This is a genomic window from Mycobacterium venezuelense, from assembly GCF_054919535.1.
Map to the genome: position 1 here is coordinate 1 of NZ_JBONDW010000018.1, position 56504 is coordinate 56504.

Annotated in this window: 55 protein-coding genes, 1 tRNA gene and 1 pseudogene (1 of these 57 running past the window's edge); 30 read left to right on the plus strand and 27 right to left on the minus strand. The window is 66.6% G+C overall.

Features of this window, described 5'->3' with window-relative positions; translation table 11 throughout:
* Positions 1–127 precede the first annotated feature (127 nt).
* The 11 genes from ACRCUN_RS25340 to xerD all read left to right on the plus strand — a co-directional run bounded on the left by ACRCUN_RS25340 (position 128) and on the right by xerD (position 11439).
* The gene (locus tag ACRCUN_RS25340) at positions 128–997 is read left to right on the plus strand and encodes a tetratricopeptide repeat protein (protein WP_462144378.1); all 870 of its coding nucleotides are present in this window, start codon (positions 128–130) and stop codon (positions 995–997) included.
* A 1-nt stretch (position 998) separates the two neighbouring features.
* Positions 999–2015 carry an HAD-IIA family hydrolase gene (locus ACRCUN_RS25345; protein ID WP_462144379.1) on the plus strand — a complete coding sequence of 339 codons (1017 nt, stop codon included), beginning with the start codon at positions 999–1001 and terminating at the stop codon, positions 2013–2015.
* 28 nt (positions 2016–2043) lie between these two features.
* A complete protein-coding gene (locus ACRCUN_RS25350; RefSeq protein WP_462144380.1) occupies positions 2044–2220 on the plus strand; it encodes a hypothetical protein in 177 nt (58 codons plus the stop codon).
* Between the two features lie 6 nt (positions 2221–2226).
* Positions 2227–3036, plus strand: a complete 810-nt coding sequence (locus ACRCUN_RS25355; protein WP_462144381.1) for a TlyA family RNA methyltransferase — start codon at positions 2227–2229, stop codon at positions 3034–3036.
* A complete protein-coding gene (locus tag ACRCUN_RS25360; protein ID WP_462144382.1) occupies positions 3033–3956 on the plus strand; it encodes an NAD kinase in 924 nt (307 codons plus the stop codon). The genes ACRCUN_RS25355 and ACRCUN_RS25360 overlap by 4 nt, the downstream gene beginning before the upstream one ends.
* A gap of 6 nt (positions 3957–3962) precedes the next feature.
* Positions 3963–5726 carry a DNA repair protein RecN gene (gene recN, locus ACRCUN_RS25365; RefSeq protein WP_462144383.1) on the plus strand — a complete coding sequence of 588 codons (1764 nt, stop codon included), beginning with the start codon at positions 3963–3965 and terminating at the stop codon, positions 5724–5726.
* A gap of 103 nt (positions 5727–5829) precedes the next feature.
* Entirely contained in the window at positions 5830–7014 is a 1185-nt protein-coding gene (steA, locus tag ACRCUN_RS25370; RefSeq protein ID WP_462144384.1) for a putative cytokinetic ring protein SteA, read from the plus strand.
* Between the two features lie 15 nt (positions 7015–7029).
* Positions 7030–7971, plus strand: a complete 942-nt coding sequence (locus ACRCUN_RS25375) for a copper transporter (protein WP_462144385.1) — start codon at positions 7030–7032, stop codon at positions 7969–7971.
* Between the two features lie 135 nt (positions 7972–8106).
* Positions 8107–9873 (plus strand): CTP synthase, encoded by a 1767-nt coding sequence (locus ACRCUN_RS25380; protein ID WP_462144386.1) that lies wholly within the window; start codon positions 8107–8109, stop codon positions 9871–9873.
* The gene (locus tag ACRCUN_RS25385) at positions 9866–10486 is read left to right on the plus strand and encodes an NUDIX domain-containing protein (protein ID WP_462144387.1); all 621 of its coding nucleotides are present in this window, start codon (positions 9866–9868) and stop codon (positions 10484–10486) included. Before ACRCUN_RS25380 ends, ACRCUN_RS25385 begins: the two co-directional genes overlap by 8 nt.
* A gap of 26 nt (positions 10487–10512) precedes the next feature.
* Positions 10513–11439 (plus strand): site-specific tyrosine recombinase XerD, encoded by a 927-nt coding sequence (xerD, locus tag ACRCUN_RS25390; RefSeq protein WP_462144523.1) that lies wholly within the window; start codon positions 10513–10515, stop codon positions 11437–11439.
* Between the two features lie 32 nt (positions 11440–11471).
* Here xerD and ACRCUN_RS25395 read toward each other — a convergent pair whose 3' ends face one another.
* Positions 11472–12224, minus strand: coding sequence for an O-methyltransferase (locus ACRCUN_RS25395; RefSeq protein WP_462144388.1), 753 nt, complete (start codon positions 12222–12224; stop codon positions 11472–11474).
* A 97-nt stretch (positions 12225–12321) separates the two neighbouring features.
* On the opposite strand from ACRCUN_RS25395, the gene ACRCUN_RS25400 reads away from it, so the two are divergent.
* The 6 genes from ACRCUN_RS25400 to der all read left to right on the plus strand — a co-directional run bounded on the left by ACRCUN_RS25400 (position 12322) and on the right by der (position 17664).
* On the plus strand, positions 12322–13227 hold the full coding sequence (locus ACRCUN_RS25400; protein WP_462144389.1) for a ParA family protein: 906 nt from the start codon (positions 12322–12324) through the stop codon (positions 13225–13227).
* A gap of 95 nt (positions 13228–13322) precedes the next feature.
* Positions 13323–14087 carry a segregation/condensation protein A gene (locus ACRCUN_RS25405; RefSeq protein WP_462144524.1) on the plus strand — a complete coding sequence of 255 codons (765 nt, stop codon included), beginning with the start codon at positions 13323–13325 and terminating at the stop codon, positions 14085–14087.
* A gap of 53 nt (positions 14088–14140) precedes the next feature.
* Complete coding sequence (scpB, locus tag ACRCUN_RS25410; protein ID WP_462144525.1) at positions 14141–14842, plus strand: SMC-Scp complex subunit ScpB; 702 nt, start codon at positions 14141–14143, stop codon at positions 14840–14842.
* A 1-nt stretch (position 14843) separates the two neighbouring features.
* A complete protein-coding gene (locus tag ACRCUN_RS25415; RefSeq protein WP_462144390.1) occupies positions 14844–15584 on the plus strand; it encodes a pseudouridine synthase in 741 nt (246 codons plus the stop codon).
* A complete protein-coding gene (gene cmk, locus ACRCUN_RS25420; RefSeq protein WP_462144391.1) occupies positions 15581–16267 on the plus strand; it encodes a (d)CMP kinase in 687 nt (228 codons plus the stop codon). Before ACRCUN_RS25415 ends, cmk begins: the two co-directional genes overlap by 4 nt.
* Entirely contained in the window at positions 16264–17664 is a 1401-nt protein-coding gene (gene der, locus ACRCUN_RS25425) for a ribosome biogenesis GTPase Der (RefSeq protein ID WP_462144392.1), read from the plus strand. Before cmk ends, der begins: the two co-directional genes overlap by 4 nt.
* On the opposite strand, the gene ACRCUN_RS25430 is transcribed toward der, so the two are convergent.
* On the minus strand, positions 17630–18568 hold the full coding sequence (locus ACRCUN_RS25430; protein WP_462144526.1) for a threonine ammonia-lyase: 939 nt from the start codon (positions 18566–18568) through the stop codon (positions 17630–17632). The genes der and ACRCUN_RS25430 overlap by 35 nt on opposite strands.
* Positions 18569–18688: 120 nt before the next feature.
* Between ACRCUN_RS25430 and ACRCUN_RS25435 the strand changes: the two genes are divergently transcribed.
* The 5 genes from ACRCUN_RS25435 to ACRCUN_RS25455 all read left to right on the plus strand — a co-directional run bounded on the left by ACRCUN_RS25435 (position 18689) and on the right by ACRCUN_RS25455 (position 22799).
* Positions 18689–19456 (plus strand): sulfite exporter TauE/SafE family protein, encoded by a 768-nt coding sequence (locus ACRCUN_RS25435; RefSeq protein WP_462144527.1) that lies wholly within the window; start codon positions 18689–18691, stop codon positions 19454–19456.
* A gap of 246 nt (positions 19457–19702) precedes the next feature.
* Entirely contained in the window at positions 19703–20644 is a 942-nt protein-coding gene (locus tag ACRCUN_RS25440) for a sulfite exporter TauE/SafE family protein (protein ID WP_462144393.1), read from the plus strand.
* Positions 20645–20724: 80 nt separating this feature from the next.
* Positions 20725–20801: transfer RNA gene (locus ACRCUN_RS25445), tRNA-Pro, on the plus strand.
* A 234-nt stretch (positions 20802–21035) separates the two neighbouring features.
* A complete protein-coding gene (locus tag ACRCUN_RS25450; RefSeq protein WP_462144394.1) occupies positions 21036–21425 on the plus strand; it encodes a hypothetical protein in 390 nt (129 codons plus the stop codon).
* 96 nt (positions 21426–21521) lie between these two features.
* Positions 21522–22799, plus strand: a complete 1278-nt coding sequence (locus ACRCUN_RS25455) for a pentapeptide repeat-containing protein (RefSeq protein WP_462144395.1) — start codon at positions 21522–21524, stop codon at positions 22797–22799.
* Between the two features lie 245 nt (positions 22800–23044).
* On the opposite strand, the gene ACRCUN_RS25460 is transcribed toward ACRCUN_RS25455, so the two are convergent.
* The 5 genes and pseudogenes from ACRCUN_RS25460 to ACRCUN_RS25480 all read right to left on the minus strand — a co-directional run bounded on the left by ACRCUN_RS25460 (position 23045) and on the right by ACRCUN_RS25480 (position 28408).
* Positions 23045–24478 (minus strand): hypothetical protein, encoded by a 1434-nt coding sequence (locus tag ACRCUN_RS25460; protein WP_462144396.1) that lies wholly within the window; start codon positions 24476–24478, stop codon positions 23045–23047.
* 295 nt (positions 24479–24773) lie between these two features.
* A pseudogene (locus tag ACRCUN_RS25465) lies at positions 24774–25696 on the minus strand (S1 family peptidase); the annotation flags it as partial.
* A gap of 87 nt (positions 25697–25783) precedes the next feature.
* Complete coding sequence (locus tag ACRCUN_RS25470) at positions 25784–26044, minus strand: hypothetical protein (RefSeq protein WP_462144397.1); 261 nt, start codon at positions 26042–26044, stop codon at positions 25784–25786.
* 413 nt (positions 26045–26457) lie between these two features.
* Positions 26458–26880, minus strand: coding sequence for a VOC family protein (locus tag ACRCUN_RS25475; protein WP_462144398.1), 423 nt, complete (start codon positions 26878–26880; stop codon positions 26458–26460).
* Positions 26881–26956: 76 nt separating this feature from the next.
* Positions 26957–28408, minus strand: a complete 1452-nt coding sequence (locus ACRCUN_RS25480) for a cytochrome P450 (protein ID WP_462144399.1) — start codon at positions 28406–28408, stop codon at positions 26957–26959.
* Positions 28409–28525: 117 nt separating this feature from the next.
* On the opposite strand from ACRCUN_RS25480, the gene ACRCUN_RS25485 reads away from it, so the two are divergent.
* Entirely contained in the window at positions 28526–29182 is a 657-nt protein-coding gene (locus tag ACRCUN_RS25485) for a TetR/AcrR family transcriptional regulator (protein WP_462144528.1), read from the plus strand.
* Between the two features lie 10 nt (positions 29183–29192).
* Here ACRCUN_RS25485 and ACRCUN_RS25490 read toward each other — a convergent pair whose 3' ends face one another.
* The 6 genes from ACRCUN_RS25490 to ACRCUN_RS25515 all read right to left on the minus strand — a co-directional run bounded on the left by ACRCUN_RS25490 (position 29193) and on the right by ACRCUN_RS25515 (position 33480).
* Entirely contained in the window at positions 29193–29384 is a 192-nt protein-coding gene (locus tag ACRCUN_RS25490; protein ID WP_462144400.1) for an SCO6045 C-terminal-like domain-containing protein, read from the minus strand.
* A complete protein-coding gene (locus ACRCUN_RS25495) occupies positions 29381–30247 on the minus strand; it encodes an MbnB/TglH/ChrH family RiPP precursor modification enzyme (RefSeq protein WP_462144401.1) in 867 nt (288 codons plus the stop codon). The genes ACRCUN_RS25490 and ACRCUN_RS25495 overlap by 4 nt, the downstream gene beginning before the upstream one ends.
* Positions 30244–31155, minus strand: a complete 912-nt coding sequence (locus tag ACRCUN_RS25500; protein ID WP_462144402.1) for a TIGR04222 domain-containing membrane protein — start codon at positions 31153–31155, stop codon at positions 30244–30246. The genes ACRCUN_RS25495 and ACRCUN_RS25500 overlap by 4 nt, the downstream gene beginning before the upstream one ends.
* Before the next feature lie 95 nt (positions 31156–31250).
* Positions 31251–31895 carry a VldE C-terminal domain-containing protein gene (locus tag ACRCUN_RS25505; RefSeq protein ID WP_462144403.1) on the minus strand — a complete coding sequence of 215 codons (645 nt, stop codon included), beginning with the start codon at positions 31893–31895 and terminating at the stop codon, positions 31251–31253.
* A gap of 313 nt (positions 31896–32208) precedes the next feature.
* Positions 32209–32784 (minus strand): VldE C-terminal domain-containing protein, encoded by a 576-nt coding sequence (locus tag ACRCUN_RS25510; protein WP_462144529.1) that lies wholly within the window; start codon positions 32782–32784, stop codon positions 32209–32211.
* 90 nt (positions 32785–32874) lie between these two features.
* On the minus strand, positions 32875–33480 hold the full coding sequence (locus ACRCUN_RS25515) for a hypothetical protein (protein WP_462144404.1): 606 nt from the start codon (positions 33478–33480) through the stop codon (positions 32875–32877).
* Between the two features lie 115 nt (positions 33481–33595).
* Here ACRCUN_RS25515 and ACRCUN_RS25520 point away from each other — a divergent pair, with 115 nt between their 5' ends.
* Positions 33596–34903: an acyltransferase family protein gene (locus tag ACRCUN_RS25520; protein WP_462144405.1), complete on the plus strand. Its 1308-nt coding sequence runs from the start codon at positions 33596–33598 to the stop codon at positions 34901–34903.
* On the opposite strand, the gene ACRCUN_RS25525 is transcribed toward ACRCUN_RS25520, so the two are convergent.
* Genes ACRCUN_RS25525 through aceA form a run of 4 tightly spaced genes read right to left on the minus strand, consistent with a single transcriptional unit; the run spans position 34826 to position 39448 of the window.
* Positions 34826–35413: a cytochrome b gene (locus ACRCUN_RS25525; protein ID WP_462144406.1), complete on the minus strand. Its 588-nt coding sequence runs from the start codon at positions 35411–35413 to the stop codon at positions 34826–34828. The two genes, ACRCUN_RS25520 and ACRCUN_RS25525, sit on opposite strands and share 78 nt — an antisense overlap.
* A complete protein-coding gene (locus ACRCUN_RS25530; RefSeq protein WP_462144407.1) occupies positions 35410–36480 on the minus strand; it encodes a catalase family peroxidase in 1071 nt (356 codons plus the stop codon). Before ACRCUN_RS25530 ends, ACRCUN_RS25525 begins: the two co-directional genes overlap by 4 nt.
* Positions 36481–36527: 47 nt before the next feature.
* A complete protein-coding gene (locus ACRCUN_RS25535) occupies positions 36528–37154 on the minus strand; it encodes a hypothetical protein (RefSeq protein ID WP_462144408.1) in 627 nt (208 codons plus the stop codon).
* Entirely contained in the window at positions 37151–39448 is a 2298-nt protein-coding gene (aceA, locus tag ACRCUN_RS25540; RefSeq protein ID WP_462144409.1) for an isocitrate lyase ICL2, read from the minus strand. The genes ACRCUN_RS25535 and aceA overlap by 4 nt, the downstream gene beginning before the upstream one ends.
* Positions 39449–39571: 123 nt before the next feature.
* Between aceA and ACRCUN_RS25545 the strand changes: the two genes are divergently transcribed.
* Complete coding sequence (locus ACRCUN_RS25545; RefSeq protein WP_462144410.1) at positions 39572–39961, plus strand: DUF4267 domain-containing protein; 390 nt, start codon at positions 39572–39574, stop codon at positions 39959–39961.
* Here the strand turns inward: ACRCUN_RS25545 and ACRCUN_RS25550 are convergent.
* The 5 genes from ACRCUN_RS25550 to ACRCUN_RS25570 all read right to left on the minus strand — a co-directional run bounded on the left by ACRCUN_RS25550 (position 39939) and on the right by ACRCUN_RS25570 (position 46416).
* Positions 39939–41246, minus strand: a complete 1308-nt coding sequence (locus ACRCUN_RS25550; protein WP_462144411.1) for a spinster family MFS transporter — start codon at positions 41244–41246, stop codon at positions 39939–39941. The genes ACRCUN_RS25545 and ACRCUN_RS25550 overlap by 23 nt on opposite strands.
* A gap of 55 nt (positions 41247–41301) precedes the next feature.
* Entirely contained in the window at positions 41302–42759 is a 1458-nt protein-coding gene (locus ACRCUN_RS25555) for an amidase (protein WP_462144412.1), read from the minus strand.
* Entirely contained in the window at positions 42759–44003 is a 1245-nt protein-coding gene (locus tag ACRCUN_RS25560; RefSeq protein WP_462144413.1) for a M20 family metallo-hydrolase, read from the minus strand. The genes ACRCUN_RS25555 and ACRCUN_RS25560 overlap by 1 nt, the downstream gene beginning before the upstream one ends.
* Positions 44004–44030: 27 nt before the next feature.
* Positions 44031–45362, minus strand: coding sequence for an MFS transporter (locus ACRCUN_RS25565; protein ID WP_462144414.1), 1332 nt, complete (start codon positions 45360–45362; stop codon positions 44031–44033).
* A gap of 136 nt (positions 45363–45498) precedes the next feature.
* Entirely contained in the window at positions 45499–46416 is a 918-nt protein-coding gene (locus ACRCUN_RS25570) for a LysR family transcriptional regulator (RefSeq protein ID WP_462144415.1), read from the minus strand.
* 326 nt (positions 46417–46742) lie between these two features.
* Here ACRCUN_RS25570 and ACRCUN_RS25575 point away from each other — a divergent pair, with 326 nt between their 5' ends.
* Together ACRCUN_RS25575 and ACRCUN_RS25580 are read left to right on the plus strand one after the other, a co-directional pair.
* Positions 46743–47762 carry a DUF7159 family protein gene (locus ACRCUN_RS25575; RefSeq protein ID WP_462144416.1) on the plus strand — a complete coding sequence of 340 codons (1020 nt, stop codon included), beginning with the start codon at positions 46743–46745 and terminating at the stop codon, positions 47760–47762.
* Between the two features lie 133 nt (positions 47763–47895).
* Positions 47896–48921, plus strand: a complete 1026-nt coding sequence (locus ACRCUN_RS25580; protein WP_462144417.1) for an esterase family protein — start codon at positions 47896–47898, stop codon at positions 48919–48921.
* Here the strand turns inward: ACRCUN_RS25580 and ACRCUN_RS25585 are convergent.
* Both ACRCUN_RS25585 and ACRCUN_RS25590 read right to left on the minus strand, forming a co-directional pair.
* Complete coding sequence (locus ACRCUN_RS25585) at positions 48844–50346, minus strand: AMP-binding protein (protein WP_462144418.1); 1503 nt, start codon at positions 50344–50346, stop codon at positions 48844–48846. The two genes, ACRCUN_RS25580 and ACRCUN_RS25585, sit on opposite strands and share 78 nt — an antisense overlap.
* Positions 50343–50942 (minus strand): TetR/AcrR family transcriptional regulator, encoded by a 600-nt coding sequence (locus tag ACRCUN_RS25590; protein ID WP_462144419.1) that lies wholly within the window; start codon positions 50940–50942, stop codon positions 50343–50345. The genes ACRCUN_RS25585 and ACRCUN_RS25590 overlap by 4 nt, the downstream gene beginning before the upstream one ends.
* Positions 50943–51066: 124 nt before the next feature.
* On the opposite strand from ACRCUN_RS25590, the gene ACRCUN_RS25595 reads away from it, so the two are divergent.
* Both ACRCUN_RS25595 and ACRCUN_RS25600 read left to right on the plus strand, forming a co-directional pair.
* Positions 51067–51903, plus strand: a complete 837-nt coding sequence (locus ACRCUN_RS25595; protein ID WP_462144420.1) for a mycofactocin-coupled SDR family oxidoreductase — start codon at positions 51067–51069, stop codon at positions 51901–51903.
* Positions 51900–53096, plus strand: a complete 1197-nt coding sequence (locus tag ACRCUN_RS25600; protein WP_462144421.1) for a cytochrome P450 — start codon at positions 51900–51902, stop codon at positions 53094–53096. The genes ACRCUN_RS25595 and ACRCUN_RS25600 overlap by 4 nt, the downstream gene beginning before the upstream one ends.
* A 1-nt stretch (position 53097) precedes the next feature.
* On the opposite strand, the gene ACRCUN_RS25605 is transcribed toward ACRCUN_RS25600, so the two are convergent.
* From ACRCUN_RS25605 to ACRCUN_RS25615, 3 genes are read right to left on the minus strand one after another with little or no spacing between them, the layout of a single operon-like run.
* Positions 53098–54186 carry a galactokinase gene (locus ACRCUN_RS25605; RefSeq protein WP_462144422.1) on the minus strand — a complete coding sequence of 363 codons (1089 nt, stop codon included), beginning with the start codon at positions 54184–54186 and terminating at the stop codon, positions 53098–53100.
* Positions 54183–55265, minus strand: a complete 1083-nt coding sequence (gene galT, locus ACRCUN_RS25610) for a galactose-1-phosphate uridylyltransferase (protein ID WP_462144423.1) — start codon at positions 55263–55265, stop codon at positions 54183–54185. Before galT ends, ACRCUN_RS25605 begins: the two co-directional genes overlap by 4 nt.
* Positions 55262–56053 carry a DeoR/GlpR family DNA-binding transcription regulator gene (locus tag ACRCUN_RS25615; RefSeq protein ID WP_462144424.1) on the minus strand — a complete coding sequence of 264 codons (792 nt, stop codon included), beginning with the start codon at positions 56051–56053 and terminating at the stop codon, positions 55262–55264. Before ACRCUN_RS25615 ends, galT begins: the two co-directional genes overlap by 4 nt.
* A gap of 139 nt (positions 56054–56192) precedes the next feature.
* Here ACRCUN_RS25615 and ACRCUN_RS25620 point away from each other — a divergent pair, with 139 nt between their 5' ends.
* A protein-coding gene (locus ACRCUN_RS25620; RefSeq protein ID WP_462144425.1) for a sodium:solute symporter family protein crosses the window boundary here: on the plus strand, positions 56193–56504 show its start. The gene runs 1410 nt beyond the window's last position; 312 of the gene's 1722 nt are visible here — the first part of the coding sequence; the start codon lies at positions 56193–56195; the stop codon falls past the right edge of the window.

The following is a 56504-nucleotide window of genomic DNA, read 5'->3' on the forward strand; positions in this document are numbered from 1 at the left end:
AGAATCGCTCCCCACGTTTACGTGGGGGGCGATTCTCTTTTTTCATTCGAAAATTCGAATTGACGATTATGTCGAGCTCACCCCGGCCAAGTATCCTTTGCGGGAAGGGGTGGGTAGAAAGGCACACGTGGTCGGAGACAGTCAAGGCGGCGGTGAACGTCGCCCACGGCGAGCTTCCAGCAACCGTGCATCCAACAACCGCACGTCCAGTGGAGGCCAGCGCGGCGGGCCGCAGGACCATCGTCGGCGGGATCAGCGATCGTCGGCGCCGCGGTCGTCTGGTCCCGGTCGTGCGCGTCCGGCACAGCCCGCGGGAAACGACGAGCAGGAGCAGGACGCCGCACCGCGGCTGCCGGCCGACGTCGAGGCCAAGCAACTGGCCCCGGAAATCCGGCGGGAATTGATCACGCTCGACAAATCGACTGCCGACTACGTGGCCCGGCATCTGGTGGCCGCCGGCAACCTGCTCGACGAAGACCCCGAGACAGCGCTCGCGCATGCCCGTGCCGCGCGTAGCCGCGCGGGTCGGCTCGCGGCCGTCCGGGAAGCGGTCGGCATCGCGGCCTACCACTGCGGTGACTGGGCACAGGCGCTCGCCGAGTTGCGCGCGGCCCGCAGAATGGGCAGCAAGTCGCCGCTGCTTGCCATGATCGCCGACTGCGAACGCGGTGTCGGGCGTCCGGAACGCGCCATCGAACTCGCGCGGAGTGAGGAAGCCGCTGCACTCACCGGCGACGACGCCGATGAGCTGCGCATCGTGGCCGCCGGGGCCCGATCCGACCTAGGGCAGTTCGAACAGGCGCTGTCCATTCTGTCGACACCGCAGCTCGATCCCAGCAGTACCGGTCAGACCGCGGCCCGGTTGTTCTACGCCTACGCCGATACCCTGCTGGCGCTCGGTCGGGGCGATGAGGCGCTGCAGTGGTTCATCAATGCCGCGGCCGCCGACCTCGAAGGCGTGACCGACGCCGAAGACCGGATCACGGAGCTGTCCTGACGTGACGACGCTTGCACGGCAACACGATTGCCTGCTGCTCGATCTCGACGGCACGGTGTTCCGTGGCCACGAGCCGGTCACCGGAGCACTCGACAGCCTGGCCGATCTCGACGCACGGGTGCTGTATGTCACGAACAACGCATCGCGCGCACCCGCCCAGGTCGCCGACCATCTGAAAGAGATGGGCTTCCGTGCCGACGCCGACGACGTGGTCACCAGTGCGCAGAGCGCTGCGCGGCTGCTGGCCACTCAATTGCCCTCCGGCGCACGCGTTCTCGTCGTCGGCACCGACGCTCTCGCCGATGAGGTGAGCAACGTCGGGCTGCGGCCGGTTCGGCAGTTCGACGAAGACCCGGTGGCAGTGGTGCAGGGTCACTCGCCGCAGACCGGCTGGCCTGAACTCGCCGAAGCGGCGCTGGCCATCAGGGCCGGAGCCCTGTGGGTGGCCGCGAACGTCGACCTGACGCTGCCGAACGAGCGCGGCCTGCTGCCGGGCAACGGAGCGATGGTTGCGGCGCTGAAAGCAGCGACGGCGCAGGAGCCGCAGGTGGCCGGGAAGCCTCAGCCGACGCTGATGAACGACGCTCTGGCCCGCGGAACGTTCGACACCCCGCTTGTGGTCGGCGATCGGCTCGATACCGATATCGCCGGCGCGAACGCCGCGGGCCTGCCGAGCCTGATGGTGCTCAGCGGCGTCAGTACCGCCGTCGAGGCGCTGCGCGCCGTCGCCGCGGAACGCCCCGATTACATCGCGCCTGACCTGCGTGGTCTGCACGCGCAGGCCGCAGACCTGAAAGTTGGCCCCCACCCCGCGTGGTGCGTCGTCGTCGACGCCGCGGACGTGACGGTGCATTCGACCGATGTCGAGGCGACCGACCCCTTGTCGGTGCTTCGCGCCACCGCGCACGCGGTGTGGTCCGCCGATCTCGACCACAAGGATTTCGCGGTGCTGGCCGGCGACGACGCCGCGCGCCGAGCGCTACAACAGTGGTCGTTGCTGTCGGTGCCGGTCGACTAGCGCGTGATCGGCTAGCGTGAATACCGCTATGACTACCGATCCAGACCAAGTCCGGGCCGAGGTCGCCGAAGCGCTCGCCGACCTGCCCGATACGTCCGCGGACGGGCAACAACTCGGCGACGCCGACATCGACCTGATGGTGTCCCGACTCGAGCAGGCGCACGAGGTGCTGGTGCACGCGCTCGAGTCGGTCGACAAAGGGTGAGTGCTGGTGGCGCGGCGGGCTCGTGTTGACGCCGAGCTGGTGAGACGTGGGCTGGCCCGCTCGCGTCAGCAGGCAGCGGAGTTGATCGGTGCCGGCCGTGTCCGCATCGACGGCATGCCCGCGGCAAAACCCGCAACGGCCATCGCGGTCGACGCCAACATCATCGTCACCCACAGCGACGAACGCAGTTGGGTGTCGCGCGGGGCGCACAAACTCATCGGCGCGCTCGATGCGTTCGGGCTGATCGTCGAAGGCCGCCGCTGTCTGGATGCCGGCGCATCGACCGGCGGATTCACCGAGGTGCTCTTGGACCGTGGCGCGGCTGAGGTCGTCGCGGTCGATGTCGGCTACGGGCAGCTCGCATGGTCGTTGCGGTCGGATGCCCGGGTGGTGGTTCAGGAACGCACCAATGTCCGGGAACTGACCGCCGAGGCCATCGGCGGGCCCGTCCAACTGATCGTGGCCGACCTGTCGTTCATCTCGCTGGCCACGGTTCTGCCCGCGCTGACTGCCTGCGCAGTGGCCGACGCCGATATCGTTCCCATGGTGAAGCCGCAGTTCGAGGTCGGTAAGGACCGCGTGGGTGCCGGAGGGGTGGTGTCGGATCCGGAACTGCGGATCGACGCCGTGTGCACGGTCGCCCGCAGGGCCGCCGAGCTTCAATGGCATGCTGTCGATGTGACGGCCAGCCCACTTCCGGGGCCATCGGGCAACGTTGAGTACTTCCTGCACCTGCGCCGCGAGACGGATGCGCCGCTGCACGGCGAATCACTCGAGCACGCAGTGCGGCGGGCGGTCGAGGAGGGGCCGCAATGACGGCTGAACGCATGATTCTGCTGGTGGTCCACACCGGCAGGGAAGAAGCCACCGAGGTCGCGCGCCGCGTCGAGAAAGTTCTCGGCGACAACGACATTGCGCTGCGCGTGCTGTCGGCCGAGGCGGTCGACCGCGGGCCATTGCATCTGGCCCCCGACGATATGCGGGCGCTCGGTGTCGACATCGAGGTTGTCGACGCCGATGAACGTGCCGCCGAGGGCTGCGAACTCGTGCTTGTGCTCGGCGGTGACGGCACATTCCTGCGCGCCGCCGAACTCGCCCGCAATGTGGAGATACCGGTCCTTGGCGTCAATCTGGGCCGCATCGGATTCCTCGCCGAGGCCGAGGCGGAAGCCATCGACCGGGTTCTCGAACATGTCATCAATCGCGACTACCGCATCGAGGAACGGATGACGCTCGACGTCGTCGTTCGGGTCGGCACCGACGTGGTCAACCACGGGTGGGCGCTCAACGAGGCGAGCCTGGAGAAAGGTCCGCGCCTCGGCGTGCTGGGTGTGGTCCTCGAGGTCGACGGTCGACCGGTGTCGGCGTTCGGCTGCGACGGTGTACTGGTGTCCACGCCGACCGGATCGACGGCGTACGCGTTCTCGGCGGGCGGGCCCGTGCTGTGGCCGGATCTGGAAGCAATCCTGGTGGTGCCCAACAACGCTCACGCATTGTTCGCGCGGCCGATGGTGACCAGTCCCGAGGCGTCGATCGCCATCGAGATCGAGGCCAGCGGCAACGACGCTCTCGTGTTCTGCGACGGTCGGCGCGAGATGGTGGTGCCTGCAGGCGGCCGGTTGGAGGTGACGCGTTGCGGTACGCCGCTCAAGTGGGTGCGCATCGACAGTGCACCGTTCACCGACCGACTGGTGCGCAAGTTCCGGTTGCCGGTCACCGGATGGCGGGGGCAGTAGCCGCACGTGCTGGCCGAAATACGAATTGAGTCTCTCGGCGCGATCAGCGCCGCAACCGCGGAGTTCGACCGTGGCCTGACCGTGCTGACCGGCGAGACCGGGACCGGTAAGACGATGGTCGTGACCGGCCTGCACCTGCTCGGTGGTGCTCGTGCCGACGCGACGCGGGTGCGCTCGGGTGCCGAGCGGGCAGTGGTCGAAGGCCGGTTCAGCACAACAGAATTGGGCGCCGACGTGGCGGGACGGGTCGAGGAGATCCTGGACTCGTCAGGTGCGGAGCGAGACGACGACGGTAGCGTCATCGCCGCACGGTCGGTGAGCCGGGCCGGGCCATCGCGGGCCTACCTGGGTGGGCGCAGCGTGCCGGCCAAGTCGCTGAGCAGTTTCACCGCCGAAGTGCTCACGCTGCACGGGCAGAACGATCAGCTGCGCTTGATGAAACCCGACGAGCAGCGGGCCGCGCTCGACCGGTTCGCCGACGTCGACAAGCCTCTCGGCCGCTATCGCAAGCTGCGTGAACAGTGGCTCGTGGCGCGTCGGGATCTCACCGATCGGAAGCTGCGCGCCCGTGAACTGGCGCAGGAAGCCGATCGGCTCATCTTCGGGATCAACGAGATCGATGCGGTGGCACCCCAGCCCGGTGAGGACGAAGCGATCGTCGCCGACATCCGGCGGCTCTCGGAACTCGACGCGCTGCGCGAGGCTGCGCAGACCGCGCGCACCGCGTTGTCGGGTGAACTCGACGATCCGTCGCCGGATTCCGTGTCGGCCGCCGACGGTGTGGGCCAGGCGAAGTCGGCTCTCGAAGGCACCGACGACGCCGCGCTTCGTGCGTTGGGAGTGCGGCTGGGCGAGGCGGTTGCGGTGATCGCCGACGTGACCGCCGAACTCGGCGACTATCTGGCCGAATTGCCCAGCGACGCCAGCACTCTGGAGACCAAGCTGGCCAGGCAGGCCGAGCTGCGCAACTTGACCCGCAAGTACGCCGCCGACATCGACGGTGTGCTCGCCTGGTCACGCGACGCCGCCGAGCGGTTGGCCGCGCTCGATGTCTCAGAGGAGACCCTTGGCGAGCTCGAGCGTCAGGTGGGTGAGCTCGAGACGCAGCTCGTGGCCGCGGCTGCCGAACTCACCAAAGCCCGCAGCAAGGCGGCCAAGGGGCTGGCGAAAGCCGTGACGGCTGAGCTGGCCGGCCTCGCGATGGCCAATGCGATCTTCAGCATCACGGTGGCCCCGATGCCCGCGCGGGCCGATGATTCTGCGCCGGTGAAGATGCCCGACGGCAGCGTCGTCCATGCCGGACACGACGGCGTCGACGCGGTGGAGTTCGGCTTCACCGCACATCGCGGCGCTGACGTGCTGCCCCTGACCAAGAGCGCGTCGGGCGGTGAGCTGTCGCGTGTGATGCTCGCGCTCGAAGTCGTGCTCGCGGCGTCGGCCGAGGGCACCACGATGGTGTTCGACGAAGTCGACGCGGGAGTCGGCGGGCGTGCCGCGGTGCAGATCGGCCGCCGGCTCGCCCGGCTCGCGCGCACGCATCAGGTCATCGTCGTGACGCACCTGCCCCAGGTCGCGGCGTATGCCGATGTGCATCTCGTCGTCGACAGCGGCAATGGGCGCAGCAAGTCGAGCGGCGTGCGCCGCATCGACGACGACGACCGGGTCGCCGAGCTCGCGCGGATGCTGGCGGGGCTCGGCGAATCCGACAGCGGCCGCGCCCACGCCAGGGAACTGTTAGACGCCGCCCAGCAGGAACGTAACGGCGGCTGATTCGGTGCTGAGCTTGTTACTGGTGTGACTAAAGCCAACTTGTGAGGCTGGTGTTACGGCGCGCCTCCACCTCCACTTGAGGGTTTCTCGACAGAATCGGCGCATGAAGATGTCAGCGCTGCTCACTCGCAATGCCAGCTCGCGCCCGGGTATCACCGGCACTGCCCGCGTGGACCGCGACATCGATCGACTGCTGCGCCGCGTCGGCCCTGGCGACATCGTCGTCCTCGATGCCCAGGACCTGGACCGGATCACCGCAGACGCGCTGGTCGAGGCCAACGTGGCGGGTGTCGTCAACGCATCGCCGTCGATCTCCGGGCGGTATCCCAATCTGGGGCCGGAGGTTCTCGTCGCCAATGGGGTCACGCTCATCGACGAAGCCGGACCCGACGTCTTCAAGAAGATCAAGGACGGTGCTCGCGTGCGGCTGCACAACGGCGGTGTCTACTCCGGCGACCGCCGGATCGCCCTCGGCGTCGAGCGCAACGACCAAGAGATCCACGAGCTCATGCACGAAGCCAAGAGCGGCCTGGTGGCCCACCTCGAGGCGTTCGCGGGCAACACCATCGAGTTCATCCGCAGCGAGAGTCCCTTGCTCATCGACGGCATCGGCATACCCAACGTCGACGTCGACCTGCGCCGCCGGCATGTGGTGATCGTCGCCGAGGAGCCCAATGCCGCCGACGATCTCAAGGCCCTCAAGCCGTTCATCAAGGAATACCAACCCGTCCTGGTCGGCGTCGGCGTCGGCGCCGATGTGCTCCGCAAGGCGGGATACCGGCCCGCGCTCATCGTCGGCGATCCGGACAAGATGAGCGTCGAAGTCCTGCGCAGCGGCGCCCAGGTGATCCTGCCTGCCGATGCCGACGGACACGCCGCCGGGCTCGAGCGCATCCAGGATCTCGGTGTCGGCGCGATGACGTTCCCCGCCGCCGGATCGGCCGCCGACCTCGCGCTGCTGTTGTGCGATCACCACGGGGCGGCGCTGATCGTTACCGCCGGACATACCGCCAACATCGAGGAGTTCTTCGACCGGTCGCGGCAGCGCAGCAATCCGTCGACGTTCCTGACCCGGTTGAAGGTGGGGGAGAAGCTGGTCGACGCCAAGGCCGTGGCCACGCTGTACCGCAGCCGGGTGTCCGGCGGCGCGATCGCTCTGCTGGTGCTGGCCATGTTGGTGGCCGTCATCGTGGCGCTGTGGGTGTCGCGAGCCGATGCCGCGGTGCTCGACTGGGTTGCCGAATATTGGAACCGCTTCACGCTGTGGGTGCAGGGCCTCGTCAGCTGAATGGGCAGGTGAGCCGTGATAACGCTACGTGCACATGCAATCTCGTTGGCTGCGGTGTTCCTCGCGCTGGCGATCGGGGTGGCGCTGGGGTCGGGCCTGCTGTCCAACACCGTGCTGTCCGGGCTGCGTGACGACAAGAAACAGCTGCAGCAGCAGATCGACACGCTCACCGAAGACAAGAACGCGTTGAACGAAAGACTTAACGCGGCAAGTGAATTCGACGCACAGATGGCGCCGCGCATGCTGCGTGACGCGTTGAAGGACAAGTCGGTGGTGGTGTTCCGCACTCCCGACGCCGACGACGGCGACGTCGACGCGATGTCGCGTTTCATCGGCCAGGCCGGTGGAACCGTGACCGGCACGGTGTCGCTGACGCCGGAATTCGTGGAAGCCAACTCGGCCGACAAACTGCTCTCGGTCGTCAACTCGCCGATCGTGCCGGCCGGTAAACAGCTCAGCACCGCCGCGGTGGACCAGGGTTCGCAAGCCGGTGACCTGCTGGGCATCACGCTGCTGATCGACAAGAACCCCGGGGTGGCCCCGGTGGACGACACCCAGCGCCAAACGGTGCTCACCGCGCTGCGCGACACCGGTTTCGTGTCCTATGACGATCAGCACATCGGTGCGGCCGACACCGCGCTGATCGTGACCGGTGGTGCGCTGGGCGACGACGCGGGCAACCGCGGCGCGACCGTGGCCCGGTTCGCATCCGGCCTGGCTCCACACGGCTCGGGCACCGTCCTCGTCGGCAGGCAGGGCTCGGCGTCGGGCACCGGCGCCGTAGCCGTGACCAGGTCGGATGCCGCCCTCGCCGCGGCGGTCGGCACCGTCGACGACGTGGATTCCAGTGCCGGCCAGATCACGGCCGTGTTGGCGCTCGGCGAACTCGCCGGCGGCGGCAAGCCGGCGCAGTACGGCACCGGACCGGACGCGGCGTCCGTAACGGTGCCGCAATAGCACCATCTCTGCCGTCTTGCTCCTCGCGTGCGCGGCGCGTCAGCGACGGCTTGTCGCTGTCAGTGTTAAGGTGAGATTCCGTGGGTTGGCAGGCCACAGCTAGTTTCAGCGATTCCCTGCCCGTCGTCACGGAGGATGCTTTTGCCCGCGTTACGCAAGCACCCGCAAACCGCCACCAAACATCTCTTCGTCACCGGTGGTGTGGTTTCTTCACTCGGTAAGGGTCTGACCGCGTCCAGCCTCGGTCAGTTGCTGACCGCGCGGGGCCTGCAGGTGACCATGCAGAAGCTCGACCCCTATCTCAACGTCGACCCGGGCACCATGAATCCGTTCCAGCACGGTGAGGTGTTCGTCACCGAGGACGGCGCCGAAACCGATCTCGACGTCGGCCACTACGAGCGGTTCCTGGACCGCAACCTGTCAGGCTCGGCCAATGTGACGACCGGTCAGGTCTACTCGTCGGTGATCGCCAAGGAGCGCCGCGGCGAGTACCTCGGCGACACGGTGCAGGTGATCCCGCACATCACCGACGAGATCAAGAGCCGCATCCTGGCGATGGCCGAACCAGACGCGTCCGGTAACCGGCCCGACGTCGTGATCACGGAGGTCGGCGGCACCGTCGGCGACATCGAGTCCCTGCCGTTCCTGGAGGCCGCCCGTCAGGTGCGCCATGAGGTCGGCCGCGACAACTGCTTCTTCCTGCACGTGTCGCTGGTGCCGTACCTGGCGCCGTCCGGTGAGCTCAAGACCAAACCCACCCAGCACTCGGTGGCCGCACTGCGCAGCATCGGTATCACACCGGATGCCCTGATCCTGCGGTGCGACCGCGATGTCCCCGAGCCGCTCAAGAACAAGATCGCGCTCATGTGCGACGTCGATGTCGATGGCGTGATCTCGACGCCGGACGCGCCATCGATCTACGACATACCCAAGGTGTTGCACCGCGAGGAACTCGACGCATACGTGGTGCGCCGGCTCAACCTGCCGTTCCGCGATGTCGACTGGACCGAGTGGGACGATCTGCTCCGCCGGGTCCACGAACCGCAGGAGACCGTGCGAATCGCCTTGGTGGGCAAGTACATCGACCTGTCCGATGCGTATCTGTCGGTCGCCGAGGCGCTGCGCGCGGGCGGGTTCAAGCACCGCGCAAAAGTTGAGATGCGGTGGGTTGCCTCCGACGACTGCGAGACCGACAACGGTGCGTCCGCAGCGCTCGCCGACGTACACGGCGTGCTGATCCCCGGCGGGTTCGGCATCCGCGGTATCGAAGGCAAGATCGGCGCCATCTCGTTCGCCCGCAAGCGCGGGCTTCCGGTGCTCGGCCTGTGTTTGGGCTTGCAGTGCATCGTCATCGAGGCCGCCAGGTCGGTGGGCATCACAGGGGCGAACTCCGCCGAGTTCGACCCGAAGACCACCGATCCGGTGATCTCCACCATGGCCGATCAGCGCGACGCGGTGGCAGGCGAAGCTGACCTTGGCGGCACCATGCGACTCGGCGCCTACCCGGCCGTCCTCACGCCGAATTCCATTGTGGCAGAGGCATATCAGGCCACCGAGGTATCCGAACGGCACCGTCACCGCTACGAGGTCAACAATGCCTACCGGGACCGGATCGCCGAGAGCGGGCTGCGGTTCTCCGGCACCTCGCCGGACGGGCATCTCGTGGAGTTCGTCGAGTACGCGCCCGAGGTGCATCCGTTCCTCGTCGGCACGCAAGCGCACCCGGAACTGAAGAGCCGTCCCACCCGGCCGCACCCGCTGTTCGCGTCGTTCATCGGCGCGGCGCTGGGCTACAAGGCTGAGGAGCGGTTGCCGGGTATGGATCTGCCCGAGCAGTTCACGAACGGCGTCGAGCAGACAGATGACGCCCTGGACGAAGCCGAAGCTCCTTCTCTTGGCTGAACACGACTTCGAGACGCTGGCTAGCGAAACCGTTTACGTCGGAAAGATCTTCGCGCTGCGCGCGGACGAGGTCAGTATGCCGGGCGGCGGTACGGCACGGCGTGAGGTCGTCGAGCACTACGGGGCGGTCGCGGTCGTCGCACTCGACGACGACGGCAATGTGGTGCTGGTGTATCAGTACCGGCATCCGCTGGGCCGTCGGTTGTGGGAGCTTCCCGCCGGTCTGCTGGACCTGGGCGGCGAGCCCCCCGAGGTGACCGCGGCGCGGGAACTCAAGGAGGAGGCCGGCCTGGCCGCCGCGAACTGGCGGGTCCTCGTCGACATAATCTCGGCGCCCGGATTCTCCGATGAGAGCGTGCGGATCTTCCTGGCGACCGGACTGACCGACATCGGGCGGCCCGAGGCCCACGACGAAGAAGCCGATATGGTGATCGAGCGCGTTTCGCTGGCCGAGGCGGTGTCGCGGGTGTTCACCGGTGAGATCGTGAATTCAATTGCGGTGGCGGGCATTCTGGCCGCGCACGCGATGACCGATGCGGAGTCGTTGCGGCCCGTCGACGCACCGTGGGTGGACCGCCCGACAGCGTTCTGGCGGCGCAAAGGCCTGCAGTGACGACACCGTCGCCCCTCCGCACGGCCCTGGACGACCAGATCCAGGGCTACCTCGATCACCTCACGATCGAGCGGGGAGTGGCGGCCAACACGCTGAGCTCCTACCGTCGCGACCTACGGCGCTACGCCGAGCACCTGACGCAGCGCGGCATCGACGATCTGGCCAAGGTCGCCGAGACCGATGTCAGCGATTTCCTGGTGGCGCTGCGCCGCGGCGATCCCGACGCCGGGGTGGCCGCGCTGTCGGCGGTCTCCGCGGCCAGAGCCGTCGTCGCGGTACGCGGCCTGCACCGGTTCGCCGCCGCCGAGGGATTGACCGACGTCGACGTCGCCCGTGCGGTCAAACCACCGACCCCGAGCCGGCGGCTACCCAAAAGCCTGACCCTCGACGAGGTACTGGCGCTGCTGGAAGCCGCCGGCGGCGACAGCGAGGCCGATGGGCCGTTGACCCTGCGCAACCGCGCGCTGCTCGAGCTGCTGTACTCCACCGGCGCCCGTATCTCCGAGGCGGTCGGGCTCGACGTCGACGACATCGACACGCACGCCCGCTCGGTGCTGCTGCACGGCAAGGGTGGCAAGCAGCGGTTGGTGCCGATCGGCCGCCCGGCGGTCAGCGCGCTCGACGCCTACCTGGTGCGCGGACGGCCGGATTTGGCCCGACGCGGTCGCGGTAACCCGGCGATCTTCCTCAACGCCCGCGGCGGCCGGCTGTCGCGGCAGAGCGCATGGCAGGTGCTGCAGGACGCCGCGGAACGGGCCGGCATCGCATCGGCGGTATCGCCGCACACCCTGCGGCACTCCTTTGCCACTCACCTGCTCGACGGCGGCGCGGACGTGCGCGTCGTGCAAGAGCTGCTCGGTCACGCGTCGGTGACCACGACGCAGATCTACACCATGGTCACCGTGCACACGCTGCGCGAAGTGTGGGCCGGGGCGCATCCGCGCGCACGCTAGGGAAGACTCCACGAAAGATCGTGAGCGATCTGTCAGCCGCCTAGGAACTCCGATTCCAGTACCAGGTCGGGCAGCAGCGTCTGGTATTCGGCGTGCGTCTTGTGCTCGGTGGTGTTCCACAACCTGCCCTGATGCTCGCGCATGTAGGCGAGGTACTTCGGTGCGCCGGGCAGCTTGACGTTGTCGGCCACCACGATCGAGCCCCGGCGTAGCCAGCCGCGGTCGAGGATGCTGCGGAGGTCGGGCAGGTAGGCGTTCTTGTCGTGGTCGAGGAACACGAAATCCAGCCCGCCCGGGGCGAACCCGCTCTGCGTGAGAGCGTCGAGCGTCTTCCCGCCGTCGCCGATGGTCCCGACGACGCAGGTGATCCGGTCGGCGACGCCGGCATGTGCCCAGATGCGGCGGGCGATGTCGGCGTTGGCGGCCGAGAACTCGACCGAGAACACCCGGGCGGCCGGTGCGGCGCGAGCGATGCGCATGGCCCCGTAGCCGCAGTACGTGCCGAGTTCCAGTGCCAACTGTGGGTCTGCCCGGCGGACGGCGGCGTCGAGCAACTCGCCTTTCTCGTCGCCGACATTGATCAGGAATGACTTCTCGTAGGCGAACTTGTCGATCGTGGCGAGGACATCGTCGAGATCGCCCCGCCGGGCGTTGGCCAGGACGTAATCCGCAGCGGCGGCCTCGCGCCCGTCGCCCCACTGCCCGGTCTTCGCGAAATGCCAGGCGCCGATCCCCATGCGGATGAACGACCACCGCAACAGCGGCAGCCGTTGCTTGAGACTCATGACGTTCACCATATGCCGCCTGATTGCCCGCGGGTCTGCCCGTCCTGGCAGCGTGACGACGTTAAACTTGCCCGGATGTTCGCCAAGTCTTCGCGATATGACGCCAGTGGTGGTCGCGTTGACTGACGACCACGGACACGACGGTCTGTTCGAGCACAGCGGCACGGAACTGGGCCTAACCGGCCGTCCCGCCCGCGACATTCCCGAGCCGCAACCCCGCTCGACGCACGGTCCGGCCAAGGTCATCGCGATGTGCAACCAGAAGGGCGGGGTGGGTAAGACCACCTCGACCATCAACCTGGGCGCGAGCCTCGCCGAGTACGGTCGCCGAGTCCTGCTCGTCGACCTCGATCCGCAGGGTGCCCTGTCGGCGGGCCTCGGAGTGCCGCACTACGAGCTCGCGCACACCGTGCACAACCTGCTCGTCGAGCCGCGGGTGTCGATCGACGACGTGCTGATCAAGACCCGAGTCAGCGGCATGGACCTCGTGCCGAGCAACATCGACCTGTCGGCCGCCGAGATCCAGCTCGTCAATGAGGTCGGCCGCGAACAGTCCTTGGCCCGGTCGCTCTATCCGGTGCTCGACCGCTACGACTACGTGCTGATCGACTGTCAGCCGTCGCTGGGCCTGCTCACCGTCAACGGCCTGGCATGCGCGGACGGCGTCATCATCCCGACCGAATGCGAGTACTTCTCGCTTCGCGGTCTGGCGCTGCTGACTGACACCGTGGACAAGGTGCACGATCGGCTCAACCCCAAGCTGTCCATCAGCGGCATCCTCGTCACCCGCTACGACCCCCGCACGGTCAACGCGCGTGAGGTGATGGCCCGCGTGGTGGAGCGGTTCGGCGACCTCGTGTTCGACACCGTCATCACCCGGACCGTGCGGTTCCCCGAGACCAGCGTCGCCGGCGAGCCGATCACGACGTGGGCGCCCAAGTCCGGTGGCGCCGTCGCCTACCGGTCGCTCGCGCGGGAAGTCATCTACCGGTTCGGCGTGTGAACGACGTCGCGGGTACCGATGCCGCGCAAGAGTCTGCCGCGGCGGCATCGGATGACGCATCCGGCGGCAATCAGCAGAACCGGTTCCAGGTCCGGCTGACCAACTTCGAGGGTCCGTTCGACCTCTTGCTGCAGCTGATCTTCGCGCACCGGCTCGATGTCACCGAGGTGGCGCTGCATCAGGTGACCGACGATTTCATCGCCTACACCAAGCAGATCGGCGCGCAGCTCGAACTCGACGAGACCACGGCGTTCCTGGTGATCGCGGCCACGTTGCTCGATCTGAAAGCCGCGCGCCTGCTGCCGGCCGGCGAGGTGCAGGACGAGGAAGACCTGGCCCTGCTCGAGGTGCGGGATCTGCTGTTCGCCCAGCTGCTGCAGTACCGCGCGTTCAAGCATGTCGCCGAGATGTTCGCCGAACTCGAGGCCGCGGCGCTGCGTAGCTATCCGCGCGCGGTGTCGTTGGAGGACCGCTATTCCGACTTGCTTCCCGAGGTCATGCTCGGCGTCGACGCCGAGAAGTTCGCCACAATCGCCGCGGCGGCGTTCACCCCGCGCCCGGTGCCGACGGTCGGCACCGATCACATTCACGCGCCCAAGGTGTCGGTGCCCGAGCAGGCCGAGCGGCTGCTTGGCCTGCTGGAACAGCGCGGGGTCGGGCAGTGGGCGACGTTCACCGAACTGGTGGCCGACTGCACGGCCGGCATCGAGATCGTGGGCCGCTTCCTGGCGCTGCTCGAGCTGTTCCGGGCCAGGGCGGTAGCATTCGAGCAATCAGAACCGCTTGGTGTGCTCCAGGTTTCGTGGACCGGGGATCGACCGACCAGCGAACACCTGGCAACCGCCGACGCGGAAGAATAGCGAGAACGATGACTGACGAGATTTCCGATCCCGGTGCCGAGCCCGGCGCCGGGATGGATGCTCAGCTGCCGCCCGTCGACCTCGGTGAGGATCTGGGCATCGACGTCACCCTCGTCCCGGAACTGGAGGACGGCGAGCTCGGCGCGGTGCTGGAGGCACTGCTGCTGGTGGTCGACACCCCGGTGACCGTCGATGCGCTGGCCTCGGCCACCGAACAGCCGGCCTACCGGATCGCGGCCAAACTGCGTCTCATGGCCGACGAGCTGGCGGCCCGCGACAGCGGCATCGACCTGCGCGAGGCCGGCGGTGGTTGGCGGATGTACACCCGGGCGCGGTACGCGCCGTACGTCGAACGCCTGCTGCTCGACGGCGCGAGGACCAAGCTGACCCGTGCCGCCCTGGAAACCCTGGCGGTGGTGGCCTACCGGCAGCCGGTGACCCGCGCCCGGGTGAGCGCGGTGCGTGGGGTCAACGTCGACGCGGTGATGCGGACGCTGCTCGCGCGCGGCCTCATCACCGAGGCGGGCACCGATTCCGACTCGGGGGCGACGACTTTCGCGACGACGGAGCTGTTCCTGGAACGGTTGGGGCTCTCCTCGCTGACCGACCTGCCCGACATCGCGCCGCTGCTGCCCGACGTCGACGTGATCGACGATCTGAGCGAAAACCTCGGAGATGAACCGCGTTTCGCGAAACTCAACGGCGGGACACCCTCCGGGGACCAGCCGGCCGCCTTCGATGTGGACAAGGACTGATATGGCCGACGAAGGTGTGCGACTGCAGAAAGTCCTGTCGCAGGCGGGAATCGCGTCGCGACGCGTCGCGGAGCGGATGATCACCGACGGCCGCGTCGAGGTCGATGGCCGCGTGGTCACCGAGCTCGGCACCCGGGTCGATCCGGCGGTCGCCGAAATCCGGGTCGACGGCTCGCGCATCGTGCTCGACGACACGCTCGTGTATCTCGCGATCAACAAACCGCGCGGCATGCACTCGACGATGTCCGACGATCGGGGCCGGCCGTGTGTGGGCGATCTCGTCGAACACCGCGTGCGGGGTAACCAGAAGCTGTTCCACGTCGGGCGCCTCGACGCCGACACCGAAGGGCTGCTGTTGCTGACCAACGACGGAGAACTCGCGCATCGGTTGATGCACCCGTCCTATGAGGTGCCCAAAACATATGTGGCCACGGTGATCGGGACGGTGCCGCGCGGTCTTGGCAAGAAGCTGCGGGCCGGAGTCGAACTGGATGACGGGCCGGCGCGGGTGGACGACTTCGCGGTCGTCGACACGGTTCCGGGCAAGACGCTGGTGAAAGTCACGCTGCACGAGGGACGTAACCGCATCGTGCGGCGGCTGCTGGCAGCGGTGGATTTTCCGGTGCAGGAGCTGGTGCGTACCGACATCGGAACGGTGTCGTTGGGCGATCAACGTCCGGGCAGTATTCGAGCGCTCAGCCGTAAAGAAATCGGCGAGCTGTATCAGGCGGTGGGGTTGTGAGCGGATCTTTGTTGGTTGCGGTGGACGGCCCGGCCGGAACCGGGAAGTCCTCGGTTTCTCGGGGGCTTGCCCGCGCGCTCGGTGCGCGCTACCTCGACACGGGTGCGATGTATCGAATCGCGACCCTCGCGGTGTTGCGCGCCGGGGCCGACCTCGGCGATCCAGATGCGATCGACCGGGCGGCCGCAGACGTCGCGGTCAATGTCGGATCCGATCCCGACGAAGATCGCGCATACCTTGCCGGAGAAGACGTTTCGACCGAAATCCGTGGCGATGCGGTGACCCGCGCGGTGTCGGCGGTGTCAGCCGTTCCGGCGGTGCGGGCCCGGCTGGTGGACCTGCAGCGCGGACTTGCCGCGGGCGGCGGGCGCGTCGTCGTGGAAGGCCGTGACATCGGGACCGTGGTGCTGCCCGACGCCGACGTGAAGATCTTCCTCACCGCGTCGGCCGAGGAACGTGCGCGTCGGCGCAACGCCCAGAACATCGCCAACGGCCTGCCCGATGACTATGAGACGGTGTTGGCCGATGTGCAGCGTCGCGACCATCTCGATTCGACGCGGCCGGTCTCGCCGCTGCGGGCGGCCGATGATGCGTTGGTTGTCGACACCAGCGACATGGATGAGACCCAGGTGATCGCGCACCTGCTCGATCTCGTGACTCAGCATGCCGGGGTGCGGCGATGAGCGAGGACGGTACGTGGTCTGACGAGAGCGAGTGGGAACTTCCCGCGGACGTCGCCGAAGCCGTCGAGGAGGCGGCTATCGCGCCGCCCGTCGTCGCGGTCGTCGGCCGGCCCAACGTCGGCAAATCCACTCTGGTGAACCGGATCCTGGGCCGTCGCGAAGCGGTGGTTCAGGACATCCCCGGCGTCACCCGCGACCGGGTGTCCTATGACGCGAACTGGCTGGGCCGCCGGTTCGTCGTGCAGGACACCGGGGGATGGGAGCCGGACGCCAAGGGTCTGCAGCAGCTCGTCGCCGATCAGGCGTCGGTCGCGATGCGCACGGCCGATGCGATCATCCTGGTGGTCGACGCCGTCGTCGGCGCGACCGCGGCCGATGAAGCGGCGGCGCGCCTGCTGCGCAAGTCCGGCAAGCCGGTTTTCTTGGCCGCCAACAAAGTTGACACCGAGCGGGGCGAGGCCGACGCGGCGGCGCTGTGGTCGCTCGGTGTGGGGGAGCCGCATCCCATCAGCGCCATGCATGGCCGTGGAGTGGCCGATCTGCTGGACCGGCTGATCGACGATCTGCCCGAAACGTCTGAGCTCGCCGGCGGCGGAGGCGGGCCACGGCGCGTCGCGCTCGTCGGAAAGCCCAACGTGGGTAAGAGTTCTCTGCTGAACCGGCTGGCCGGTGACGAGCGCTCGGTCGTGCACGATGTCGCGGGCACGACCGTCGATCCGGTTGACTCGCTGATCGAATTGGGCGGCAAGACTTGGCGTTTCGTCGACACCGCGGGGTTGCGCCGTAAGGTCGGCCAGGCCAGCGGGCACGAGTTCTACGCCTCGGTGCGCACCCACGGTGCGATCGACGCTGCCGAAGTCGTCATGGTGCTGATCGACGGATCGCAGCCGCTGACCGAACAGGATCAGCGCGTGCTGTCCATGGTGATCGAAGCCGGACGCGCACTCGTGCTGGTGTTCAACAAGTGGGACCTGGTCGATGAGGACCGGCGCTACGTGCTGGACCGCGAGATCGAACGCGAACTGGTGCAGGTGCAGTGGGCGCCGCGGGTCAACATCTCGGCCAAGACCGGCCGGGCCGTGCAGAAGCTCGTGCCCGCGCTGGAAACCGCACTGGCGTCCTGGGACACCCGGATCCCGACCGGCCGGCTCAACACGTTCCTCAAAGAGGTGGTGGCGGCGACACCGCCGCCGGTGCGCGGTGGCAAGCAACCACGAATCCTGTTCGCCACGCAGGCGACATCGCGTCCGCCGACGTTCGTGTTGTTCACCTCCGGCTTCCTCGAGGCCGGCTACCGCCGGTTCCTGGAGCGGCGGCTGCGTGAGACTTTCGGGTTCGAGGGCAGCCCGATTCGGATCAACGTCAGGGTTCGCGAGAAGCGCTCGGCGAAGCGCTGACCCAACGGTGATATGCGGCGGCGTCGACGTTGCTTCCGCACACGATGGTGGCGACGTGCCGGCCCGCGAAACGGTCCGGGTTCTCGAGGACCGCGGCGATGCCGAGTGCGCCCGATGGTTCGACGACCAACCCGGCGTGGTCGAGCAGCATCCGCATTCCCGCGATGATCGACGACTCTCGGACCAGGACCGCGTCATCGGCGACTTGAAGGAGGTCGTCGAGCACGGCTGCGATCGGACGCCGTCCCGCGACCCCGTCGGCGATGGTGTCGGTCGATTCGGTGGTGACCACGCGCCGCTCGTGCCACGAGCGCGTCATCGCGGGTGCACCCAGCGGCTGGACGCAGATCACCTCGACGTCGGGCGCGCAGGTCTTGAGGACGTGCCCGACACCGGTGGCCAGCGCCCCGCCGCCGAGCGCGATCAGCACCGCGTCGAATGACGGCGCGCCGTCGATGAGCTCCAGCCGGATGGTGGCGGCGCCCTCACAGGTCTCGATGTCCAAGCTGTCTTCCAGCAACCGGATGCCGTCGTGGCGTGCGATCGCGGCAGCGCGGTCGCGGGCCATTTCGTGGTCGCCGTCCACGAGGTGCAATGTGGCGCCGAGGGCGCGGATGCGATCGAGCTTGACCGCAGGCGCGAACCGGGATGCCACGACCGTGACGTCGAGTCCGCGGCCGCGGCCGGACCATGCGAGGGCCTGGCCCAGGTTGCCCGCGCTGGCGCACACCACGGTTCGCGAGCCGGCGTCGGCCAACAGGCTCGCGACGACCTCGGTGCCGCGTCCCTTGAAACTGCGGACCGGGTTCGCGGTTTCGAGCTTGATGCTCACGGCGCACCCGAGGGCCGGCTCCAACCCCTCACAGCGATACAGAGGCGTGTCGAGAAAAACTGGATCGATCATTGTGCGGGCCGCCTGAATCCGTGCGAGGTCGAGGCGCGTATCCGGCACGACAGCAGCGTAATCCCGGCGCGGTGGGCCCACCGGTCGGACGATAGGGTGGCCCGAGTGTCCGTGACCCACATGATCCTGATCGCATTGGCCGGTGTCGGAGCGGGTGCGATCAACGCGGTAGTTGGATCGGGCACGCTCATCACGTTTCCCACTCTGGTCGCCCTCGGCTATCCGCCGCTCACGTCGACGATGTCCAACGCGGTCGGTCTGGTCGCCGGCGGCGTGTCCGGCACGTGGGGGTATCGCCGTGAGCTCAAGGGCCAGTGGAAGCGGCTGCGCTGGCAGATCCCGGCATCGTTGATCGGTGCGGGCGCCGGCGCCTGGCTGCTGCTGCACCTTCCGGAGAAGGTGTTCGTCGCGGTCGTGCCGGTCCTGCTGATCCTGGCGCTGATCCTGGTGGTGATCGGGCCCCGGATCCAGGCGTGGGCACGGCGACGCGCCGAAGCGTCCGGCCAGTCCGCCGAACACGTGAGCTCACGGAAAATGGCCGTGCTGGTGCTCGGGACGCTTGCCGTCGGCGTCTACGGCGGATACTTCACCGCCGCCCAGGGCATCCTGCTGATCGCCGTCATGGGCGCGTTGCTGCCGGAGTCGATGCAGCGCATGAACGCGGCGAAGAATCTGCTGTCGCTGCTGGTCAACATCGTCGCGGCGCTTGCGTACACGATCGTGGCGTTCGACCGGATCAGCTGGGAAGCCGCGGGCTTGATCGCGGTCGGCTCGCTGATCGGCGGATTCCTCGGAGCGCACTACGGACGCCGGCTGTCGCCGAACGCGCTGCGCGCGGTGATCGTGGTGGTGGGACTAATCGGGCTGTACCGGTTGTTGGCGGTGTAAGGCTGCGATGCGATCGCTGAGCGCCTCTTGTAAGCTTTTTGAATCTGTCTGAAAAGGGAGGGGCGACCGGTGGCTGAACGTGCTTACCGCACTGCGCCGTCTGCCCTTGCTGCTCTCGAGCCGTTCTGGCCCTCGCGCCGGTTGATGGCTTTCGACGAATGGTGTCGCGCGCGCATCTGATCCGCGCCCGTCAGTCCGTCAGGTCGCCTGCGTCTTGGTGACCATTATTCGAAAGCAGCCGAATTCATGCGGTCGCTCATCATCTTCGCGCTCGTCGGCCTCGGAGCCCAGATCGTCGACGGCGCACTCGGTATGGCCTTCGGCGTGACGGCATCGACCCTGCTGGTCCTCAGCGGGGTCGCGGCGGCACAGGCCAGCGCCGCGGTCCACTTGGCTGAGGTCGGCACGACCCTCGCCTCTGGCCTGTCGCACTGGCGGTTCAAGAACATCGACTGGAAGATCGTCCTGAAGCTCGGCGTGCCCGGTGCGATCGGTGCCTTCCTGGGCGCGACGGTGTTGTCCTCACTGTCGACCGAGGATGCAGCGCCGCTGATGGCCGGAATCCTGCTCGCCATCGGTGTCTACGTGTTGCTGCGGTTCTCCCTGCGCACACCGCCGGCCTTCCGCTCCGGCAGCACCCCGCACACCGCCAAGTTCCTGACCCCGCTGGGCCTGTTCGGCGGCTTCATCGATGCCTCCGGAGGTGGCGGCTGGGGTCCGATCACCACCAGCACGCTGCTGTCGCGCGGCAAGACCGCACCACGCACCGTCATCGGATCGGTGAGCGCCTCGGAGTTCCTGGTCGCGGTTTCGGCATCGCTGGGCTTCCTGGTCGGGCTGCGTGAGGATTTCCTGCACAACATCCCGATCGTGCTGGGCCTCGCGGCCGGCGGCGTCATCGCCGCACCCTTGGCGGCGTGGCTCGTGTCCAAGATCAGCCCAGCGCTCCTGGGCACTGCCGTCGGCGGCGTCATCGTCCTCACCAACGCCCAGAAACTGCTCAAGTACTTCGGGATCCACGGCCCCGCGTCGACGGCGATCTACACCACGATCGCGGTCGTGTGGGCCGGGTTGGTCGTCTACGCGTGGCGGACCTCGCGGGCGCCGGAATACCTGCCCGAGGCGCTCGATTCGGAGCCTGAAACCGAAGAAGAGCGCGCTGACGAGCCCGATACCGCGGTGCGATGACGCGCGGGGGTATCGATTGGGGCGGAGGCCGACCCCTACGGTAAGCTTTCGACTCGCTGCCGGTGCAAACCGGAAGCAAGCGGGCTGTGGCGCAGCTTGGTAGCGCACTTGACTGGGGGTCAAGTGGTCGCAGGTTCAAATCCTGTCAGCCCGACCATGAAAAGAACTCGCCGGCGGAAGCCGGCGAGTTTTTTCTTGGTCGGCTGACATGATGCTGGGAGCCGAAGCGCCCGCCGAGGTACGAGGCGGTCCCGCCGGCGGGTCCTGTCAGCCCGACGCAGGTCAATGGCACTGTCCAAGGTTTCGGAAGGTGCTTCTTTTGGTTCCGTAACCCCAACCGCAGGCGTTCACGGGCGTCCGCCCGCGTCCACTAACCCTAACCGTCTGGCCCTTGTGGTTGCGAGCGTCGCCGACCTCGCCGCACAAGCCGGCGAGCAGCAACGCCGAGAAGCCGTCCACGATCGCCGCAGCCGCCAAGAAGGCCGGGCTGGAGGTCTTCGACTCCGAAACCGCCGACGCCCTCCGCCGGGACGCGGCCGAAGTTCGAAAGATCGCCGCGGCCGCTGCGCGGGCCAAGGTCGAGGCCGCCATTGACGACGCGATCGATCACGGCAAGATCACGCCGTCGCGCCGCAAGCATTGGGTGCCGCTCATCGAGGCCGGTGCCGCAATGGCCGAGGTGCTGGCAGCGGTCCCCAACGAGACAGCAGTTCCTGTCACGGAGGTCGGGCACTCTGCCGGTGCCCGCGCCCTCGCCGACAGTGGTCAGTGGTTCTACTGACCGCAGGTGGCAAGTCCCTTGCGTGCACTTGATTCGCGGTCATCCACAGCGGTGCGTTGTTAATGTGATGATCCCGATGCGGAATCGTGCGGGGAGGTGATTTCGATAGCGATAGGCCGCAAGCGTCGCACGCCGGAGGGGCGAAGTGCGGACGCAAAAGCGACAAAATGGGTATGGGTCGCCTCTGCGGTTATCTTCCTTGCGCTCTCCATTATGGCTGGCCTTGCCGTTGCCGCGGAGTGGTTCCAATGGCGCGACTTCTGGAAGTCGGCTGCACAACCATATGCCACCGTACTGACCGGATTAGCAGCCCTAGGTGCTGCTTCACTGGCTTTCTACAATGGCGAGCGTCAACGTTCCGCTGAGCACATACGATGGAAACTAGACCAGGAAGAACGGCGTGCTGAAGCGGACCGACTGCATGATCGCGAAATAACACGGGAGCTACGCGCACGGTTCACAATTGCCACGGAACAGCTCGCGAATCCCTCCCCAACTATTCGCCGGTCGGGAGTGTACGCAGTCGCCGCGTTGGCGGACGACTGGCGCAACAAAGGTAACGCTGCGGAGATTCGCGTTTGTTACGAAGTCCTTAGCGGATACCTGAGGGAGGCTAACGAGGGGTTCGACCAGGAAACGCGGTCGGCCGGACCAGATGGATCCGTGCGGGCCACCATCGTCAATCTGATTGCCGAACGTCGACGATCGACTACACACTGGGCTACGGAGGAGATTTCGCTGGAAGGAGCTGATCTTCGCGGGGTTGACTTCAGTCCGGCGAACCTGGCGCACGCCGACATGAGCCGCACGGATCTTCGGTTCGCAAATCTGGCAAAGTGTGATCTCACAAACGCAAATCTGGAATGGGTAGATTTCACCGAAGCGCAACTGACCCTTTGCAATCTTACTGGAGCACGTCTTACAGGCTGCAAGTTTGTGAAAGCAGATATGAGTTCTGCGAAACTGATTGCGGCGAATCTCGAATGGACCGACTTCTCGCACGCGCAACTCAGAATGTCCGACCTTACGCGCGCAATGGGTTACGGCGTATTTACTGATGCAGATCTGTCGTGGTCCAAATTGTGTGGTGCGTATCTGGCCGGATCGATGTTCGTTCGCACGAACGTGAAAGATGCAGACGTCGCCGAGGCGAATCTATCCAACGCTACTTTCGGGAACATTCAAGTCGCTGACTTCAAGAATTTTCACAATGCCGTGTTGTCTCCGCGACAGCGTGAAAAATATGCGGCGGCGATCGCCGGAAGTCGCGAAAGGGCAGCAGCGGAGGCTGATGCCACCGAGCATTTCACCGAGCAGATGCTGCGTCGCCGACTTCGTGAGGTCGACGACGGAGCACAGGAAGCTTCCGAATGAAGAGTGCGCGAGGGAAGGGTGGCCGATTTGCCAATCGTCTGCGAATCGAAAGTCGCGCGCGGCCCTTCACGACTCACGGCATCTTGCGGTGGTCGCATTCAGGTGTGGCCACTGGGAGAAATGGAGTTCTGGGTACGGTGACTCCGCCCGCGGTAGTCACGACTTTTTATTGCGCGGCGGGCAAAATCCGAGCTGGGTGACCGGATCAGCCGAAACGCGTTGCAGCACCGGTGGTTTGGACGGGGCTAAGACGCCTCCCTCGTCGTCTCCAGGGCGTTCCGAAGGACGTCCAACATGTCGACCCGCTCAACATCGACGGTGAACGGCTCACCGACGAACTCCTTGCCGTAGCCCTGCGCGGTCACGGTGTAGGTGACGGTGATCTGGTCGGCATCAGAGTCAGGTTCCACGACGAGCACGACGTCCTCGCCGACTGACTCGGTCCGCCAGACAGGATGCGGCCGCAACCGTGCGAGGTTGACCGTTACTTCGAGATCGCCATCATCGTTGTGCCGCCACTCGATCGGGTAGTCGTCCCGACGTGCCAGCCGTGGCATCGGCAGTGCGACGCGGCCGAAGCGCGGATCGCTCGGCGGCCGCCAGTCGGGGTCCCTGACCTTCTCGAACTCGAAGTCGTCCATGCCTTCGAAGTCGACGCCGCGGGCACCGTGGAAGGTCAGGATGATCTCGACGTCGTTGAGGAAGCTCTCGGCCTGGTTGTCGATGTGCACGCGTAATGCGGGCCACGCGGTGCCCGCGAGGTAGTCCCGGCAGGCGGGCCACCGGTCCTCAAGCTCGGCGCGGTAGGAATCCACCCGCTGCTGGATCTCATCGTCGCTCAACGGTTCCGGCGGCTTCGGCTTCTCCATGCCGAGCAGATAGCCCGGTCCTAGGTCCGGCGGTTCGAAGGCCTTGGGTAGCATGTTCTCGAATATCAGGCTCTGCCCGATGAGGTCGCTGATCCGCGGCATCTGCGCCGCCACGTCCCAGGGCCGCTCCCGCGCTGCCTGTGCCCGTTCAGCTTCCTCGCGGGCACGTCGTGCCCGTTCGGCGCGCTCCTTCTCCTCGCGTTCGGCGCGCACCCGTGCGTGACCCTCATCGGACCGCTTACGGATCGACTTTTCACGCATCCAGACGAACCGATCGAGCACCTCGGCGTCGTCGGCGAAGGCGTGCGCGACGCCCTGCACCGACGCCTTCACGCTCATCGGCTCAAGGCCGGTGGCGGGGATGTAGATGTACTGTTCCCGAATCTGCGACATCTCCGGACTGTCGAGGAGGTGGACGTTCCGCTCGAGGTGGAACACGTCGACGGCGATCGAACCGGCCGCCTTCCGCAGTTTCTCCCTCTCGCCGTTGGTGATCTTCTGGTTCGTGACGAACGCGACGCCGAACGGTTGCCGGTGCCGGGCCGCGTCGACGTCCGACTTGAACTTCGCCATGATGTCCGCGAAAGGGTCCTGACCCCATGGGAAGTACGACGCCATCACCCACTTCTCGCCGTCCTTCACACACATCGCGTCAGCGCCCTGATCGGGTCCGCCGAGCGGGTGCGAGGGGTCAATGCTGCGGTACCCCTCGGCGTGGAGGAGGTGACCGGCGAGTCGTTCGGACAACGCCTGTCCGTAGGTCCAGAACAGGAGACGGTGGTACGTCTCGTCGGGGCGGTGTGTTGCCACGGTGAACTTCCATTCCGGATGCGGTCGAGTGTCCGACTCGCTATCCGGTGCCTACTGCGGAACCGAACCGTGCGGTGTTAACGTCAACCCTGCATCGACCAAATGCGATTGACGTGAACCCCGACCAGCGGGCCGAACCCCCGGTCGGGGTTTCGTCACATCACGGACAAAAACGCTACTCGCGTGACTCGACGAAACCGGGTATGGAAGGCCGGTTTGAGTGCGTGTCGTTTGGATCGCCAGCGCGCTTCGCCACGCCAGCACCATCAGTCACTTTGGTCTCGTGTGAGGCCATCTACGAAAGCGTGTCCATCTCGACGATGCCGCCGAAGCCCAGGTCGTCCATCGCGCGGATCACTTCGCTCGACGGGATACCGCGATAAAACGGAGCCGCGGTCGGCCCGGCGTCCGTCGATGGTGCCTCTGTCCTCGACCACGAGGCCGATCACGCGGCCGTCCTGCGCGACGATCGGCCCGCCGCTATTTCCCGGCCGCGCGATGGCCGAGTACAGGAAGATCTTCTGTCGATCGGGGATCGTCTCGGCGGCCGGGTTGACCACCTCGCCGCGCTGCACCGTTAGCGCCATCTCCGCCGTCATCGGAATTCGCGGGTAGCCGAACACATAGACCTCATCGGCCCAGTCGGGATCGCGGAAAGCCATACCGGCGAGGCGCGGCAGGTACTTGCCTTCGGGCAATTGCGCTTCAATCACCGCGACGTCGAGCGTGGGATGCGGTCGCGCGAGGCAGGTGCAATCGACTCGTTCGGCATCGGCGTGATTGCTCGCGGGATAAACCGATAACCCCGAGCTGTTGTTCGCGAGTCCGGTCACGACGTGCTTATTGGTGACGACGTGATTGTGGTCGACGATGAGGCCGGTTCCCCAGCTGTCGACTGGGTTGCCGTCGTCGTCGCGACCGGCGAGCTGCACGGTTACCGCGTGGTAGCTCGGAATGATCAGCTCGGCACCGAAGATCTCGGCCAACCACAGATTGCCGCCGAGCTGACCTTTCGACGCGCCGCCCTGCGTTATGTACCGCTGACCCATGATCGGGCAGTTGCGGGCTCCAGCCGAGCGGCAGCATGAGCCCGGCACGTTCCATCGCGCCGAGGATGCGGTTGAGGGTGGCGGGCTGCCCCGCCGCGGGCAGGCCGAGGGTGTGAAGCCACTTCGAAAAGTCTGCGACCGACCACGGATCAAACGGCACCGTCTTCGGCGCGTGGGAAATCCTGTCAACACGTACCGTCCGCCTGTTCCAATGAAAGTTGAACGATGGCGACGTGTCCTTAGATTGCGCTGTCGTTCAGTCGCCGCTCCCACCGTTGAGCTTCGGCCGATACTCGTCTCTATTCTGAAAGAAGATCTCGGCACCGCAGATTGGGCAATGAATCCAGTATTCGTATCGTTTGTTGGTGGCGTCACCTTCGGCGACCCATGAACGCGTCTCAATCAGGACATCGGCATCGCCATTCTTCGGACAGCGGATGCCCTCCCATGACCCTGCAGCGACCAGCTTGGTCACCTGTGCCCAGCGTTTCGCCAGTGCAACGTATTCATCAGACATTCGCGTCAACTTCCGCCGCCCAGAAATGTTCCGCCAAACTTTGGGCCTTATCGAATGCCGCCTGCGTCTCACTGGCCGCACGGGTTGCATCGATGCCCAGTTCGGGTTCCGCCCGCGATCGCTGCCGCGGTCACATCACTGCTGGCCGCCGCCGCCCTCAAGCCGTCTGCATTCACGTTCAATTTATTTGCCATGCCAATCCCCCCCAACCGGCTAACACACTGGTCGTGACGCTATCTCACGATTTGCAGTCAACACTGACACGAAATCGCTTGGTTGCGGGTGAACGGCGGAGATTTTTCTGCAACTACACCGCGGAGCTGGCCAGTCTTGTACTACGACGGGTCCGGTCAGCCCGACATTGGTTTCTTCATCCCTAAAGCCTGGGGTGTAGGGAACCTGCGCCGGTGCCGTCACCCCACCGCCGCGTCGACTTCCTCACTGGCCGCGGCAGCGGCAACGGGATTCACCCAAAAGATCTGCCAGGAGTGGCCGTCCAAGTCGTTGTAGCTGCGGCCGTACATGTCGCCCTGATCCTCGGTGTCGCCGACCGTGCCGCCCAATGCGAGTGCGTGGTCGACCAACGCGTCCACGCCCTCGCGGCTGTCGACGCTCAGGCAGATGACGCACTCCTTCACCTTGGAGGCGTCCGCGGTCTCCAGGGGATGGAGGGAGTCGAAGGTGTCACGCTGGATGAGCATCGCGAATTGGTTCTCACCGAGCACCACCGTCACCGCCGTATCGCCGCTGAATGCCTCGTTGAAGGTGTAGCCGAGGTCGGCGAAGAACTTCCGTGAGCGCTCGACGTCGGCGACCGGCAGGTTCACAAAGATCATGGCGGATGGCTCCTACAGTCCGGGGCGCCCGGGAACGAGCGCCGTCACAGGGGCAGACTCGGCGCGCCGCCGGAACTCATCGGGTGCCCACACAAGCCAACCGCTCCAATGAAATTGGCAGTCCGTCAGCCGGGGTCGGCCCGGTTCCCCATGTCATGCGGGGCCGATAGCCCGCGGGTACGTGCCACTGAAAGCGGCGCAACAACTGATGCATGATCGCCTTGACGTTCATGTCGGCGAATTGCTGGCCGAGGCATTTGTGGACGCCGCCACCGAACGGGGCGAATGCGTAGCGGTGGACGGCGGAGGCGTCGGCGCCGGTGAGGAAGCGGGCCGGATCGAAGAGGTCCGGTTCGGGCCACCAGTCGGCGAGCCGCATGGAGGCGTAGACGTTGATCGCCACTTGAGTCTTGCGAGGAATGTAGTGCCCGGCGACGTCGGTGTCCTTGATCGCCTGGCGAAACAGCGTGCCTGCCGGCGCGTACATGCGCAGGATCTCCTTGAAGGCCGCATCGAGCAGGGGATAGGCATCGGTCAGGTCGGCGGTTGTGAGGTGGTCGCTGGGATCGGCTTGGGCTTCGTCGCGAAGTGCGTTCTGCCAGCGGATGTTTCGCCCGAGCTCGTAGACGAGCATGGAGATCGCGATGGCGCTCGTGTCGTGGGCGGCCATGAGCAGAAAGATCATGTGGTTGACGATGTCTGCGTCGCTGAATCGGTCGCCGTCGTCACTTCGGCTGCGGCACAGCATCGAAAAGAGGTCGGTGCCGGTACCGGCCCGCCGGGCCGGCAGTTGCGCGGCGAAGTAGCGCTCGAGACGCTCACGGGCGCGGAGCCCGCGGGCCCACATGCCGCCGGGGATGTCGGCGCGGATCATCGCCTGGCCGCCGCACACGGTGTCGTGGAAGTCTGCCGACAGGCGGTCGGACTCGGTACCGAGCTCGGCGCCGACGAACACCTCTGCGGCCTGGTCGAGGAGCAGGTGTTTGACGGAGGTGTAGAACGGAAAGCGCGGCGCGGCAGGCCAATTGGCGATCGTGCGGGCGATGCCGGGTCGCATCAGGTCGAGGTAGCCGTCCAAGGCGCTGCGGGTGAAGGCCTGCTGCATGATGCGGCGATGGTCGCGGTGTTCCTCGAAATCGAGCAGCATGATCCCGCGATGGAAGAACGGTCCGATCACCGGCGCCCAACCCTTGGTGCTGGAGAACGCCTTGTCGCGGTTTATCCAGACGGTCTCAAGGGCTTCCGGACCCATGAGTTGCACGACCCGGAAACCCACGCCGCCGGCCCAGGACACGGGCCCATAGCGGTCGTAGCGGCGCCGGGCGAACTCCAGTGGCTCGACGATCGTACTCATGATGTGCCCGATGACCGGGAAGCCGTAGTTGCCCGGTACCGGCTTGAGGTTCGACCCGGTCGGGGGTTGGGCAAGGGCGTGCTCGCGGCTGGGGTAGCGGGAGGTGAATTCTGCTGCCACACACTGTAGTCGGAGCTTGGCTTCGGCCGCGGTATCCGATGAGAGGACAGTCATCGACTCCTCCATTTGAACCAATTGTGGTACAAAGCTGTGCCAGATAATCTGGTACGAAACGGTGCCAGAGAGAGTTGGCGGTTGTCAATGGCGAATTCGGGAGAGAACAACGATCGGGTGGTGTCCGAGTCGCAGCGCAGCTACGGCGGCCAGTCCGCCGAGGAACGCCGCCAGGTGCGGCGCGCGCGATTGCTCGACGCCGCCGTCGACGCCATGTGCGGCAACGAGTGGCGCACCATCACCGTCGACAAACTGTGCGCGGCGGCGGGGCTGAACAAGCGCTACTTCTATGAGAACTTCGCCGATCTGGACGCGGTGGCCGCCGCGACGGTCGACGACATCGCCGCCAACGTCAGTGCTGCCACACTCACCGCCGCGGCAGGTGCATCAGCGGAACCCCTTGCGGCGCAGGCGCGGGCCGCGGTCGAGGCGGTGGTCCACACCCTCATCGACGACCCGCGGCACGCGCGGGTGCTTCTCGGCGGGGTGGCGAGTGCACCGGCGCTGCACCAACACCGAGACACCGTGATGCGCGGGCTGACTGCAGTGCTCGTCGGGCACGCCCGCATGGTGCACGGCGTGGAGCTGGAGACCGATCCGCTCGCGCAGGTCGCGCCGGCGTTCATCGTGGGTGGGACGGCCGACGCGATCCTCGCGTACGTGGACGGGCGCGCGCGGGTGTCGCTCGCCGATCTCGTGGACAGCTTGACCACGCTGTGGCTCGTCACCGGCAATGGCGCCGCCGACGTCGCACGGACTCGGCACGCGAACTAGCCGGAGATCATCATCTCCAAAGACGAGACCACCGGCGGCGCCGACGTGCGAGCGCATGTGCGTGGGCGTCGCGCTTGTGTCGGCACACCGCGCCGGCCGCGGCCACCGCGTCCGGATCGAAGCCCGGCGGCACCGGGCCACCGGCGACCAGCGCCCGGACCAACGCCTCTTGGCGGCGCGCCAATGTGCCGCGATTCGTCATACCCACACCTCCCGGGCCGCGGTCGTGATGGGCACGGAGCCCGCGGCTGCGGCGATCGCGTCGAGCTCGTCGAACAGTTGCGCGGTCGGCGGGTAGCGCCCGTCGCGCTCGAGCATGAACGGGGTGTCGACCCGTTCCCGCAGTGCCGCAACCAAATCCAGCACCCCACTCGGAGTCCGGTCGGTGTGCGTGTCGTGGTAGAAGCGGCCGTCCTCGTGCCCGCCCGCGACGTGGCTGTAAGCCACCCGCTCGACCGGTAACCGCGCGAGCTCCTGGTGCGGGTCGCGGCCTCGGTTGCGCGCGTTGGCATATACGTTCGCGACATCGAGGACCAACAGGACGCCGGTGCGTTCGAGCAGTTCGGTGAGGAACTCCGATTCGGTGAGATCCGATTCGGGCCACTCCACGAACGACGCGATGTTCTCGACGGCCAGCGGCACCGGCAATTCCCGTCGGGTGCGTTCGATGTTGGCCGCCAACACGTCCAGTGCCTCGCGGGTGCGAGGCACCGGCAGCAGATGCCCGGCCTCGATCCCGCCTGCCCGCACGAACGCGATGTGCTCACTGACCACCGGGGCGCCGAGCGCCTGCGCGCACGCCGCCAACCGTCGAATTCGCTTGGGCTGCACGGGTTCGGCGCCGCCGAGGGAAAGAGCCACGCCGTGCGGGATCGCCGGCACACCGCGCGCGGCCAGGCCGGCTAGCAGCGGGTCCGGCCGGGCTTTGCGGCGGCGCACGGGTATCGACTCGGCGATCACCTCGCAGAACCCCGGCCGCAGATCGGCGATCACCCCGGCGATCTCGCGCCGCCAGCCGATGCCGACATCTCCCAGCGCGGGCACGGCACGGCAGAAGCCGCTCATCCGCCGCACCCTCCGCCACAGCCACCGCATCCACTTCCGCAGCCGCCACCGCCGTCGCCCCCGCACGACGCGCCGCAGCCCGCGCCGTCGGGGCCGCCGCCGGAGGCGGACCCGGCCAGCTGCACCGCGGTCGAGTACTCGGCGTCGACCGCCCACAGCGCGCCGGTACCGAACAGCGCCACCGACCACGCCACCGCAGCGGGGCCGTACGTGGCGAACGCAGGCCGCTTTGCCGGCTCCAGGTAGGCCAGCCGCTCCTGCTCGGCCGCAAGCAGGCGCCGGCCCGCACGCGTCAGCCGATCCACGCTGAGTAGGCGGGGGACTGCTACCAGCCCGAACATGGCAACGGCGAACACCATCACCACCAACGGCACGACATCTTGCGCGCGGTGCGACACCTGCGTCACCAGATACACGCACGAGGCGACGCCGACGAGCAGGACCGCGATCGATGGTGCCGTGCCCCAGCGCATGCGCGACCGCTCGGCGCGGGTCCGCACCAGCCCGCGCGCACTGAGTTGTGCCTCCAGCGATGCGAGGTCGGACTGGGACGCGGCGAACAACGTTGGCACGGTGTGCACGGGATCGGTGGCCGCGTGTTCCAGCAATCGTGCGGTGAACCGGTCGACCTCCGGTTCGGCCGGCGCGGTGTGGTCCACCTGGTCGCGGCCGGTGATCCGGCCGCTCGCGCGCAGGCCGGCAAGAGCCGTCACCACCGGCGCGATGTCAGAACGCAAGAAGGCCAGCTCGGTCGCGCTGATCGGCTGAGTGCGAGCGGGCCGCCGCGGAGCCGCCGCGATCCGCCAGAGCACCGCGAACACCGCGGTCGCGCCAAGGACGATCAGATAGCCCTTGACTCCACCGGTCACCGCGCCGGCACAGCCCTCGATCACATCGCCGATCGACAACGCCTCACCTCCTGTGTTCAGGTGGGATCAGCGTGTCAGGTGTACAGCTCTACCGGTCACAACTTTCCGGCGTGGCGGACGCGACGAGATGCGCTCTATCGCAAGTAGGTTTCGTGACCCGTCGGGTAGCCGCCACCGTTCGTGGCGATGTGTACGTGGTCGTAGTGGTTGGCGGTGTCTCCGCCTCGGTCCGACATGCGCTTCTTCGAACCGTCGTGCCGGTAGAGGGTCTGCCGGAAGATGACGTGGTTGACCCCGAATCGATCGGCGTTGTCGAGGACATAGGCGACGATTCGCTCGCCGAGGGCTTTGCCTTCTGGGGTGGCGTAGTGCGGGATCATCACGTCGATCGCCAACCCATGGGGATGCCACTTCAGCGGGTCGGACCGGACCCCGCCGATGGTCAGGATCTCGGGGAAGGCCGCACTGACGGCGCGGGCCGCCAAGATCGTCTCGACCTGCAGGCCCTTCTCCGGCGCCTTGCCGACCGGCAGCGGAACCCGGATATCGCGACGAGCGGCGCGGGCGTCCGGCGGCGGCAGCGGAGCCGGCGCGGGATTGGCGACGGGCGGCGCGACAGCCGCCGCGGGCTTGACCTCCGCGCAGCATCGGACATCAGGATTGAAGGTCGGCACCGTGTCTGCGCCGGCGATCAGAATCGTCGCAGCAGGTATGACGACGGCACCGACGACGGCCGACCGACGGCTGCGCCGTCTCTCAGCTAGACGGTGTCTTCCCACGAGGTCCGGACCCTACCGGCGGAAATGACGATCATTGCCATCGGCGGCGTTACCTGCATTCAGCGATGGCAACGAATCAGCGGTCCGCCGTCAATCGTGGGTTGACGCGGCCGCGTTTCCTGTGGGTGGACGGCGTTCTGTCGTACCACGAACGTGAACTGCCAGCTCAGCCGCTATCCCGCGACTTTGATTGAGCACGTCCATGTGGACTGTGACGGTTTACTGGTGACCAGCAGTAGTCGCGAAGTTCTAGTGACGTGTGGCGTCGCAGGCAAAATCTATGGCGTTTACCACATTCGTGTTTAGAAGCCGGTTAATTGGGCCGTTTCAGTGAGCCGATGTAGTACGTTTCTTCGCCCGTCGGGTATCCGCCGCCGTCGGTGGCGATGTGGACGTGGTCGAAGTGGTTGAGGGTTTCCGACCCGTAGTCCGCGGTCCAGCTCGGCGCGCCGATGCCCGGGTAGTAGCCCTGCCGCCAGATCACATGCAGCACGCCCCACCGCTTGGCATTCGCGAGGGCGAACCCGGCGATCTGATTGCCGAGTGCGATGCCCTCGTCGGAGTGATAGTCGGGGATCATCACGTCGATCGCGAGCCCGTTGGGGTGCCACTTCAACGGATCTTGCCGGTACCCGCCGATCGTGGTGATCTCGGGGAACATCACGCTGATGGCCCGGGCCGCCCAGATGGTCTTGACCTGCAAACCGGACTCGGGTGCTACACCGGGCGGCAACGCGAGCTGGAAGTCGCGCGCGGCGACCGGCGCACTTGCCGCCAACAACTCGGCTTCGGCGGGACTCGTAGCGGTCGGCACCGTCTCCTGGCTGGGCGGCGCCGCTACGGGCGCCTCAGCGCAGCACGGAGCCTCGGTGCCTTGCGCGTAGAACATCGCGGCAGCGACGGCGATCGATGTCGCCAATGCCAGCCAGCGGCCTCGGCCATTGGCGAACAAGTTCCCGCGCACGCTCAGCAATGTACTTCACGCCCCCGTGCACACACCGGAATCTCGGATCACCGTTCCGTACACGTTTGCCGTGGCGATGTTGGCGTTGATGACCCCGGACGGCAGCTTCTGTTTCATCTTGTCGCTGATCTGGGTGAACTGGTACCACAGCCGGTAGATCGAATCACCGTTGTACAGCGGCGAATACTGGCTCTGGTCCGGGTAATTGGTGATGTACAAGGTGTGTGCCCGTGGATCGAGGAACCCCGCGGACTGATCGAGGTTCGCGATGACGATGTCGCCTGCGGGCTGAACTCCGGGCGCGGTCCAATCGTCATCGTGATCGCCCAGGAAGCGCTGGAACCCGAAGACCTGGCTCATCAGAGTGTCGTACTGGGCGTTGAACCACTGGCAGGAGTCGCGCTGTGCGGTGATCTGCTCGGGCGTGACCCGGTTCTGCCACAGGTTGTAGGGGAACACCGTGTAGTTCGGTGACCAATTCGAGTGGTAGGGGACGAACGCGGGCAACGTCGGTGCAACGCTGTTCGGATTGGCGGCGGCGGGGCCTGCCACGCTCGCCAACACCGAAGCCACCGCGCCGACCATCGCGGCGCTGACTCGGCCCAGAATCCGTTTCGACATCCGGCTCACCCCCGCTGGATTATGGCGGTTGGTTGCCGTTCGTATGTCCGAAATGCCCGAACTTGTGGGTATAACTACCCATCCACGCAGGCCCCTGGACCGGCAGACTGAAGGCATGCATACGCCTGAGGTCGTGCCGTCCCCGGACGCCGTGGCCGCCGAGACCAAGCCCGACCGGGACCGCGCGGTCGACGTCGCGCGGCTCGGCGCGCTAGTGGTCGTGATGTTCGGGCACTGCGCGATGCTGCTCGCGACGATCGATTCCGGCGGGGTGCGAGTCGGCAACATTCTCGGTGAAATCCCTGCGCTCACCCCGATCACCTGGGTGCTGCAGGTCATGCCGTTGTTCTTCCTCGCCGGCGGCGCCGCCGGCGCATACAGCTGGCATCGCGGGAACCTCTGGGGTGCTTGGCTGTTCACCCGGGCGCAACGACTGTGCCGGCCCGTGTTCTGGTATCTCGCGGTGTGGACGGTCGCCCTGATCGCGGTGCACATGACGATGGGTGAGGAGTCCGCGGACGCGCTCGGACGCGAATGTGTGGCGCTGCTGTGGTTTCTCGGCGTGTATCTCGTGGCTCTCGCGTTCGTGCCTGCCTTGACGCGGCTGTCGACGGGGCGGTCGGCGGCAGCGCTGGTGGCGATTCTCGTCGCGGTGTCGGCGGTGTTCGACGTGCTGCGGTTCCAACTCGACTCGGCAGCCATCGGCACCCCGAACCTGATCGTCGTGTGGCTCATCCCGATGGTGATCGGGGTGGCCTACGCCCGAGGCCTGATCCAGGCGCGGGTCGCCGCCGCTGTGGCGGTGTCGGCGTTCGTCGCCGCGGTGCTGCTCGTCGTGTTCGGTCCCTACGACGTGTCGCTCGTGGTCACCGGGACCGAGCGGGTGTCGAACGTGTCGCCGCCCACGCTGCTGCTCGCGCTGCACTGCACCTGGGTGTCGTGCCTGTTCGTGGCGGCAGCCGCCGCGATACAGCGGTGGGCGCAACGGCCGCGGGTGTGGTACGTCGTCGCGGTCGGCAACAGGGGAGCGATGACGATCTACCTGTGGCACATCCCGGTCATCGCGGTCGCGGCATTCAGTCTGCACGCCATCGGCCTGGATGCGTTCGATCCGCATGCACCCGGCTTCTGGGGACTGCTCGCGTTGCGCGCGGCGTTGTTCGCGGTGCTGATGGCCGCGGCGTTCCGGCTGCTCTCACCGCTCGAGCACCGGCCGCTGCCGTGGTGGGATGGGCCGGTACGCGTGACCGGCGGCCGGTCGATCGTGGCGGGCACACTGATCTGCCTTGCCGGTGCGGCTTTGACGTTGATGGCCAAGAACGGGCTCGACGGCACGGTGGGATGGTCAGCGCTCGGCGGGTTCGTCATCGCGGCTTTCGCTGCGCGGCTGAGCGTGGGCAATTCGGCGCGGCAGTCGAAATGACATGCGCTGCAACATCCCGTCACGCAACGTGACGGTGTGCAGTAGCACGGCGGACACGTGCGCGGCGATCACCGCCATCAGCAGGAATGCGACGACCGTGTGGGCTTGGCGGAGCACGCCGTAGAGATCGCCGGAGAACGGTGCGATACGCGGTAACGCGACGCCACCGATGGAAACGCGATTGCCTGCCGCCGAGAGCATCGCCCAGCCCAGAAGCGGCTGGAGCGCGAGCAGTCCGTACAGCGAGAACTCCGACATCACAATGATTTTGCGCTCCAGCGCCCCGACGGTCGGCGGCAGCGGCGGACCGCGGTGGAACAGCCGGTTGCCGATACGCAACAGGATGACCATTAGGATCGTGACCCCAAGCGTCTTGTGGACCACGAGAAGGGTGGCATAACTCGCGATCGAGTTGACCATCGCGAACCCGACGAACAATGCCGCGAACACGAGAAGCGCGCTCAGCCAGTGGAATACGCGCGTCGAGGCGGCGTGGCGTACGGCGGTCACGTCTGCACCTCGTCGACCTGAACCTCGGGTGGTGAAATCTGGGCCTCGCGGCTACGGATGCGGTAGGACGCACCGTAGACGGCCGATCGGGCACTCAGCAGCGGATCCTCGGATGGTTCGATCCCGCTGGGCAGCACCATCGGGTCGAAATTGATATCTCGACTGTTTCCGGGGCGTTCGGTCTCGATGGTGTCGAGGGTGAGCACCCCGGCGTCAACGGTGCGCCGGTCGGGCGGCCAGGGCAGGGTCGCGTCGGCGACGGGATCGTCGGGCGCACCAACGGTGAGCAGCAGCCGCCAGCGCAGCGGGCCGGTACGCATCGACGCGATCAGTGAGTCGAACATTCCGTCGTCGCCCCGATAGGCCGGGCGGGCCTGTTGCATCGGCGCAAGCGACCACCGGACCGGTGTGCGCACGCCATCGGCGTTGACGAAATAGAACGCGATCAGGCTGCGGTAGGTGCTGTCGGCGAAACCCGGGGTCGGTGGGTTGGCCTTGATGATCTTCATCGCGCGGGCCGTCTCGGGATGGTCGGCGAGAAACCGTGCCATGGCGTCTGGATCCGGCTTTCCGGTGGCAGGCACCGGCTTACCCGCCAGGAGCCGGTCGTAGAAACCCTGTGGCGAATTGTCGGGAAACACCGGCAGATTCAACAGCGCCATCCGCCACTGCTCGTCGGTGGGGAAACCGAACACCAGCCCGAGTCCCCGCGCCAGCGCGGGATCGTCGGGCACGCGGGGATTTCCGTTGCCGAACGAGAACCGGCCGGCCACCGGCGTGAGTCCGGCGCCGAAGACAGCGGCGCGGGACAGCTCCGTGCCGTTTCCGTTGCTCTCGAAATAGCCCGACACCGCTACGCCCTTGGAATGGTTCAGCCGGTACCCGGGATGGTGGCCGAACACTGTCCGGAAGCCGTCGACGAACGTCTGAGGTGTGAGGCGCCGTGGCCCGACGGTATTCGTGGCGAACAGCAACGCACCCACGTCCAGCGCCAGGAAGCCGCCGACGGCGGCGGCGCCGAGCAGAATCTTGCGCCGATCGAGCACCGGCCAGTGTTGTTTGGGCATCGATGTGATTAACGCACGACTCGGCCGGTCTGCCGGCCGCGCGGTGATTACCGAATTGTGACGGCATCGACCGACGGATGTACCTGAACCGGATAGCCCTCTCGCAGCGCATCGACGGACAGTCGGGGCGTCACCACGCGAACCTGTCGATCGTCTGTGAGCCTGACGGCTTCGGTGTAGCCCTCCGGCGACCAGCGGTGTGCCGCCCGTTTCCAGATCAGCCGAAAGTCGTTGTCGCCGAGAGTGACGAACACCCCATCGGGCAGTGTCGCGATCGCCGCCGTTCTTCCGGGCTCCTGCCGGGATGCCCTGAGTTGTCTGTCGAGTTCCTTCGCCGAGCCGATGGGGTGGGCATTACCGGCGTTGGCCCCGTCGATGTAGGCGCGGTAGAACTCTCGCCGGCATTCGCCGCAGGGCCGGTGACCGGCCGCGAGCGCGACCGCCTCATCCAGGAAGAACAGCTCGGTGTAAGCACCGGGACGCATGAGTTCGCGCCTGCGGCCCTTGAATTCGAGCTCGCAGATCAACCACATCGCGTTGCGCGAGGTGCGAATGATCCGCCGGTTGTCGTCGTGCAGGATGCCGCGGTTGCCCATGAACGTGCCGCGGGCACTGGTCGCGATGATCGCTCCACCGGGCGTGACCCGGTTCTGCAGGGGCACGCGCTGGGTCAATCCTCCTTGCGGATCAGTCGCCCGAGCGCTTCTCGGTCGGACGCGAGCAATTCATCGATACGAGGCTTGTTGACGTCGGCGACGATGATCTCGCCCACCTCCTGGTACACGTCGCTGAAAATGCCGTGGGCTTTCATCTTCTCGGTTTGGTAGATGTTGTCCTCGGTCGGCGTCACGTAGTACACGATCTCGGCCTTGAAGCGGTGGATCAGCCAAAGATGGATGAGGTCCATCAGCCGCTTCTTGCGCAGCTTCTCGGAGAACGTGTTCTGGTCGCGCACCGTGAGGATGCTGCGCCCGTGCCGGTCCTTGATCGGGTCGACGACCACATTGGCCAACGGCTCGTCACCGTCGCCGTAGATGCCGAGATCGAGCACATCGGACCCGGCACGCCGCGGACGCAGCTGAACCCGGAGTTTCTCGGGCAGTTGGTAGTGCTCGCTCCACAGCGTCAGCCATTCCTCGAGCAGCTTCTTGGGCACCTCGGTCTGCACCAGGTGCTGATGCTGCGTCGAACCCTTGCCCATGGCCTTGGTGGTCGCCGTACGGCCCGAGGACGCCGCGAGTGCCGCATCGCTGCGCGGACCGCCGACCAGGGTTTGCGGTGTGCGGTAAGGCGATTCGACCAGACGCATCTTGCGCTGCAAGCGGGCCAGCGCGAGCATGCCCTCCTGCTGAAGCGACGTGGCGAACTCCTCGCACGCGACGCCGTCGACCTGGTGGCCGCCGTAGGTGATGAAGTTGAAGACGAACCCCATCTTCCCGAGTTCCTCGGGGAACGCGCGCATCTCGTCGTCGGTCATGCCGGTGGTGTCCCAGTTGAACGACGGGGAGAGGTTGTAGGCCAGCATCTGGTCGGGGAACTCCGCGTGGATCGCGTCGGCGAACTGCTTGGCATCGGCGAGGTCGGCGGTCTTGGTCTCCATCCACAGGATGTCGGCGAACGGCGCCGCAGCCAGGGACTTCGCGATCGCATACGGGATGCCGCCGCGGACTTGGTAATAGCCCTCCGGTGTCTTGGCCCGCTCACAGTCCCATGCGACGTCGGCGCCCAGTTCCTTGGCCTTCTCCCGGGCCGAATACAACGGTGCCCGTGTCGCGAACGTGCGCCAGTCGGCGGCACTCATCTCGGCGGGCTCGCCCTCGCGTTCGCGGAACTCGAGCAGTTCGGCGACGGCCTCACCGTACGTGTTGAGCCCGGCGTCGTCCTGCCAGGCATCGACGAATGTGGACTCGACCTTGTCGAACAACGCATCGACGGATCCGCCGCCGTCCTTCCAGGTCGCGGCAGCCGCGGTGGCCGCGTCCATGATGCCGTGCCGTTGCAGCCACTCTTCGGCCGCGGAGTACTCGCCCTGAGGCAGTGCGTACAGCAGGTGGCCGTTCAGCTCGGAGACACCCGACTCGTAGAAGTGGCGCACCATCGCCAAGAAGCAGGACTTGTACGACGGGATCTTGAGGTTGGTGGCGCCCAGCAGGAAGGGCTGATCGCGCTCGTCGGCGCGGCTGTCGATCAGGTTGGCGGCCTCAGCGTCGGTGCGCGCCACGATGATGCCGGGCACCCGCATGATGTCGAGCTGGAACCGCGCGGTGTTGAGTCGCTTGATCTGCTCGTCGGACGGCACCAGGACTTTGCCGCCCTGGTGACCGCACTTCTTGGTGCCGGGCCGTTGGTCTTCGATGTGGTAGCCGGGCACGCCGGACTCGACGAAGCGGCGAATCAGGTTGCGTACGTGTGGATCACCGCCGTGGCCGGTATCGGCGTCGGCGATGATGAACGGCCGGTAATCGTAGGCGGGCGTCGCGGCACGTTGTTCGTCGGACATCCGCAGGCGCAGGTACTGCTGGTTGCGATCGGCGGTGAGCAACGCGCGCACCAGCCCGGCCGCCTCGTCGGGCACCTGGCTCAGCGGGTAGGAGGCCAGGTCGGGGCCGGGATCCTCGCTGATCGAACCCTTCGCCGAGGTGGCCCACCCGCCGAGGTAGATGCCGCCGATGCCCATGCGCTTCATCACCACGGCCTGACCCGGCGAATACGGCCCGAACGTCGTGATGCTCTTCTTTTTGGCGAACAGTTCCCGCAGGTAGGGGTAGAACGCGGTCGCCGCTTCGCGTGCCACCGGATAGTCCGAAGGGATCGTGCCGCGCTGCTCGGCGACCTGACGGGCCGAATACAGCCGAATGATGCCGTCGAAGCGGGGACTGTCGAAATACGCTTGGGTGGCGGCTACGTCCTGTTCAAAGTCCTGCTCGAGTGACGAGTTGGTCTGTGCGTTGGCTTCGATCGTGGCCATGGGTGTCCGCTCCTGAACTCGGGTACCTCAATCATTGCCGCACAGCCGGCGCGCTGGAGCCGGGTTGGGAGTTTTCTCAGGACATACAACGCGGGCTCATGCCCACGTCATAGGCTGCGGGCCATGTCGATCGACCGGGCGGCTCTCGCCGCGGGCACCATCCGACTCGCCTCGGGGATCTCGTTTCTCGTCGACCCGCTGCGGGCCAACCGGCTGTGGGGTTCACCGGACAAACCCGATGCGACGGCGCAGTTGCTGCTGCGGTCGATGGGATACCGCGACGCGTTGATCGGCGGCTTGCTCGTGGCGGCCGGGCTGCGCGGCGCCGACACCCGCGGCTGGTTCCTCGCCTCGGGCGGAGCCGATGCCGCCGACCTGCTGGGCGGCCTCGGCGTGCACGGCGAGATGCGACGGAGCCAGCAGATCATCGGCCTCGGTGGTGCCGTTGTCGGAATCGGGGTCGGCCTGTGGGGCGCGACCCGCCGTCGCCCTAAGCCGGCGTCGTCGAACTAGGCGCCACCTCGATGATGTCGTTGCGGTACCGGCGGGCCGCGACGAAGTAGCAGCCCATGGCGACCAACTGCATCGCGGGCACCAGGATCAGCAGAGCCCGTCCCAATGCCTGCGCGCCAAGATCGGCGGTCAACGCGTCACTGATCACCCCGGTCAGAAACGGGCCGACTGCTCCGAACACCGCGTTGAAGAACAGAAAGATCGCCGATGCCGTCGCGCGGTGTTCGGGAAGAACGAGGCGTTGCACGGCGGCGATGGACGGGGCCAGATAGGCCGTACCGATGACGTAGCTGAGGGCCAGGAACCACACGCACAGCACGCGGTTGTCCACCACGAACGCGAGCACCGACGCAGGCAGCAGCATCACGGTCAGTACGACGACGATCCACAACAGCCAGCGGGGGTCACGCGCGGCAAGCCGATCGGCCAGGCGCCCCACGATGAGCAGTCCCAGAACCCCGGTGAGCCCGGTGGCAAGCCCGTACTCCAGGCCGACCTCGCCCAGGGACATGCCGCGCGTGCGCATCAGAAACGCGGGCGCGAATGTCGTCAGGGAGTACCCGGCGGCCGAGATGAACGCGGTGCCGCCGATAATGGCGAGGAAGCTGGGCTTGCGCAGCAGATCCCACCAGTTGATCTTCGAATCATGTTCGCGCACCGCCGGTTTCGGGAGTGTCTGGCGTATCCCGACCACCAGCAGGACGAGCGGGGCGAGTGCGACGCTGATCGCGCCCATTACCACGAACGCCGTCCGCCAGCCCAGGTTCTCGGCCAGCAGACCGCCACCGAGAATGCTGGCGGCAGACGCCAGCGGGATCGCGAATGTGATGACCGCGAGCGGCGCCGAGCGCCGCTCCGGCGGGAAGTTGCGCGCCACATAGGCGTGCGCGGCCGGGGTGCTGCCTGCTTCGCCGACTGCGACGCCCACCCGCGTCAGCGCCAGCTGGAACCCGGACTGAACGGCGCCGCCGAGCACCGTCATGGCACCCCACAAGGTGAGCGAGCCCGCGATCACCGCGCCGAACGCGCCGCGGTCGGCGACGCGCGCAATCACGATCCCGATGACTGCGTACACGATCAGGAAGCCGAACCCGTTGATCACGCCGATCGCGGTGTCGGACAACGCAAGATCGTTCTTGATCGGCTCGGCCAGCACGCCCGGCAGGAACCGGTCGACGTAATTGAGCGTGCCGACTAGTGCCAGCACCGCGACCGCAGCCCAGGCCCGGCGTCGCCCATGCGCATCAGCGGGGTCCAACTGAATCATTGCCTGCGGTGACGGCATCGGCTCCTCCTGCTCGAACGCTCGCCGTAGCCTGCCAGAACGCTGGGGCAGATGGCTAGACGGGCAGGCCGGTGACCTCCATCTCGAAGCCCACTAGGGTCTCCACGGCTTGCGCCACCCGAAACGCCATCGTCTCGTCGTGCGGGGGTCCGACCACCTGCACGCCGGTCGGAACGCCCTCGGCGGACAGCCCGCTGGGCACCGACAGTGCCGGGCAGTGGTTGGCGACATTGAACGGACTGGTCAGGTGGCCTTCCCAGTAATGCTCGAGGTGCCGGTCGGCGGTGTCGATGCCATCGAGGTAATCGCCGTCGGCCTGGAGCGACGTCACCGCCGAGGTGGGGCACAGCAGTACGTCGACACCGCTCATGGCCGCAGCCAGTTCGGCTTGCAGTCGCGCGTCCATGGTCAGGGAATCGACCAGGGTATGGCGCTGTGCGGCCGCGGCCGCATCGGCGACGAAGCGCCGCGTATAGGCGGCGAGCTGAGATTCGGTGCCCGCGGTTTCGCGTGCCACGGCCGGCCCGAGGATGTGGCCGAAGTGCGCGAAGATCGTCTCCCGGATCATGGTCGTCGTCCACGGCAGCTCCACGTCGACGATCTCGGCGCCGGCAGCAGTCAATGTGTTGGCGACCGCACGGGTGTTTTCGACGATCTCGGGAGCCACCGGGAAATCGCCGAGCCGAATCGACAGCCCGATCCGCAGGCCCTCCACGCCACCGTGAACGGGGATCGGCCGGCCGTTGGGGCCCCACGAGCCGTGGTCGACCGGGTGCCGGCCCGACATGACCGACGACAACAACGCGACGTCGGCCACCGTACGGCCCATCGGGCCGTCACCGCGGTACCAGTCCGCGGCCAGCGGCGGCAGCCCCGGAACCCGGCCATACGGTGCCTTGTAGCCGACCGTCCCGGTGAATCCCGCTGGGATCCGCGTCGAGCCTGCGATGTCGGACGCCGTGGCGAGCGTGGTGAACCCGGCGGCGAGGGCCGCACCCGCGCCACCCGACGAGCCGCCGGGGGAGGCCTTCAGATTCCACGGATTGCGGGTGACACCCCACATCGGCGAGTGGGTCACGGTCGCGCAGCTGAACTCAGGACTTGTGGTGCGCGCGTGGATGATTCCGCCTGCCGCTTTGATGCGCTCGACGACGGGATGGTCGTGTTGCGCCACCTCGCCGCGCTTGGCCACCAGACCCTGTTCGAGCAGACGGCCTGCGATGCCGTGCTTCTCCTTGGTGGCGACTGTCAATCCCAGCAGGGCGGGTGGTGTTTCACCGGTCGCGGCGCAGCGGGCGTAGGTGTCGGCGGCGCGGCGGGCCGCCAACCTGGCGTCCTCGAACAGCGTCTCGGTGAACGCGTTGATCCCGGTGGTGCTGTCACCGTTGTGCGCCTCGATCCGCGCGATCTGGGCTTCGAGCACCTCGAGCGGCGACAGCTCGAGCGCCCGGTACGCCGCGAGCGCTTCGGTGGCGCCCAGGTAGGCCAACTCGGCCGTCGACGTGGTTTTCATCAGGCGGCCGACTCGGCCAGCGAACCGTTGACCATCTCCCAGGCCACATTCGTCAACGCGTCGACGCCGGCGACCATGTCCTCGTCGGTGCTGAATTCACGCTCGCAGTGGCTCACGCCGTCCACTGAGGGGATGAACATCATGACCGTGGGCACGATTCGGTTCATGGGCACCGAGTCATGTCCGGCCATGGTGCGGATGGGGCGGACGGTCAGCCCGAGGTCTGCGGCGACCTTCTCGGTCAGTTCGATGCCGGACTGGGGGAAGTACTGGATGTCGCGGACATCGAAATCGCGCACGTTGATGGCGATGTCGTGTTCGCGGGCGATGGCCTCGATATCGCTGAGCAGGCTGGCGCGGGCTGTCGCGACGATTTCCGGTGAGGCCGAACGCAGATCGGCGACGAGATGCACGCGACGGGCCACCACGATCGGCGAGTTCGGCTCAACGGTGAACCGGCCGACCGAGGAGACGATGGACTCGTCCTCGAACTTCCGCGTGACGTCGTGGACCAGGAGCACCACCTTGCTGGCGGCGACCAGTGCGTCGTGGCGGTCGGCCATCGCGGTCGCGCCGGTGTGTGACTGTTCACCGAGCACTTCGATGTCGAGTTTCTGTGTGTACCAGGATGATTCGACGGCACCGAGATCGATGTTCTCGCGTTCGAGGATGCGGCCCTGCTCGATGTGGATCTCGGCGTAACCGGCGGTCCGCGGCCGCGGATCGGTTCCGCGGTAACCGATGGCGTCGAGCGCCTCGGCGACCGAAACCCCGGTGAGGTCGCGAACCTGCAACATCTCGTTCTCGTCCATCAGGCCGGCGAACACCGACGAGCCCATGATGGACGGCGCGAAGCGGCCGCCCTCCTCGTTGAACCAGTTGACGACACCGAGGTTGTAGGTCACCTGGGCGCCGCGCTCGCCGACCCGAGCGGCCACCCGCTGCGCCGCGTGCAACGCGGCGATCACGCCGTAGGCCCCGTCGAACCGGCCGCCCAGCGGCTGAGAATCCAGATGCGAGCCGACGAGCACGTAGGGTGCACCGGGCACGAACTCGATGAGGGCGAACATGTTTCCGATGGCGTCGACGCGCAACTCCCAGCCGCGCCGGGCGGCGAATTCGGCGAACCAGTCGCGGCTCAGCTTGTCCTCGGCGGTCGCGGCCTGCCGGTCAACGCCGTTGTTCGGCGTCGCGCCGAACGTCGCGACGTGATGGAAGTCGGTGAGAAATGCGTTGGCATCCATGATGGAACTCCTTGGCTCGGAAAGTGTTCAGCTGACGCGCCGGCGCGTCTCGGGCACCTTGGTGAACACCAGCAGTAAGGCGACGACCGTGGCCGCGGCGGCCATGTAGACACCCGGTGCGGCGCTCAGGCCGGTCTTCGAGACCAGCATGGTCCCGATGAAGGGTGCCGTGCCGCCGAACGCGGCGTAGCCGACGTTGTAGCTGATGGCCGCCGAGGTGAATCGGGTTTCGGTGGTGAAGATCTCGACGAAGAACGTGTAGCACCCGCCGCCGTAGATGCACATGGGGACCACGAACAACAACTGGCCGACGATCGCGAGGGGCAGCGATCCGCTCGTCACGAGCATGAAGCACGGAACCGACAGCAGCGCCAACGCGACCGAACCCGCGATGAGCATCGGTTTGCGGCCGACCCGGTCGCCGATCATGCCCCCGATCGGGAGGAGCACGGCATACATCGCCATCGCAACGGCATTGGCCAGCAGCGACTGCTCGCGGCTGAGGTTGCCGGTGACCTGCACGTAGGACACGAAGTACCCGGAGAGGAAGTAGAAGCCCATCGCGGTCAGTGCCATCACGAAGATGACCTGCAGCATCCGGATCCTGTTCTCGCGGAACGCTTCCCGGATGGGGCTGTACTCCTTGTGCTCATGCTTGGCGAGCACCTGCTTGAACGCCTCGGACTCCTCGGTCTTGGCGCGGATCCACAGACCGAAGAACGCCAGCGGCAAGGCGAGCAGGAACGGGATGCGCCAACCGTACGAGGTGAAGGCCTCCGACGACATGGTCGACGACAACACCAGGATCAGGGTGCCGCCCACCACCGAGGGCAGCGCGGTGGCAGCGAGTGTGACGTTGATCCAGAACCCGCGCCGGTCCAGCGGTGCGTGCTCGAACACGAATGCCGGTGCGCCAACGGACTCGCCGCCTGCCGAGAAGCCCTGGACCAGCCGGCACACGATCAACAGGATCGGGGCCAGGACGCCGATGGTGCCGTAGGTGGGCAGCAGTCCGATCATGGTGGTGGCGACACCGATCGACAGCAGCGTGATGAATAGGACCTTGCGGCGGCCGATGCGATCGCCGAGCGCACCGAAGAACAGGCCGCCCAGCGGCCGGAAGAGGAAGGCAACGCCGAATGTCGCGAACGTGGCAAGCAGGCCGGCCAGCGCGTTCTCGCTGGGGAAGAACAGGTTGGCGAGGGTGACCGCCGACAGGCCGTACAGGGTGAAGTCGTAGAACTCGATGAACTGACCGATGCTGCCGCCGGCCAGTACCCGTTTCTGCATACCGGAGCTGCGCTTCGGTTGATCTGGCGCTTCGGGTTCCGTTTTCATGACGAGGTCCTGCGCTGTCATGGACGTTCTCTTCTCGGTCGTGCGGCCGGGGCCGGCGGTGTCGGGCGTCACAGTGTTTCCAGCATGGGCATGACCGCCGAACGAGTCCAACGAAAAAGATTGGTCGTATCGATCGGCTAAACCGATCAGTGGGATCTCATCCGCGTCCCTCGCTTTGCAGCTCAATGCAGATTTCCTCGAACGCGATGGACTTTCGCGTCGGGCGGCCGCCCTTCATCCGGACCAGGACCAACTCGATCGGCGGCAGGTCATCGGCCAGTTCGAGCGGTATCACCCGTCCGCCCGCGTAGGTCACGTCGCGTGTCAATCGCCAGTTCAGCATCGAGTAGCCGTGGCCCATGCTGACGTAGGAGCGCACCGTCTCGTATCCCGAAACCAGGTGCCTGATGCGCGGCCGCAGACCGAGCCGTTTGAAGATGTCGAGGTAATACTCGCGGCTGTGCTTGAGGTCGAGCAGCACAAACGGCTCGTCCTCGAATTCCTTCAGGTGGACTGCGACATCCGGATGCGCTGCGCGCGGGTGGTTCTCGGCCACCAACAGATGGGGTGGCACGCGTTGCAGCACCCGGTACTCATAGTCGGTGCCGAGTCCGAGGTCGTACATCAATGCGGTTTCGCACGTGCCCTCGGCCAGGGATTTCATCAGCGTCTCCTGATCGGCTTCGAGGAAGCTGAGCTTGATCGCCGGATGATGCTGCTCGAACGCGGTGAGAATCTTGGGCGCGAGGAATGGGGCGATCGGCGAGAAGATGCCGGCCACCAGGTCGCCCGCCAGTTCCTCGCGCTCGGCGCGCACCGAGTGGTAGAGCTGGTCGGCGTCTTCCAGCACGGTCCTGGCGCCCATGAGCAGCCGACGGCCCTCGGCGGTCAGGCGCAGGCCGCGGTTGGACCGGCGATGGAACAGCTGCGCACCCACCTCGCGCTCGAGTTGGTGGATGGCGGCCGAGAGCGTCGACTGGGTGACGTTGAGTTCGAATGCGGCCGCACGCATGTTCTCCAGCCTCGCGACGACCGTGAAATACCTCAGCTGGACCAAGGTGAACGACTTCGCCATGACGGCATCATGCCCTGAGCCGGCTCGCCCGCGGCGGGCGGCGAATAAGGCGACGGTTCAGCGTTCTCACCGATTCCTAATTGTTGATCAGCTAATGAACTCTGGATGACTCTCGGGTAATTGGACCGGCGGCCGGGCCGGTCTGTCGAGGTCATCATGCTGGTAACACCGTCGGTAAGGCCGTCGATAGAAGGCTCGAGTCACCGAAAATCGGATTTTGCACAAGATGCCGTTCCGGGGCGAGCAAAATATGATCGTCGCGGCATTTCGTCGGTGAAGTGACAGGAATTGGGGCCAAACGGGTGAAGACGGTACTGGGATTGTCAGTGACGTCAGACGGCGTCGGCTGGGTCCTTGTCGGCGGCGATGTACCGGACGGCTCTCCGTTGGACGACGACGCATTCGAGGTCGACACCGCCGAGGAACTGGCTGACCGCGGCGCCGCGGCCGCGCGAGGCGCCCGCGCGATCGCCGCGTCCAGCGGACTCGACGTCCGGTCGGTCGGCGTCACGTGGTCCGCGGACGTCGACAGCGAGGCAAGGCAACTGATCGACGCGCTCGCAGCGGCCGGTTTCTCCGACGTCCGGACGGTGCCTGCTGAGCTGGCGGCGTCCACCGCTGACGTCGGCGATGACGGTGACGAAGAGGCCGGCCCGGGCCGGCTTTCGCTCGCACAGGCCGCGGCCTGCGCCGTCGCGACGGACGCCGTCGCCGTCCCCCGCACGTACGAACCTGCAGGGAGCACCCGCAGATTCACCGGCTTGCGGGTCGGGGGCGCAGCCGCCGCGGCAGCCGTGATCGCCGTGGTGGTCGTCGGATCGCAGTCCGTTCCGGAAGCACTGCAACCCGCATCCGAGCAGCCCACTCCCGCCTCGGCCGGGACCCCGCAGGTCGTCAGCGTGGCGGTACCACTCGTCGGCACGAAGCGACCCGCTGTGGTCGAATCGGGCGAGTCGAGGGGTGCCGAATCCGCCGAGCGCGCGGCCCGCACGCCGGTGTACGAGCCCACGGAAACCTTCGACACCCCGGTGGTGCAATCCAGTCCGGTGGTTCAGGCAGCGCAACCCGCTGCGACGGTCGATCCGCCGGTGAGCACACCGGAGCCCGCGTCGGCCGCCGTCGCGCATCTGCCGGTCGCCGCGTTGCCCGGCCCGGCGGTGCCGCAGCTGTTCGCGCCGGGACCCGTGCCCGCCGCCGCCACCGCCCCTGCTGCGGCCGTGCCGCCGGGGCCTGCGCTCGCGCCTGCACCGGTTCTCGCGCCTGCGCCTGCCGTCGAACCGGCACCGGCCGCCGCGCCGCCGCCTCCACCGATATTCGTCAATCCCTTCCTCGCCGGGCTGCCGTGACAAAGTTGTACGCATTCAATTTTTGTTTGCGTTAATTTGCTGCGTTTTCGCATTTGCCGATAATCCAATTCCGTTGCACTAATGCGGCGTATTGTTCCGCATGGTCGGGGCCGTCACGAGGGGTTGGCCGCGGATGGCATTCGTTGCGACCATACGGCGTTACGCGGCCGTCGCTTTGGCGGCCGCGATAGCGCCTGGGGTCCTGGTCACGCCCACCGCCCACGCGTACTCGAATGCACCGATCGAATTTCTCGAGATCCCGTCGGCGGCGATGGGACGCGATATCCGGGTCGAATTCCTCAGCGGCGGACCAGGTTCGCACGCGCTGTATCTGCTCGACAGCATGGAGGCGGGCGACGATCGCAACGGCTGGGACATCAACACCGCCGCATTCGATCTGTTCGACGGGTCCGGGCTTTCGGTCGTGATGCCGGTGGGCGGCAAGTCGAGCTTCTATAGCGACTGGTATGCACCGGCCGCAGGCAACGCGGGGACTGTGACCTACAAATGGGAAACGTTCCTGACCCAGGAATTGCCGGCATGGCTGGCTGCGAACCGTCATGTCGAGGCATCGGGTAACGCGGTCGTGGGCCTATCGATGGGTGGGTCGGCGGCGTTGGTGCTCGCCGCGCACCACCCGGACCGCTTCGTCTATGCCGGCTCGCTGTCGGGCTTTCTGAACCTGTCGGCGGGTGACTGGCCGGCCAAGGTCAGGATCGCGATGATGTGGAACGGCGGATTCAACCCCGACGCGATGTGGGGCCCGCCGGGCGATCCGGCCTGGGCTCGTAACGACCCCACGGTCAACATCGGGCAACTCGTCGCCAACAACACGCGGATCTGGATCTACTGCGGCAACGGCACGCCGCGCGACCCGGCGCTCGCCAGTCCCGACGCGCCGATCGGCGGGCTGGGATTCCTCGAAGGGTTCGCGATCGATTCCAACCGGGCCTTCACCGACGCCTACGTCGCGGCGGGCGGCCGCAACGGGGTGTTCGATTTCCCGGACGGAATACACAGCTGGGGCTACTGGGAGCAGGAACTGCAGCGCATGAAACCCGATCTGTTGCAGGTCGTCGGATCAGTGCCCGAGGACAGCCGACCGAGCGAACTCGCGGACCCGGTCCTTGGCGACCTTGCCGTTTCCGGTCAGCGGTAGCGCATCGACGAACAGCACCACGCGTGGGCGTTTGAAACCCGCTATCGCACAACGCACATGCTCGATCAGCTCGCCGGCGGACGGTTCGCGGCCTGCCACCGGCACGATGACAGCGCACACCGCCTCGCCCCAGTACTCGTCCGGAATCCCCACGACGGCCACCATGTCGACATCGGGATGCCCGGATAACACGTCTTCGACCTCACGCGACGACACGTTCTCTCCGCCGGTGACGATGACGTCCTTGAGCCGGTCGACCACGAACAGCCGGCCGTCGGAATCGAGGCGCCCGACATCGCCGGTGCGCAGCCAGCCGTCGGCAGTGCTCGGCTGGGCCGGCCAGTACCTGGGCGCGACCTGATCGCCCCGCACCACGATCTCACCGACCGCACCGGCGGCCAGGGACGTGCCGTCCTCGCCGACGATGCCGACCTCCACCCCGCGATGCGGATGGCCCGCGCTCACGAGGAGCCGGGCGTCGCCCGCTGCCCCGGCGCGGTGGTCGTCGGGCCCGAGAAACGTGATGTTGCCGCCGGTTTCGGTCATGCCGTAACCCTGGTGGAAGTCGACGCCGAGCAGGTCGATCGCGCGGCGCAGCAGATCCAGCGGCATGGCGGCCGAGCCGTATGCGACGGCGTGCAGGCTGGGCAGCCGGGTGCCGGTGCGTTCGAGGTGGCCCAGTAGCGAGTGGAGCATGGTGGGAGCCAGCGAACACGATTTCACGGCGTGCGCCCGGACCAGGTCGGCGAAGGCCTCCGGCCGGAACTGTGCGGTGAGCACAACCGTCGAGGCGGTCGCGTGGTGTACGAGCATGTTGTAGCCGGCGATGTGACACATCGGGAACGGCAACAGATACACCCCGCCAGGCTGCACCGAGCGACCCGCGACAGTTCCCCGAACCGCCGCGAGGATCGAACGATGGCTGTGCACAACCCCTTTCGGCACGCCGGTGGACCCGCTGGTGAACAACAGCCACGCCGGATCGTCCGGACCGGCGGCATCCGGAACACGTGGATCACCCGTGATCGCGTCCGTCCAGGCTGCCGACTCGAAGGTCACACGGTCGGGCCTGTCGGCGGAGTTATCCAATGCGGACAGGTATTTCGCGTCGCCGAGCACCAGGGCGGGGCGCGTGGTGTCCAATTGCGCAACCTGCTCGGCCGGGCTGAGCCGGTGATTGATCAGGGTCAGCACCCGGCCGCTGCGCGGAACGCCGTAATAGAGCTGCGCATACGCGGCGCCGTTGTCGGCGATGACGGCGACGCGATCACCCGGATCAGTGCGTGCGGCGATCCACGCCGCCACACAACGGACCTGGCGGTCGAATTCGGCGAATACCGTCGTCGCGCCGTCATCGGTGATCAGTGCCGGACGCTCGGGCGCGCTGCGCGCGGCTTCGGCGATCAAATCGTGCAGTACGTTCACGGCTCCTCCCTCGGCAGATCGAAGCGATCGAGATAGCGTTCGACGAACGCCTGCGCTTGCGCGTGCCCGCGGCTGATGCCGAGCCCCCGCTCGAGGACGAGGATGCGGGCCAGGCTGGCCACGATCATCGACATCACGACCGGCGGGAACTCGTCGGGGTTCACATCGTGTGCGCGCAGTGCGGTTGCGACGGCGTGCTCCTCCAGTTCACGGAACCGCTCGGCATAGCGGGCGATCTCGCTGCGGATCGCCTTGCGGTGGTTGGCCAGCGCCATGAACTCCATCCACAACTGGGCGCCGTGGGCGTTGTTGACCTCCCACAGCGCGTGGAGCGGCGCATCCTCGGCGAACGCTGCCTCCTGGTTCTGCAGGTTGGTATGCGCGCCGGCCTGCAGCACGGCAACGAACAAGTCGTCCATGCTCGGGAAGTAGTAGTGCACGAGTGCGGGCTTGACGCCGGCATGAGCCGCGATGCGACGCGATGTCGCGGCGGCATAGCCTTCGTCGAGCATCACCTGGGCGGTCGCCCGGATCAGCGCCTGTCGGGTGGCCGAATCGCGTCCCGCCGCTTTCCCGGTCGCTCGGGGAGCGCTCATCGCACCCTTGACCTCGCGGCGCGCGGACTGCTAGACATGGCCTCAGCTTATGCAGTTGGGCGATCGCCCAAAACTTGGCCGCACGCGATCGCTCCCGTCAACGGCCACATGTTCGAGGTGAGCGATGACAGGACGGGTCGAAGACAAGGTCGCGCTGATCACCGGCGCCGCGCGCGGCCAGGGCCGCAGCCACGCGGTCCGGCTCGCCGAGGAAGGTGCCGACATCATCGCGGTCGACATCTGCGAATCGTTCGACAGATCACCGGCAACGGGAGCAACGCCGGAAGATCTCGCCGAGACCGCAGATCTGGTCAAAAACCTGGGGCGGCGCATCGTGACCGCCGAGGTCGATGTGCGAGACCACGACGCACTCAAGAGAGCCGTCGACAGCGGAGTCGAACAACTCGGACGTCTCGACATCATCGTGGCCAACGCCGGCATCGGGACCACCGGGGTCAAACTGCACAAGATCGATGACGACCTCTGGCAGGAGATGATCGACGTCAACCTCAGCGGAGTGTGGAAAACCGTGAAAGCCGGTGTGCCGCACATCCTGGCGGGCGGACGTGGCGGGTCGGTCGTGCTGACCAGCTCAGTGGCCGGTCTCAAGGCCTACCCGCACACCGGCCACTACGTCGCCGCCAAGCACGGCGTTGTCGGTTTGATGCGCACATTCGCCGTCGAACTCGGACAACACTCGATCCGGGTGAACTCAGTGCACCCGACCCACGTCAACAGCCCCATGCTGATGAACGACAAGACTTATCGGATGTTCCGGCCCGATCTTGCCGAACCAGGACCGGACGACCTCGCGCCGATCTGTAAGACGTTCCACATGTTGCCCATCCCGTGGGTCAACCCCGTCGACATCAGCAACGCGGTGCTGTTCCTGGCCTCCGATGAGGCCCGCTACGTCACCGGGGTCACGTTGCCGGTCGATGCCGGGAGCTGCCTGAAATGACGACTGTCTCGGCACCGTACTACGACCCATACGACGTCGACATCGTCGCCGATCCATACCCGATCTATGCCCGGTTGCGCGACGAGGCACCGCTCTATCACAACGCGCGCTACGACTTCTGGGCGCTGTCGCGCCACGCCGACGTCGAGAAGGCGCTGTCGAACTGGGAGACGTTCTCCAACAGCCGAAGTGACATCCTCGAGTTGGTCAAGTCCGACTTCGACATGCCGCCCGGCGTGATGATGTTCGAGGACCCGCCGATGCACACACTCCTGCGTGGATTGATGTCACGGGTGTTCACCCCACGGCGGATGGCCGAGATCGAAGATCAGATCCGGCGGTTCTGTGTGGGCTGTCTCGATCCGCTGGTCGGCTCGGACAGTTTCGATATCATCGCCGAACTGGCCTCGATGATGCCGATGCGCGTGATCGGAATGCTCTTGGGCATACCCGAATCCGCACAGATCGGAGTGCGCGACGCCAACGACGCCAATCTGCGCACGAAACCCGGCGCACCGATGAAGGTTGTCAAGGCGGACCGGATCGCCGACGGCCGCATCTACGCCGACTACGTCGAGTGGCGGGCCGACAACCCGTCCGACGACCTGATGACAGCGCTGCTCAACGTCGAGTTCACCGACGAACACGGCGTCCAGCGCAAGCTCACACGTACCGAAGTGCTGCACTACACCCAGGTGGTCGCGGGGGCCGGCAATGAGACCACGGGGCGGCTCATCGGTTGGCTGGCCAAGGTGCTCGCCGAACATCCCGATCAGCGTCGCCAGATACGCGAGGACCGGTCACTGCTCACCCGCGCGGTCGACGAGACGCTGCGCTTCGAACCCACAGGTCCGCACGTAGCACGCTGGATCGCAAAGGATTTCGAATGCTACGGGACGACCGTGCCGGCGGGCAGTGCGATGCTACTGCTGTTCGGCGCGGCCAACCGGGACCCGCGGCGGTACGAGAATCCGGATACGTTCGACATCCACCGCGACAACGGCAGCCACCTGACCTTCGGGAAGGGCCTGCATTACTGCCTGGGCGCCAATCTGGCGCGACTGGAAGGTCGTGTCGCACTCGATGAGCTTCTCAACAGATTTCCGGAGTGGGACATCGACTACGACACTGCGCAGTTGGCTCCGACCTCGACCGTTCGCGGCTGGGAGCGGCTTCGTCTTCTCGTGCGTTGAGTCAGCCGCGTACCTGCTCGGCGCCGATCGCGGCCCTGGCGGGCGCGATCGTCGGTTCTGGGTGACCGGCATCCGTCACCGCCGAGCGCACGGTGTCGGCGACGATGTCCGCCAGGTCGGTGGGGACCAGCGCGATCACGCATCCGCCGAAACCACCGCCGGTCATCCGCGCCCCGAGCGCACCGGCGTGCACCGCCGTATCGGCGATCAAGTCGATGTGCGGGGTGGTGATCTCGAAGTCGTCGCGCATCGACGCATGCGAGGCCGTGAGAATCTCACCCGCCTGGGCGTAATCGGAAACCTCCAGCGCCGCAACGAAGTCGAAAACCCGCTGGTTCTCGGTGAGGATATGGCGAGCGCGCCGGGTGTCTTCGGGGTCGGCCAACCCGTCGAGCGCAGCCAGCCCGCGGGATTGCAACTCGCGCAGCGAATCGACTTGCAACGCGGCGGCGACCCGCTCACACGACGCACGGCGGGCCGCGTACTCCCCGCCGGCATGACGATGCGCGGCACGGGAATTCATCACCAACAGGGATATGCCCGCCGAGTCGGGGTCGAACGGCACCGGTTGCACAGTGAGGTCGCGGAAGTCGATGAGCATCGCGTGCTGCGGTTGGCCGAACAGCGAGGCAAGCTGGTCCATCAGGCCGGTCGGCGCGCCGACGTAGGTGTTCTCGGCCCGTTGCGCGATGCGGGCCTGCTCGACCCGGTCGATGGACTGTCCGCTGGTGAGTGCCGCCAGCACCGCGCATTCCAGCGCGGCCGACGAAGCCAGGCCCGAACCCATCTCGACATCGCTCGTGATGGTCATGGCGCCGCCGGTGGTCGGATGGCCGGCCGTGCGCAATGACCACATCACCCCGGCGACGTAGGCCGCCCAGCCGGTGATGTCTCCGGGAACGGTACCGAGCGGTATCTCGACGTGGCCCGATTCCCGATCGCTTCGTACCGTGATGGTGTCCGAATCGTCGCGCCGGTACTGCACGACGACCCGTTGCGGCAAGGCGATCGGCAACGCCCAACCGAGGTTGTAATCGGTATGCTCGCCGATCAGGTTGATGCGGCCCGGAGCCGCGTAGGTGACCATCACAGTTCCGCCAGCCGTGCCGCGACGCTTTCGGGCGTCACATCGCTGATGAAGGCGTCCATCGCGGATTCCGAGCCGGCCAGGTACTTCAGTTTGGTCGCGCTGCGCCGCACCGACATCAGCTCGACGTGGAAGTAGCCCTCCCGCTGCTCGTCGCTGTCGCGGTACTGATGCAGCGCCGAAATATACGGCAGCGGTGTGGGATACATGCGGTCGAACCTCTGCAGGATGTCGCGGTAGATGTCGGCGAAGCCGTCCAGCTCGTCGTCGCTGAGCTCGGTGAGGTTGTGTGCGAAACGGTTCGGATAGATGTGTACCTCCACCGGCCAGCGGGCCGCGAACGGCACGAAGGCGGTGAACAGCTCGGTACGCGCGACGACGCGTACGCCCGCCGCGAGCTCACGCGCCAGAAGGTCGGCGAACAGGTTGGTGCCGTTGCGAGCCCGGTGATCGGCCGCTGCGCGCAACATCTGCTCGGTACGCGGCGTGAGATACGGATAACCGTAGATCTGGCCGTGTGGGTGGTTGAGGGTCACGCCGATCTCCTCGCCGCGGTTCTCGAAGCAGAACACCTGTTGTATCCCGTCGCGGCTCAACAGATCCTCGGTCCGGTGCCGCCATGCCGAAACCACAAGGCGGGCATGGGGGCGCGGCAGTTGCGCGAAAGCCCCGGTGTGGTCACTTGAGAAACAGATGACCTCACAGCGCCCGTACCCGGGCGCCGACACGAAATCGGCGCCTGCGGTGTCGGGCAACGTGAATGCCGAATCCCCGGACAGACTGGGAAACCGATTCTCGAACACGACGACGTCGTAGTCCGGCGCGGGGATCTCGCTCGTCTCGCCGGACGGGCCCGGGCACAGCGGGCACTGATCGGCGGCCGGCAGGTAGGTGCGGTCCTGCCGGAGTGCCGCGATGATCACCCACTGGCCGGTCTGGCGGTCCAAACGCAACTGCGACATCTGTTTTCCGCGCTCGGGCAACGGGCGGCGATCGGGCACCGGGTCCGGGGTGTGGCCCGGCAGCCAGAAGTACAGTTGCTCGCGGCCGTCGGCCAGTGTCCAGCGCAGGGGTTCGGTCATGACTGTCCCGCCACCTGCGCGATCACGACATTGCCGACCAGGCCGGCCAATGCGGCGCGATCCTCGTCGGCCAGCCCGTCGTCGACGATCAGGGTGTCGACCTGCCCGAGGCCGGCGAAGACGTTCGTGCCGATCTCGCCGTACTTGGTGTGGTCGGCCAAGACCACCACTTGGGCGCCGATCCCGATCAGCGTCCGATTCGTCTGCGCCTCAGCGATGTTGGGTGAGGTCAGCCCGGCCTGCGGATCGAACCCGTGCACGCCGAGGTACGTCGCGTCGACCCGGAACGAGGCTAGTGCCGCGTCGGCGATGGGTCCCACCAGCGCATCCGAGGGCGTCCGCGTGCCACCGGTGAGGTAGACCTGCGGAGCGTCGCCGCCATCGGTCGACGGTGCGGTCAGCACGTCGAACACCGTCAGGGAGTTGGTGACCACGGTGATCGACGGCCGGTGCCGGAGCCTGCGGGCCAACTCGGTCGTCGTGGTTCCCGCGCTGATCGCGATGGTGACGCCGTCGGAGACCATGCCTGCCGCGACGTCGGCGATCGCGGCCTTCTCGGCGCGCTGCTGAGCGGCCTTGACCGACGACCATGGTTCCTCGCCGCGGTTGTGCCGGGTGACCGCGCCGCCGTGCACCTTGCGCAGCAGATCCTCCGCATCCATGGCGTCGAGGTCGCGGCGCACGGTCATCTCCGAAACCGACAGCTGAGCGGCAAGCTCCGCCACGCGCACCGCACCGCCCGAGTTCAGTGCACGCAGGATCGCGCGTCGGCGTTCAGCAGCCAGCATTCGGCGGTGGCACCCCCTTCGAGTGAATACGGCAAACGAACAGTAACAAACAAATTCTCACCGAATGCTCCATATCGGCGCCCCATCCCTGTTACCTTCTGGTTGTTTTCGTTGGAACCTGATACCTCAGAAGGTGTGGATGACCACAGATTTGGCGACGACCACCCTGGCGGCTGACAGTGTTCTGCGCCTGTCCGTCGGCGCGCTCGACTACCTGTTGATCGCGATCTATTTCGTCTTCGTCCTGGGAATCGGCTATATCGCCCGCAGCCAGATCTCGACGAGCCTGGACTTCTTCCTGTCCGGCCGCAGGCTGCCCGCCTGGGTGACGGGCTTGGCGTTCGTATCCGCCAACCTTGGCGCCATCGAGATCATGGGCATGTCGGCCAACGGAGCCGAGATCGGCCTGTCGACGATGCACTACTACTGGATCGGCGCCGTCCCGGCCATG

What these genes read in the sequence shown, in the direction of transcription:
- aceA (WP_462144409.1), bottom strand. Translation starts at nt 39,448, where the DNA reads ATGGCCACGATCGAAGCCAACGCACAGACCAACTCGTCACTCGAGCAG.
- ACRCUN_RS25550 (WP_462144411.1), bottom strand. Translation starts at nt 41,246, where the DNA reads ATGCCGTCACCGCAGGCAATGATTCAGTTGGACCCCGCTGATGCGCAT.
- ACRCUN_RS25480 (WP_462144399.1), bottom strand. Translation starts at nt 28,408, where the DNA reads ATGACTGTCCTCTCATCGGATACCGCGGCCGAAGCCAAGCTCCGACTA.
- scpB (WP_462144525.1), top strand. Translation starts at nt 14,141, where the DNA reads ATGGATGCTCAGCTGCCGCCCGTCGACCTCGGTGAGGATCTGGGCATC.
- ACRCUN_RS25520 (WP_462144405.1), top strand. Translation starts at nt 33,596, where the DNA reads ATGCATACGCCTGAGGTCGTGCCGTCCCCGGACGCCGTGGCCGCCGAG.
- ACRCUN_RS25530 (WP_462144407.1), bottom strand. Translation starts at nt 36,480, where the DNA reads ATGCCCAAACAACACTGGCCGGTGCTCGATCGGCGCAAGATTCTGCTC.
- ACRCUN_RS25560 (WP_462144413.1), bottom strand. Translation starts at nt 44,003, where the DNA reads ATGGATGCCAACGCATTTCTCACCGACTTCCATCACGTCGCGACGTTC.
- galT (WP_462144423.1), bottom strand. Translation starts at nt 55,265, where the DNA reads ATGACCGAACCCCTGCGCTGGACACTGGCCGACGGCCGCGAGCAACTG.
- ACRCUN_RS25400 (WP_462144389.1), top strand. Translation starts at nt 12,322, where the DNA reads ATGACGCCAGTGGTGGTCGCGTTGACTGACGACCACGGACACGACGGT.
- ACRCUN_RS25470 (WP_462144397.1), bottom strand. Translation starts at nt 26,044, where the DNA reads ATGTCTGATGAATACGTTGCACTGGCGAAACGCTGGGCACAGGTGACC.
- steA (WP_462144384.1), top strand. Translation starts at nt 5,830, where the DNA reads ATGAAGATGTCAGCGCTGCTCACTCGCAATGCCAGCTCGCGCCCGGGT.
- ACRCUN_RS25380 (WP_462144386.1), top strand. Translation starts at nt 8,107, where the DNA reads ATGCTTTTGCCCGCGTTACGCAAGCACCCGCAAACCGCCACCAAACAT.
- ACRCUN_RS25395 (WP_462144388.1), bottom strand. Translation starts at nt 12,224, where the DNA reads ATGAGTCTCAAGCAACGGCTGCCGCTGTTGCGGTGGTCGTTCATCCGC.
- ACRCUN_RS25475 (WP_462144398.1), bottom strand. Translation starts at nt 26,880, where the DNA reads ATGATCTTTGTGAACCTGCCGGTCGCCGACGTCGAGCGCTCACGGAAG.
- ACRCUN_RS25350 (WP_462144380.1), top strand. Translation starts at nt 2,044, where the DNA reads ATGACTACCGATCCAGACCAAGTCCGGGCCGAGGTCGCCGAAGCGCTC.
- ACRCUN_RS25510 (WP_462144529.1), bottom strand. Translation starts at nt 32,784, where the DNA reads ATGTTCTACGCGCAAGGCACCGAGGCTCCGTGCTGCGCTGAGGCGCCC.
- ACRCUN_RS25545 (WP_462144410.1), top strand. Translation starts at nt 39,572, where the DNA reads ATGTCGATCGACCGGGCGGCTCTCGCCGCGGGCACCATCCGACTCGCC.
- ACRCUN_RS25440 (WP_462144393.1), top strand. Translation starts at nt 19,703, where the DNA reads ATGCGGTCGCTCATCATCTTCGCGCTCGTCGGCCTCGGAGCCCAGATC.
- ACRCUN_RS25495 (WP_462144401.1), bottom strand. Translation starts at nt 30,247, where the DNA reads ATGAGCGGCTTCTGCCGTGCCGTGCCCGCGCTGGGAGATGTCGGCATC.
- ACRCUN_RS25565 (WP_462144414.1), bottom strand. Translation starts at nt 45,362, where the DNA reads ATGACAGCGCAGGACCTCGTCATGAAAACGGAACCCGAAGCGCCAGAT.
- ACRCUN_RS25360 (WP_462144382.1), top strand. Translation starts at nt 3,033, where the DNA reads ATGACGGCTGAACGCATGATTCTGCTGGTGGTCCACACCGGCAGGGAA.
- ACRCUN_RS25590 (WP_462144419.1), bottom strand. Translation starts at nt 50,942, where the DNA reads ATGAGCGCTCCCCGAGCGACCGGGAAAGCGGCGGGACGCGATTCGGCC.
- ACRCUN_RS25415 (WP_462144390.1), top strand. Translation starts at nt 14,844, where the DNA reads ATGGCCGACGAAGGTGTGCGACTGCAGAAAGTCCTGTCGCAGGCGGGA.
- ACRCUN_RS25615 (WP_462144424.1), bottom strand. Translation starts at nt 56,053, where the DNA reads ATGCTGGCTGCTGAACGCCGACGCGCGATCCTGCGTGCACTGAACTCG.
- ACRCUN_RS25490 (WP_462144400.1), bottom strand. Translation starts at nt 29,384, where the DNA reads ATGACGAATCGCGGCACATTGGCGCGCCGCCAAGAGGCGTTGGTCCGG.
- ACRCUN_RS25430 (WP_462144526.1), bottom strand. Translation starts at nt 18,568, where the DNA reads ATGATCGATCCAGTTTTTCTCGACACGCCTCTGTATCGCTGTGAGGGG.
- ACRCUN_RS25570 (WP_462144415.1), bottom strand. Translation starts at nt 46,416, where the DNA reads ATGGCGAAGTCGTTCACCTTGGTCCAGCTGAGGTATTTCACGGTCGTC.
- ACRCUN_RS25555 (WP_462144412.1), bottom strand. Translation starts at nt 42,759, where the DNA reads ATGAAAACCACGTCGACGGCCGAGTTGGCCTACCTGGGCGCCACCGAA.
- ACRCUN_RS25435 (WP_462144527.1), top strand. Translation starts at nt 18,689, where the DNA reads ATGATCCTGATCGCATTGGCCGGTGTCGGAGCGGGTGCGATCAACGCG.
- ACRCUN_RS25595 (WP_462144420.1), top strand. Translation starts at nt 51,067, where the DNA reads ATGACAGGACGGGTCGAAGACAAGGTCGCGCTGATCACCGGCGCCGCG.
- ACRCUN_RS25580 (WP_462144417.1), top strand. Translation starts at nt 47,896, where the DNA reads ATGGCATTCGTTGCGACCATACGGCGTTACGCGGCCGTCGCTTTGGCG.
- ACRCUN_RS25515 (WP_462144404.1), bottom strand. Translation starts at nt 33,480, where the DNA reads ATGTCGAAACGGATTCTGGGCCGAGTCAGCGCCGCGATGGTCGGCGCG.
- der (WP_462144392.1), top strand. Translation starts at nt 16,264, where the DNA reads ATGAGCGAGGACGGTACGTGGTCTGACGAGAGCGAGTGGGAACTTCCC.
- ACRCUN_RS25600 (WP_462144421.1), top strand. Translation starts at nt 51,900, where the DNA reads ATGACGACTGTCTCGGCACCGTACTACGACCCATACGACGTCGACATC.